The organism is Bacillus sp. SIMBA_008, from assembly GCF_046535495.1.
Classification (GTDB): Bacteria; Bacillota; Bacilli; order Bacillales; family Bacillaceae; genus Bacillus; species Bacillus subtilis.
The window spans coordinates 1-55584 of record NZ_JAWRWL010000008.1 but is presented as its reverse complement, the minus strand read 5'-3'; the positions used below and the strand labels follow the sequence as shown (position 1 = coordinate 55584).

The window sequence follows — 55584 nt, the reverse complement described above, 5'->3', positions numbered from 1 at the left end:
GAGAAAGCGCACCCTGATGTCTTCAATATCCTTCTGCAAGTTCTTGAAGACGGGCGATTGACTGATTCTAAAGGACGAACAGTCGATTTCCGCAATACCATTCTGATCATGACATCAAACGTCGGAGCAAGTGAGCTGAAACGCAATAAATATGTCGGCTTTAACGTTCAGGATGAAACTCAAAATCATAAAGACATGAAAGATAAAGTGATGGGTGAATTGAAACGAGCGTTCAGACCTGAGTTCATCAACCGTATTGATGAAATCATTGTCTTCCATTCACTTGAGAAAAAACATCTTACTGAAATTGTGTCATTAATGTCTGATCAATTAACGAAACGCCTGAAAGAACAAGATCTTTCTATCGAATTGACAGATGCTGCAAAAGCGAAAGTCGCGGAAGAGGGCGTTGACCTGGAATACGGTGCCCGTCCGTTAAGAAGAGCGATCCAAAAACATGTCGAGGATCGTTTATCTGAAGAACTCCTCAGAGGAAATATTCATAAAGGACAGCATATTGTTCTTGATGTAGAAGATGGCGAATTTGTCGTAAAAACGACTGCTAAAACGAATTAATATAGAAGACGGAAATGAGGCATACAGCATGTAAGTGTATGCCTCACTTTCATATCAAGAAATAGAACAAGGGAGAGGTCTTACACTATATATGGCTAAAACAAAATCGAAATTCATCTGCCAATCCTGCGGCTACGAGTCTCCAAAATGGATGGGGAAATGTCCGGGCTGCGGTGCTTGGAATACAATGGTGGAAGAAATGATTAAAAAAGCACCGGCCAATCGGAGAGCGGCTTTTTCTCATTCTGTTCAAACTGTACAGAAACCTTCACCTATTACATCAATCGAAACATCAGAAGAACCCCGCGTCAAAACCCAGCTTGGCGAGTTTAACAGAGTACTCGGCGGAGGTGTCGTTAAAGGCTCCCTCGTTTTAATTGGTGGTGATCCTGGTATCGGAAAGTCAACGCTATTACTGCAGGTTTCCGCTCAATTATCAGGCTCATCAAACAGTGTCCTGTATATTTCGGGAGAAGAATCTGTAAAGCAAACGAAGCTGCGAGCAGACCGTCTCGGCATTAATAATCCGTCACTGCATGTTTTATCTGAAACCGATATGGAGTATATTTCGTCTGCTATACAAGAGATGAATCCAGCGTTTGTCGTTGTTGACTCTATTCAAACGGTTTACCAAAGCGATATTACATCGGCTCCAGGCAGTGTGTCACAGGTCAGAGAATGTACCGCTGAGCTGATGAAAATTGCAAAAACAAAAGGTATTCCGATTTTTATCGTAGGGCACGTAACGAAAGAAGGGTCTATTGCAGGTCCAAGACTGTTGGAGCATATGGTTGACACTGTTTTATATTTTGAAGGAGAACGCCACCATACTTTCCGTATTTTGCGGGCTGTAAAAAACCGTTTCGGATCTACAAACGAAATGGGCATTTTCGAAATGCGGGAAGAGGGGCTCACTGAGGTTTTGAATCCTTCGGAAATTTTCTTAGAAGAACGCTCTGCTGGTTCCGCAGGCTCGAGTATCACTGCCTCTATGGAGGGCACTAGACCGATTCTCGTTGAAATTCAGGCGCTCATCTCGCCAACAAGCTTTGGCAACCCAAGACGTATGGCAACGGGAATAGACCATAACAGGGTTTCTCTGTTAATGGCTGTGTTAGAAAAAAGAGTTGGACTGCTGCTGCAAAATCAGGATGCTTATTTGAAAGTGGCTGGCGGCGTTAAGCTTGATGAACCGGCAATTGATCTTGCCATTGCGATTAGTATCGCATCAAGCTTTAGAGACACACCTCCAAATCCTGCAGATTGTTTTATTGGAGAAGTGGGATTAACCGGAGAAGTCCGGCGGGTTTCAAGAATTGAACAGCGTGTGAAAGAAGCGGCAAAGCTTGGTTTTAAACGCATGATCATACCCGCGGCAAATCTGGATGGATGGACAAAACCAAAAGGGATTGAGGTTATCGGAGTAGCAAATGTTGCAGAAGCGCTTCGTACTTCATTAGGAGGATAATAGATGGAAAAAGAGAAAAAAGGGGCGAAACACGAGTTAGACCTGTCATCTATATTGCAGTTTGTTGCTCCGGGTACACCGCTCAGAGCGGGGATGGAAAACGTCTTGAGAGCAAATACAGGCGGTCTGATTGTTGTTGGATATAATGATAAAGTAAAAGAAGTGGTGGACGGCGGCTTTCACATAAACACGGCTTTTTCTCCGGCGCATTTATATGAGTTGGCTAAAATGGATGGAGCGATCATTTTAAGTGATTCGGGTCAAAAGATCCTCTACGCGAATACTCAGCTGATGCCGGATGCCACAATTTCTTCATCAGAAACAGGAATGCGGCACAGAACTGCCGAAAGAGTAGCTAAGCAAACTGGCTGTCTTGTAATCGCTATTTCTGAAAGAAGAAATGTCATAACGTTATATCAGGAAAACATGAAGTATACACTAAAAGACATAGGATTTATTTTAACCAAGGCGAACCAAGCCATTCAAACACTTGAAAAATATAAGACAATCCTCGATAAAACGATTAATGCACTGAACGCGTTAGAGTTTGAGGAACTTGTTACCTTCAGTGATGTCTTGTCTGTCATGCATCGTTATGAAATGGTACTGAGAATCAAAAACGAAATTAATATGTATATCAAAGAGCTGGGGACAGAAGGGCATCTGATCAAACTGCAAGTCATTGAATTGATTACGGATATGGAAGAAGAGGCCGCTTTATTTATTAAGGACTATGTAAAAGAAAAGATTAAAGATCCGTTTGTTCTCTTGAAGGAGCTGCAGGATATGTCCAGTTATGATCTGCTGGATGATTCCATTGTGTATAAGCTTCTCGGTTACCCTGCTTCTACTAATCTTGATGATTATGTATTGCCGAGAGGATACAGGCTGTTAAATAAGATACCGCGTCTTCCGATGCCGATTGTTGAAAATGTTGTAGAAGCATTTGGAGTCCTACCAAGGATTATTGAGGCGAGTGCAGAAGAATTAGATGAAGTAGAGGGAATCGGTGAAGTACGAGCCCAAAAAATCAAAAAAGGATTAAAACGCCTGCAAGAGAAGCATTATTTAGACAGACAACTGTGATTTCGGTTAAAACCTTATGAATACGGGTATATTAATGTTGGTTTTTGTTTATTCTGATATTCGTAGGATGCATAAGACTTTGTGAAATTAAAATGTTAAAAAAGGAGGTGGGGGTATGTTAAAACGAATAGTTCAGGCGTTCTTCATTATTTTTGGCGGCGTTGTTGGTATATTTTTGATACCTGAATTGTTTGTACTGTTAAATATACAGGACATACCTTTAATAACAAACGCATATACGTCTGCGGCAATAGGAGCAATTATCTTTTTTCTCATCAGTATATGGGGTACAGAATACGTTGTGAACTGGGTGAAGTGGATAGAGGATTCATTGTTAAAAGCGCCGGTTCCAGATTTGTTATTTGGAAGTCTTGGCTTAGTTTTTGGACTTATAATTGCTTATCTTATCGTAAATGTTATTCCTTTAGACAATATACCTTACCGCATATTCAGCACAATAATTCCTGTATTTTTGGCTTTCTTCCTCGGTTATCTCGGCTTCCAGGTGGGCTTTAAGAAAAAGGATGAATTGATCAGCCTGTTTTCCATTTCCGCCAGAATGCAAAAGAAAAAAGGAACAGCTGATGAAGAACATGAGGTTCAAGACAAGAAGCTGAAAATTTTGGACACTAGTGTTATTATTGATGGGAGAATAGCAGATATTTGTCAGACTGGTTTTTTAGAGGGAGTTATCGTGATTCCGCAGTTTGTCCTTGAGGAATTGCAGCATATTGCAGACTCTTCAGATGTTTTAAAACGAAACAGAGGACGCCGCGGTCTTGATATCCTGAACCGCATTCAGAAAGAATTAGACATTGAAGTTGAAATTTACGAAGGCGACTTTGAAGATATTCAGGAGGTTGACAGCAAGCTCGTCAAACTTGCTAAGCTGACATCCGGGGTCGTTGTGACGAATGATTTTAATTTAAATAAAGTGTGCGAGCTTCAGAAGGTAGCAGTATTAAACATTAATGACCTTGCCAATGCGGTCAAGCCTGTTGTGCTTCCTGGCGAGGAAATGAATGTTCAGGTCATTAAGGACGGGAAAGAGCATAATCAGGGAGTTGCCTACTTGGATGACGGTACGATGATTGTCGTTGAAGAAGGACGGAATTATATCGGCAAGCATATTGATGTACTCGTCACAAGTGTGCTGCAGACAGCAGCGGGACGAATGATTTTTGCGAAGCCTAAGCTGTTGGAGAAGGCGCTGTAAAGGGAGAAAAAACAATGAGTTATGATGTGGTGATTCCTGCAGCCGGACAGGGAAAGCGGATGAAGGCAGGGAGAAATAAACTGTTCATTGAGCTGAAGGGAGACCCGGTGATCATACACACGTTAAGAGTGTTTGACAGTCACCGGCAGTGCGATAAAATCATTTTGGTGATTAACGAGCAGGAGCGGGAGCACTTTCAGCAATTGCTGTCCGATTACCCGTTTCAAACTTCAATTGAGCTTGTTGCAGGCGGAGATGAGCGTCAGCACAGTGTGTATAAGGGGCTGAAAGCCGTAAAGCAGGAAAAGATTGTCCTTGTACATGACGGTGCTCGCCCATTTATAAAACATGAACAAATTGACGAACTGATCGCAGAGGCGGAACAGACAGGAGCGGCCATCCTTGCTGTTCCGGTAAAAGATACGATTAAACGCGTTCAAGATTTACAAGTCAGTGAGACGATTGAACGTTCAAGCTTGTGGGCTGTCCAAACGCCACAAGCTTTTCGTCTTTCTTTATTGATGAAGGCTCACGCTGAGGCCGAGCGCAAGGGATTTTTAGGGACGGATGACGCCAGCCTCGTTGAACAGATGGAGGGCGGTTCGGTCCGTGTTGTAGAAGGCAGCTATACAAATATTAAGCTGACGACGCCAGACGATTTGACGTCAGCTGAAGCTATCATGGAATCAGAAAGTGGGAATAAACATGTTTAGAATTGGACAAGGATTTGATGTGCATCAATTAGTTGAGGGGCGTCCTCTCATTATTGGCGGAATTGAAATCCCGTACGAAAAAGGGCTGCTTGGCCATTCTGATGCAGACGTTTTGCTGCATACCGTCGCTGACGCCTGCCTGGGAGCTGTGGGTGAAGGAGACATCGGCAAGCATTTTCCTGACACAGATCCCGAGTTCAAGGACGCAGATTCTTTCAAATTACTTCAGCATGTCTGGGGAATTGTGAAACAGAAGGGGTATGTCCTTGGGAACATTGATTGCACCATCATAGCGCAAAAGCCGAAGATGCTGCCGTACATAGAAGATATGAGAAAAAGAATTGCTGAAGGCCTTGAGGCAGAAGTTTCTCAAGTAAATGTAAAAGCAACAACGACAGAAAAGCTTGGATTTACAGGCCGGGCGGAAGGAATAGCGGCTCAGGCGACAGTACTGATACAAAAAGGCTAACTTGTTTTGATGCCGGGTCTATTTGGTGGTAGAATAGATTCATACATTTTTGCCTGAGGCCATACATGACATGAAAGGAAGTATTTGAAAATGGGAAACGAAGTACGCGTCCGTTATGCACCGAGTCCAACCGGACATTTGCATATTGGAAATGCCAGAACGGCGCTTTTTAATTATTTATTTGCCCGCAATCAAGGCGGTAAGTTTATCATTCGAGTTGAGGATACAGATAAAAAGCGCAATATTGAGGGCGGAGAACAAAGCCAGCTGAATTATCTGAAGTGGCTAGGTATTGACTGGGATGAGAGTGTGGATGTCGGAGGAGAGTACGGTCCATACCGTCAGTCAGAGCGTAACGATATCTATAAAGTGTACTATGAAGAGCTTCTTGAAAAAGGGCTTGCTTATAAATGTTACTGTACGGAAGAAGAGCTTGAAAAAGAGCGTGAAGAACAGATTGCCCGCGGAGAAATGCCTCGTTATTCCGGAAAACACAGAGACCTGACTCAGGAAGAACAGGAGAAATTTATCGCTGAAGGCAGAAAACCAAGTATTCGTTTCCGCGTGCCGGAAGGAAAAATCATCGCCTTCAATGATATCGTAAAAGGCGAAATTTCGTTTGAATCAGATGGCATCGGCGACTTTGTTATTGTGAAAAAGGACGGAACGCCGACTTACAACTTCGCGGTAGCGATTGATGACTACTTAATGAAAATGACACACGTGCTGCGCGGTGAGGATCATATTTCTAACACACCGAAACAGATTATGATTTATCAAGCATTCGGATGGGATATTCCTCAGTTCGGACACATGACGCTGATCGTAAACGAAAGCCGTAAAAAGCTCAGTAAACGTGATGAATCCATTATTCAATTCATCGAGCAGTACAAAGAGCTTGGCTACCTGCCAGAAGCACTGTTCAACTTTATCGGCCTGTTAGGCTGGTCACCGGTTGGAGAAGAAGAGCTTTTCACAAAAGAGCAGTTTATTGAAATTTTTGATGTAAATCGTTTATCTAAATCACCAGCTTTGTTTGATATGCATAAGCTAAAATGGGTTAACAACCAATATGTGAAGAAGCTGGATCTTGATCAGGTTGTTGAATTGACGCTTCCGCATTTGCAAAAAGCCGGCAAAGTTGGCACTGAGCTTTCTGCTGAAGAACAAGAATGGGTTCGCAAACTGATTTCCCTGTATCATGAGCAATTAAGCTACGGTGCGGAAATTGTTGAGCTGACTGATTTGTTCTTTACGGATGAGATCGAGTATAATCAAGAAGCGAAAGCTGTTCTGGAAGAAGAACAGGTTCCTGAAGTGCTCAGCACATTCGCAGCGAAGCTTGAAGAGCTTGAGGAGTTCACTCCGGATAACATCAAAGCATCGATCAAAGCAGTGCAGAAAGAAACTGGCCATAAAGGGAAAAAACTGTTTATGCCGATTCGTGTTGCTGTAACAGGGCAAACTCACGGTCCAGAACTGCCGCAATCAATTGAATTGATCGGTAAAGAGACTGCAATTCAGCGTTTAAAAAATATCTAAATAAATGATTGTTGACAGGGAAGAGTATAAAGCTTTAGGCCATTACAGAAAGGATCTCCATTGGCTGAGAGAGATCCATGAGCCGGGTTTTAGAAGTGCGCCCTTAAGACCTTTGAAGAACGTTTTTTGAAATCAGTATTCAAAGGCGGCCGCCGCCGTTACAGGCTGAAGTTGGGAGAGCAGAAGTCTGCTTTTCAAACAGAGTGGAACCGCGCGGTTAAAGCGTCTCTGTCATGTTTACATGCAGAGGCGCTTTTTTTATTGGGTAGAGGAAATCAGATAGAGAAACGGGGGGAAGCATGTGTTTTTTAGAATGCTCAAAGAAGACATTGATACTGTGTTCGATCAAGATCCCGCAGCAAGAAGCTATTTTGAAGTGATTTTAACTTATTCCGGTTTACATGCTATATGGGCGCATCGGATTGCACATGCTTTATATAAACGAAAATTTTATTTCCTTGCACGCCTTATATCTCAAGTAAGCCGATTTTTTACCGGGATAGAAATCCACCCCGGCGCTACAATCGGGAGAAGATTTTTCATAGACCACGGCATGGGGGTTGTCATTGGGGAGACATGTGAAATCGGCAATAACGTAACCGTTTTTCAGGGGGTTACCCTCGGGGGAACGGGGAAAGAAAAGGGAAAAAGGCACCCAACGATTAAAGATGACGCATTGATAGCCACAGGTGCTAAAGTGCTCGGTTCTATTACGGTCGGTGAAGGCTCAAAGATTGGCGCTGGTTCAGTAGTGCTGCATGATGTTCCTGATTTTTCAACAGTTGTCGGTATCCCTGGTCGGGTCGTTGTACAAAATGGCAAGAAAGTAAGACGCGATTTAAACCATCAGGATTTGCCCGATCCAGTTGCTGACCGCTTTAAGTCTTTGGAACAGCAGATTTTAGAGCTGAAGGCAGAACTTGAAGACAGAAAAGAAAGGATCAATCAAAAATGACAATCACACTTTATAATACATTGACTAGACAGAAGGAAACATTTGTTCCTCTTGAAGAGGGAAAAGTAAAAATGTATGTATGCGGACCCACGGTTTACAATTACATTCATATCGGGAACGCGCGTCCGGCAATCGTTTACGATACGGTTCGAAACTATTTAGAGTATAAAGGCTATGATGTGCAGTATGTCTCTAACTTCACAGACGTAGACGATAAATTAATTAAAGCGGCAAAAGAACTCGGTGAGGATGTACCCACCATTTCAGAGCGTTTTATTAAAGCATACTTTGAAGACGTAGGTGCGCTCGGCTGCCGAAAAGCCGACCTTCATCCGCGAGTAATGGAGAACATGGATGCCATTATCGAATTCGTAGATCAGCTCGTGAAAAAGGGCTACGCATATGAATCAGAAGGTGACGTATATTTCAAAACCAGAGCGTTTGAAGGGTACGGAAAGCTTTCTCAGCAATCAATCGATGAACTTAGATCAGGTGCACGCATCCGAGTCGGCGAGAAAAAAGAAGATGCTCTTGATTTCGCACTGTGGAAAGCGGCAAAAGAAGGAGAAATCTCTTGGGATAGCCCTTGGGGAAAAGGACGTCCGGGCTGGCACATTGAATGCTCAGCAATGGTGAAAAAGTATCTCGGTGACCAGATTGATATCCATGCGGGCGGACAGGATTTAACATTCCCTCACCATGAAAACGAAATTGCGCAATCTGAGGCGCTAACAGGCAAAACGTTTGCGAAGTACTGGCTTCATAATGGTTATATCAATATTGATAATGAAAAAATGTCAAAATCACTAGGCAACTTTGTGCTTGTCCATGACATCATTAAACAGCATGATCCGCAGCTTTTGAGATTCTTTATGCTATCTGTTCATTATCGCCACCCGATTAACTATTCAGAAGAGCTTCTGGAGAATACGAAAAGCGCGTTCAACCGTTTAAAAACAGCGTACAGCAATCTTCAGCACCGTCTGAACAGCAGTACGAATTTAACCGAAGATGACGATCAATGGCTTGAAAAAGTTGAAGAACACCGCAAAGCATTCGAAGAAGCGATGGACGATGATTTTAATACGGCGAATGCCATTTCAGTCTTGTTTGACTTAGCGAAACACGCCAATTATTATCTTCAGAAAGATCATACGGCTGATCATGTGATTACGGCGTTTATTGAGATGTTTGACCGCATTGTTTCTGTCCTCGGTTTTTCGTTGGGTGAGCAGGAACTTCTCGATCAAGAGATTGAAGACTTAATCGAAAAGCGAAATGAAGCACGCCGGAATCGCGATTTTGCATTGTCAGACCAGATCCGCGACCAGCTGAAAAGCATGAATATCATTCTTGAAGATACGGCTCAAGGCACTCGCTGGAAACGGGGAGAATAACAGATGCTTGAATTTGATACGATAAAAGATTCTAAGCAGCTTAACGGTCTTGCGCTTGCTTATATAGGTGATGCCATTTTTGAAGTGTATGTCAGGCATCACCTGCTTAAGCAGGGCTTTACCAAACCAAATGATCTTCATAAGAAATCAAGCCGGATTGTTTCAGCAAAGTCACAGGCTGAGATCCTATTTTTTCTGCAGAATCAATCATTTTTTACGGAAGAAGAGGAAGCGGTGCTGAAAAGAGGCAGAAATGCCAAGTCAGGGACAACACCTAAAAATACAGATGTTCAGACGTACCGCTACAGTACAGCATTTGAAGCGCTTCTGGGCTACCTTTTTCTAGAGAAAAAAGAGGAACGACTTAGTCAGCTCGTAGCCGAAGCTATACAATTCGGGACGTCAGGGAGGAAAACAAATGAGTCAGCAACATGATTACGTCATAGGGAAAAATGCAGTGATCGAGACGTTAAAATCTGATCGGAAGCTGTATAAGCTGTGGATGGCGGAAAACACCGTAAAGGGACAAGCACAGCAAGTGATTGAGCTTGCCAAAAAGCAGGGAATCACGATTCAATACGTCCCGAGAAAAAAACTCGATCAAATGGTGACAGGACAGCATCAGGGCGTAGTGGCACAGGTTGCAGCGTATGAATATGCAGAACTGGACGATTTATATAAAGCAGCCGAAGAAAAAAATGAACAGCCTTTCTTCCTCATTCTGGACGAGCTTGAAGACCCTCATAATCTTGGTTCCATTATGAGGACAGCAGATGCGGTCGGCGCTCATGGCATCGTCATTCCAAAACGGAGAGCTGTCGGGCTGACAACAACAGTGGCAAAAGCTTCAACAGGAGCAATTGAGCACATTCCTGTAGCAAGAGTCACCAATTTGGCACGGACGTTAGAAGAGATGAAAGAGCGGGGAATCTGGGTTGTCGGAACGGATGCGTCAGCGCGTGAGGATTACCGCAATATGGACGGGAATATGCCTTTGGCTCTAGTCATCGGAAGTGAAGGAAAAGGGATGGGCCGCCTTGTGAAAGAAAAGTGCGATTTTCTCATTAAACTCCCGATGGCCGGAAAGGTAACTTCACTAAATGCATCTGTCGCGGCTGGTCTTTTGATGTATGAAGTCTACCGGAAACGAAACCCTCTGGGAGAATAAAGACCCATGGATATCCTGTTAGTAGACGGGTACAACATGATTGGAGCCTGGCCGCAGCTGAAGGATTTAAAAGCGAACAGTTTTGAAGAGGCGAGAGACGTACTGATTCAGAAAATGGCGGAATATCAATCGTATACAGGAAACAGGGTTATTGTTGTTTTTGACGCGCATCTCGTAAAAGGGCTTGAGAAAAAACAGACCAACCATAGAGTTGAAGTGATTTTTACAAAAGAAAATGAGACGGCTGATGAGCGGATAGAAAAGCTCGCTCAGGCTTTGAATAATATTGCGACTCAAATTCACGTTGCGACCTCTGACTATACTGAGCAGTGGGCGATTTTCGGACAGGGGGCATTGCGGAAATCGGCCCGGGAGCTTTTGAGAGAGGTAGAAACGATTGAAAGGCGAATAGAGAGACGGGTAAGAAAAATCACTTCCGAAAAGCCGGCGGGTAAAATTGCTTTATCGGAAGAGGTTTTGAAAACGTTTGAAAAGTGGAGGCGGGGAGACTTAGATTAAGTTGACGCTTTTTTGCCCAATACTGTATAATATTTCTATCTACGTGCGCCGGGGGGATCGGAGTGAATCTACAGAACAACAAGGGAAAATTCAACAAAGAGCAGTTTTGCCAGTTGGAGGACGAGCAGGTCATTGAAAAGGTTCATGTTGGGGACAGTGATGCGTTAGATTACTTGATTACGAAGTACCGAAACTTTGTTCGGGCAAAAGCAAGATCCTATTTCTTAATAGGGGCGGACAGAGAGGATATTGTTCAGGAAGGCATGATAGGCCTCTATAAGTCTATTCGTGACTTCAAAGAGGACAAGCTTACCTCATTCAAAGCTTTCGCAGAATTATGTATTACCCGCCAAATTATTACCGCAATAAAGACAGCTACTCGCCAGAAACACATTCCTTTGAATTCCTACGTCTCATTAGATAAACCGATTTTTGATGAAGAATCAGACCGAACGCTGCTGGATGTCATTTCAGGAGCGAAAACCTTAAATCCTGAGGAAATGATCATTAATCAGGAAGAATTTGATGATATTGAAATGAAAATGGGAGAACTATTAAGTGATTTAGAGAGAAAAGTACTCGTCTTATATCTCGATGGGAGAAGTTACCAAGAGATTTCTGATGAACTGAACCGACATGTGAAATCGATCGACAATGCCCTTCAGCGTGTGAAACGCAAGCTGGAGAAGTACTTGGAAATTCGCGAAATCAGTTTGTAATAGGAATTTATGCTATATTGACAGTATTTTTCTGACTATGATATGTTACTAAAGATAAGAACTAATGTCTATTTAGAAAAAGGTGTAATGACATGAGAAAAAAGATTACGTTAGCATGCAAGACATGCGGAAACCGTAATTATACGACAATGAAGAGCTCTGCATCAGCGGCTGAGCGATTAGAAGTAAAGAAATACTGCAGTACTTGCAATTCACATACAGCTCATCTTGAAACAAAATAGTTTTTGCGCTTTTAAATTGTGGAGGTCTTTTACATGCGTATTATGAAATTCTTTAAAGATGTTGGGAAAGAAATGAAAAAGGTAAGCTGGCCTAAAGGAAAAGAGTTAACGCGTTATACCATTACGGTAATTTCAACAGTTATCTTTTTTGTTATCTTTTTTGCCCTCCTTGACACAGGAATTTCTCAATTAATTCGTTTAATAGTTGAATAATGATCAGCAATACGTGCTATAATAGATCATAATATTACTTGCCAAAACCCGTTCAGCGGGTTTTTTATTGTGGCTTAAAATGAAAGTTATCATAGGCTTGCCGCCTATTTTTTGAAGCGTTATGGTAATTCACTAAAACCAAATGCGGGGAGGGAAGGACTGGACAGTCCTGAATAGAATGGAAAAGAATTGGTATGTTGTTCACACGTACTCTGGTTATGAGAATAAAGTAAAAGCCAACTTGGAAAAGCGTGTTGAATCAATGGGGATGCAGGATAAAATTTTCCGTGTAGTCGTACCCGAAGAAGAAGAAACGGATATCAAAAACGGCAAGAAAAAAGTCGTGAAAAAGAAAGTATTCCCTGGTTATGTGCTTGTTGAAATTGTAATGACAGACGACTCTTGGTATGTCGTCCGCAACACGCCGGGCGTTACTGGATTCGTAGGATCTGCCGGGTCAGGTTCAAAACCGACGCCGCTTCTTCCGGGCGAAGCAGAAACCATTCTGAAGAGAATGGGCATGGATGAACGCAAAACTGATATTGACTTTGAACTGAAAGAGACAGTGAAAGTAATAGACGGACCTTTTGCTAACTTTACAGGATCAATTGAAGAGATTGATTATGATAAAAGCAAGGTCAAAGTTTTCGTTAATATGTTCGGCCGTGAAACGCCGGTTGAGCTGGAATTTACCCAAATCGATAAATTGTAATGTGAAAAAACTTGAAATTGCTATATATAAATGATAATATAGCAAAGGTACGTCTTGGACTTATCCAAGGCAACTAGCATGATATTTCGTCATTCATATAAAGAATGAAACCTTGAGTGGGAGGGTTTACCCTATTACCACATCACGGACTTAAGGAGGTGTGTCTCGTGGCTAAAAAAGTAGTTAAAGTTGTAAAATTGCAAATTCCTGCTGGAAAAGCTAACCCAGCACCACCAGTTGGACCTGCACTTGGTCAAGCCGGTGTTAACATCATGGGATTCTGTAAGGAGTTTAACGCTCGTACAGCTGACCAAGCTGGTTTAATCATTCCTGTTGAAATTTCGGTTTACGAAGACCGTTCATTTACATTTATTACAAAAACTCCACCTGCTGCAGTATTACTTAAAAAAGCAGCTGGAATTGAGTCTGGTTCTGGTGAACCAAACCGTAATAAAGTGGCAACCGTTAAGCGCGATAAAGTACGCGAAATCGCTGAAACGAAAATGCCTGACTTAAACGCAGCAGACGTTGAAGCGGCAATGCGCATGGTTGAAGGTACTGCCCGCAGTATGGGTATTGTAATCGAGGATTAATTTGTTTCTTGTCGGGTTGCGAGTTTTAACAAGTTCGCAACCCTTATTCGTGGGAGGTTATTCCGCTATAACCACATAAGGAGGAAATTTTAAAATGGCTAAAAAAGGTAAAAAGTACGTTGAAGCTGCTAAGCTTGTAGACCGTTCTAAAGCTTACGACGTCTCTGAAGCAGTAGCTCTCGTTAAAAAAACAAACACAGCTAAATTCGACGCTACAGTTGAAGTGGCTTTCCGTTTAGGGGTTGACCCTCGTAAAAACGACCAGCAAATCCGTGGAGCAGTTGTGCTTCCAAACGGAACTGGTAAAACTCAGCGCGTTCTCGTTTTCGCAAAAGGCGAAAAAGCGAAAGAAGCTGAAGCTGCTGGTGCAGATTTCGTAGGCGATACTGACTACATCAACAAAATTCAACAAGGCTGGTTCGATTTCGATGTAATCGTAGCTACACCTGACATGATGGGTGAAGTTGGTAAAATCGGTCGTGTACTTGGACCAAAAGGTTTAATGCCAAACCCTAAAACTGGTACAGTTACTTTCGAAGTTGAAAAAGCGATCGGCGAAATCAAAGCTGGTAAAGTTGAATACCGCGTTGATAAAGCTGGAAACATTCATGTGCCTATCGGTAAAGTTTCTTTCGAGGATGAAAAACTTGTTGAGAACTTCACAACAATGTACGATACAATCCTTAAAGCTAAACCTGCTGCAGCTAAAGGCGTTTACGTGAAAAACGTTGCTGTAACTTCTACTATGGGACCTGGTGTCAAAGTAGACTCTTCAACTTTTAACGTAAAATAATATTGACATGACATCAACATTCTGATATTATTCAAAATGTTGTAAAATAGAATATCATTTATACCGTAGACAGTAGGGGCCTAACCGCTTAATTATCCTACCGAGGTGTATATTATCACAGCTATTACGTTACGTATGCTTGTATATACAGCCTCCATGTCTCATGGAGGCTTTTTATATGGAATCCGTCGTCTCAGTCGTGATCACCTAACGGTATAAGTGTTACACAAGAATCTACAGGAGGTGTAACCATGAGCAGCGCAATTGAAACAAAAAAAGTTGTTGTTGAAGAAATTGCTTCTAAACTGAAAGAAAGTAAATCAACGATCATCGTTGACTATCGCGGACTTAACGTTTCTGAAGTAACTGAACTTCGTAAACAGCTTCGCGAAGCTAACGTTGAGTTCAAAGTTTACAAAAATACGATGACTCGCCGTGCGGTTGAACAAGCTGAGCTTAATGGTTTGAATGATTTCTTAACTGGACCGAACGCGATCGCATTCAGCACTGAAGATGTTGTCGCTCCGGCTAAAGTTCTTAATGACTTCGCTAAAAATCACGAAGCTCTTGAAATCAAAGCTGGCGTTATCGAAGGTAAAGTTTCTACTGTTGAAGAAGTGAAAGCTCTTGCTGAACTTCCATCACGCGAAGGCTTGCTTTCTATGTTGCTTAGCGTACTTCAAGCTCCAGTTCGCAACCTTGCTCTTGCTGCAAAAGCTGTGGCAGAACAAAAGGAAGAACAAGGCGCTTAATCTAATCAGTTTTTCATAAATTAAAACAAAATGGAGGAATTACAAATGGCTTTAAATATCGAAGAAATCATTGCTTCCGTTAAAGAAGCAACTGTACTTGAATTGAACGACCTAGTAAAAGCAATCGAAGAAGAATTTGGCGTAACTGCTGCTGCTCCTGTAGCTGTAGCTGGCGGAGCTGCTGCTGGCGGAGCTGCTGAAGAGCAAAGCGAATTCGATCTTATCCTTGCTGGTGCAGGATCTCAAAAAATCAAAGTTATCAAAGTTGTACGTGAAATCACTGGTCTTGGCTTGAAAGAAGCTAAAGAACTTGTTGACAACACTCCAAAACCACTTAAAGAAGGTATTGCTAAAGAAGAAGCTGAAGAGCTTAAAGCTAAACTTGAAGAAGTTGGCGCTTCTGTAGAAGTTAAGTAATCTTCACTTACCTGTAGGGGAAGCTCGCTTTTATGAGGCGAGCTTTTTCTTTGCCATTCTTTAAGCCATGAAAAAAGGAGGTTCTAATAATGAGTGAGCACTATTATTCAGAAAAACCTTCAGTAAAAAGCAACAAGCAAACCTGGTCTTTTAGGCTTCGGAATAAAGATTTCACGTTTACCAGCGACAGCGGGGTTTTTTCTAAAAAAGAAGTTGATTTCGGCTCCCGCCTGCTGATTGATTCTTTTGAAGAGCCTGAGGTTGAGGGCGGTATTTTGGATGTAGGCTGCGGATACGGCCCGATTGGTTTATCGCTCGCCAGCGACTTTAAAGACCGGACTATCCACATGATTGACGTTAATGAGAGAGCCGTAGAACTATCAAATGAAAATGCGGAACATAACGGAATAACAAACGTTAAGATTTATCAAAGCGATTTGTTTTCAAACGTTGATTCTGCTCAAACATTTGCTTCTATTCTTACAAATCCCCCAATCCGAGCCGGAAAAAAAGTTGTCCATGCTATCTTTGAGAAAAGCGCTGAACACTTAAAAGCTTCAGGTGAATTGTGGATCGTCATACAGAAAAAGCAAGGCGCGCCTTCTGCCATTGAAAAGCTCGAGGAACTGTTCGATGAAGTTTCCGTCGTTCAAAAAAAGAAAGGCTATTATATCATAAAAGCAAAAAAAGTTTGACTCGGTATTTTAACTATGTTAATATTGTAAAATGCCAATGTATATATTTTGCTTGATATGATGAATTGTCAATATCTATGTATAAATTATACAAGTATGGAAATGCTAATAAAATCGGTATTTGTTTTTGGATGTGGTTTTCTTAATTAGAAACCCTTTTTTCTTTTGTCTTGTAAAAGTATTTTCTTTCTTTGGAAGAAATGCTTATTACACATATAATACGCATGATTTGAGGGGTGAATCAGTTGACAGGTCAACTAGTTCAGTATGGACGACACCGCCAGCGCAGAAGCTATGCTCGCATTAGCGAAGTGTTAGAATTACCAAATCTCATTGAAATTCAAACCTCTTCTTATCAGTGGTTTCTTGATGAGGGTCTTAGAGAGATGTTTCAAGACATATCACCAATTGAGGATTTCACTGGTAACCTCTCTCTTGAGTTCATTGATTATAGTTTAGGTGAGCCTAAATATCCTGTAGAGGAATCAAAAGAACGTGATGTGACTTACTCAGCTCCGCTAAGAGTGAAGGTTCGTTTAATTAACAAAGAAACTGGAGAGGTAAAAGACCAAGATGTCTTCATGGGTGATTTCCCTATTATGACAGATACAGGTACTTTTATCATTAACGGTGCGGAACGTGTTATCGTTTCCCAGCTTGTTCGGTCTCCAAGTGTATATTTCAGTGGTAAAGTAGACAAAAACGGTAAAAAAGGTTTTACCGCAACTGTCATTCCAAACCGTGGCGCATGGTTAGAATACGAAACTGATGCGAAAGATGTTGTTTATGTCCGCATTGATCGCACACGTAAGTTGCCGGTTACGGTTCTTTTGCGTGCTCTCGGCTTCGGCTCCGATCAAGAGATTCTTGATCTCATAGGAGAAAACGAATACCTGCGAAATACGCTTGATAAAGATAACACAGAAAACAGCGACAAAGCGTTGCTGGAAATTTACGAGCGTCTCCGTCCTGGAGAGCCGCCTACAGTAGAAAATGCGAAAAGCTTGCTTGATTCTCGTTTCTTTGATCCGAAACGATACGATCTTGCCAATGTAGGACGCTATAAAATTAATAAAAAACTTCATATTAAGAATCGCCTCTTCAATCAGAGACTTGCTGAAACGCTTGTAGATCCTGAAACAGGAGAAATCCTTGCTGAAAAAGGCCAGATTCTTGATAGAAGAACACTTGATAAAGTACTGCCATACTTAGAAAACGGAATCGGTTTCAGAAAGCTGTATCCGAATGGCGGCGTTGTTGAAGATGAAGTGACTCTTCAATCAATTAAAATCTTTGCTCCGACTGATCAAGAAGGAGAACAGGTTATTAATGTAATCGGCAATGCTTACATCGAAGAAGAGATTAAAAACATCACGCCTGCTGATATTATTTCTTCAATCAGCTACTTCTTCAACCTGCTGCACGGAGTAGGTGACACAGATGATATCGATCATCTTGGAAACCGCCGTTTACGTTCTGTAGGCGAGCTTCTCCAGAACCAATTCCGTATCGGTTTAAGCCGTATGGAGCGTGTGGTTCGTGAGAGAATGTCAATTCAAGATACGAATACAATTACGCCTCAGCAGCTGATCAATATTCGTCCTGTTATTGCGTCCATTAAAGAGTTCTTTGGAAGCTCACAGCTTTCTCAATTCATGGATCAGACGAACCCGCTTGCTGAATTAACGCACAAGCGTCGTCTGTCAGCATTAGGACCGGGTGGATTGACACGTGAGCGTGCCGGAATGGAAGTGCGTGACGTTCACTACTCCCACTATGGCCGTATGTGTCCGATTGAAACGCCTGAGGGCCCGAACATCGGTTTGATCAACTCACTATCATCTTATGCAAAAGTAAACCGTTTTGGCTTTATTGAAACGCCATATCGCCGCGTTGACCCTGAAACAGGGAAGGTAACGGGCAGAATCGATTACTTAACTGCTGATGAAGAGGATAACTATGTTGTCGCTCAAGCGAATGCTCGTCTTGATGACGAAGGCGCCTTTATTGATGACAGCATCGTAGCTCGTTTCCGCGGGGAGAACACTGTTGTTTCCAGAAACCGTGTAGACTACATGGATGTATCGCCTAAGCAGGTTGTATCTGCTGCGACAGCATGTATCCCGTTCTTAGAAAACGATGACTCCAACCGTGCCCTCATGGGAGCGAACATGCAGCGTCAGGCTGTGCCTTTGATGCAACCGGAAGCGCCATTTGTTGGAACTGGTATGGAATACGTATCAGGAAAAGACTCTGGTGCCGCTGTTATTTGTAAACACCCTGGTATCGTTGAACGCGTAGAAGCGAAAAACGTTTGGGTTCGCCGTTATGAAGAAGTAGACGGTCAAAAAGTAAAAGGAAACCTGGATAAATACAGCCTGCTGAAATTTGTCCGCTCTAACCAAGGTACGTGCTACAACCAGCGTCCGATCGTAAGTGTCGGCGATGAAGTGGTAAAAGGAGAAATCCTTGCTGACGGTCCTTCTATGGAGCTTGGTGAACTTGCACTTGGCCGTAACGTAATGGTCGGCTTCATGACATGGGATGGCTACAACTATGAGGATGCCATCATCATGAGTGAACGCCTAGTGAAGGATGATGTTTATACATCTATCCACATTGAAGAATACGAATCAGAAGCACGTGATACGAAACTTGGACCTGAAGAAATCACTCGCGATATTCCAAACGTCGGTGAAGATGCGCTTCGCAATCTTGATGACCGCGGAATCATCCGTATTGGGGCAGAAGTAAAAGACGGAGATCTTCTTGTTGGTAAAGTAACGCCTAAAGGCGTAACTGAACTGACTGCAGAAGAACGCCTTCTTCACGCCATCTTTGGCGAGAAAGCCCGCGAGGTTCGTGATACTTCTCTTCGTGTGCCTCATGGCGGCGGCGGAATTATCCATGACGTTAAAGTCTTCAACCGTGAAGACGGAGACGAACTTCCTCCAGGTGTTAACCAGTTAGTACGCGTATATATCGTTCAGAAACGTAAGATTTCTGAAGGGGATAAAATGGCCGGTCGTCACGGTAACAAAGGTGTTATCTCTAAGATTCTTCCTGAAGAGGATATGCCTTACCTTCCTGACGGCACACCAATTGATATCATGCTTAACCCGCTGGGCGTACCATCACGTATGAACATCGGGCAGGTATTGGAACTTCACATGGGTATGGCTGCACGTTACCTTGGCATTCACATTGCATCTCCTGTATTTGACGGAGCGCGAGAAGAGGATGTCTGGGAAACACTTGAAGAAGCCGGCATGTCTCGTGACGCCAAAACAGTGCTTTACGACGGACGTACTGGAGAGCCGTTTGATAACCGTGTATCTGTCGGTATCATGTACATGATCAAACTAGCTCACATGGTTGACGATAAACTTCATGCACGCTCTACAGGCCCTTACTCACTTGTTACGCAGCAGCCTCTTGGCGGTAAAGCGCAATTTGGCGGACAGCGTTTTGGTGAGATGGAGGTTTGGGCACTTGAAGCTTACGGTGCGGCTTACACTCTTCAAGAAATTCTGACTGTTAAGTCTGATGACGTGGTTGGACGTGTGAAAACATACGAAGCCATCGTTAAAGGCGACAATGTTCCTGAACCAGGTGTTCCGGAATCATTCAAAGTATTAATCAAAGAACTTCAAAGCTTAGGTATGGATGTCAAAATCCTTTCTGGTGATGAAGAAGAAATAGAAATGAGAGATTTAGAAGACGAAGAAGATGCGAAACAAGCTGACGGCCTGGCATTATCAGGTGATGAAGAGCCGGAAGAAACAGCATCTGCAGACGTTGAACGCGATGTAGTAACAAAAGAATAATCTCTAGTTATAAAGGCAAGTGACATCGGTTAATCCGAAGATAAAAAGGGAGGTAGGCCCCTTGCTAGATGTGAACAATTTTGAGTATATGAACATCGGTCTTGCTTCACCAGATAAAATCCGTTCATGGTCTTTTGGTGAAGTGAAAAAGCCTGAAACGATAAACTATCGTACGTTAAAACCTGAAAAGGACGGTCTATTCTGCGAACGCATTTTCGGACCGACTAAGGACTGGGAATGTCATTGCGGGAAGTACAAGCGAGTTCGTTATAAAGGCGTAGTTTGTGACCGCTGCGGAGTCGAAGTAACACGGGCTAAAGTCCGTCGTGAGAGAATGGGGCACATTGAACTGGCTGCCCCAGTTTCCCACATTTGGTATTTCAAAGGTATTCCAAGCCGTATGGGTCTTGTGCTGGATATGTCACCTCGTGCTTTAGAAGAAGTCATTTACTTTGCTTCTTACGTTGTAACTGATCCGGCGAATACACCGCTTGAAAAGAAACAGCTTCTGTCTGAGAAAGAATACCGTGCTTATCTTGATAAATACGGTAATAAATTCCAAGCATCTATGGGTGCTGAAGCAATTCATAAACTTCTTCAAGATATCGATCTTGTCAAAGAAGTTGATATGTTAAAAGAAGAGCTGAAAACTTCACAAGGACAACGCCGTACTCGTGCGATCAAACGTCTTGAAGTTTTAGAAGCCTTCCGTAACTCAGGAAACAAGCCTTCTTGGATGATCCTTGATGTGCTTCCTGTTATTCCTCCGGAGCTTAGACCGATGGTTCAGCTAGATGGCGGACGTTTTGCGACTTCTGATTTGAATGACCTTTATCGTCGTGTCATCAACCGTAACAATCGTTTGAAACGCCTTTTGGACCTTGGTGCGCCTAGCATCATCGTTCAAAACGAAAAGCGTATGCTTCAAGAGGCTGTCGATGCCCTAATTGACAACGGCCGCCGCGGACGCCCTGTAACAGGTCCTGGTAACAGACCGTTAAAATCTCTTTCTCACATGCTGAAAGGGAAGCAAGGCCGTTTCCGTCAAAACCTTCTTGGTAAACGTGTCGATTACTCCGGACGTTCTGTAATCGTTGTTGGTCCTCATTTGAAAATGTACCAATGCGGATTACCGAAGGAAATGGCGCTTGAACTTTTCAAACCTTTCGTTATGAAAGAACTTGTTGAAAAAGGTCTTGCTCACAACATTAAGAGTGCGAAACGCAAAATTGAGCGCGTACAGCCTGAAGTTTGGGATGTATTAGAATCAGTTATTAAGGAGCACCCGGTACTGCTGAACCGTGCCCCTACACTTCACAGATTAGGTATCCAGGCGTTTGAACCAACGCTTGTTGAAGGACGCGCAATCCGTCTTCACCCGCTCGTATGTACAGCTTACAACGCTGACTTTGACGGTGACCAAATGGCGGTTCACGTACCATTATCTGCTGAAGCACAAGCTGAAGCACGCATCTTGATGCTTGCTGCTCAAAACATCTTGAACCCTAAAGATGGTAAACCGGTTGTAACACCGTCTCAGGATATGGTACTGGGTAACTATTACCTGACACTTGAGCGTGCCGGTGCTGTCGGTGAAGGTATGGTCTTCAAGAATACAGACGAAGCGCTTCTTGCTTATCAAAACGGATATGTTCACCTTCATACGAGAGTAGCTGTTGCAGCTAACTCACTTAAGAATGTGACATTTACCGAAGAACAGCGCTCAAAATTGTTAATTACAACTGTCGGTAAGCTTGTCTTCAATGAAATTCTTCCGGAATCATTCCCTTACATGAATGAACCAACGAAGAGCAACATTGAAGAGAAAACACCTGACCGTTTCTTCTTAGAAAAAGGTGCTGACGTTAAAGCTGTTATCGCACAGCAGCCAATCAATGCGCCGTTTAAAAAAGGCATTCTGGGTAAAATCATCGCGGAAATCTTTAAACGATTCCATATTACGGAAACGTCTAAAATGCTTGACCGCATGAAAAACCTAGGTTTCAAATATTCAACAAAAGCTGGTATTACAGTTGGGGTTTCTGACATCGTCGTACTCGATGATAAACAAGAAATTCTTGAAGAAGCGCAAAGCAAAGTTGACAACGTTATGAAGCAGTTCCGCCGCGGTCTTATCACTGAAGAAGAACGCTATGAGAGAGTCATCTCTATCTGGAGTGCTGCAAAAGACGTTATCCAAGGCAAACTGATGAAATCACTTGATGAACTCAACCCGATCTACATGATGAGTGACTCTGGTGCCCGTGGTAACGCGTCTAACTTTACGCAGCTTGCCGGAATGCGCGGCCTGATGGCCAACCCGGCTGGACGTATCATTGAGTTGCCGATCAAATCAAGTTTCCGTGAAGGTCTGACAGTATTGGAGTACTTTATCTCCACACACGGTGCGCGTAAAGGTCTCGCCGATACCGCTCTTAAAACTGCTGACTCAGGTTACCTTACACGCCGTCTCGTTGACGTTGCGCAGGATGTTATCATTCGTGAAACTGATTGCGGAACTGACCGAGGCATTCTTGCTAAGCCACTTAAAGAAGGAACTGAAACAATTGAGCGCTTAGAAGAACGCTTAATCGGACGTTTTGCAAGAAAACAAGTGAAGCACCCTGAAACAGGTGAAGTGCTTGTGAATGAAAACGAACTGATCGATGAAGATAAAGCACTGGAGATTGTCGAAGCCGGCATTGAAGAAGTGTGGATCCGTTCTGCCTTCACATGTAATACGCCTCATGGTGTATGTAAACGATGCTATGGCCGAAATCTTGCAACTGGCTCCGATGTTGAAGTCGGTGAAGCTGTCGGAATCATTGCTGCCCAATCAATCGGTGAGCCTGGTACACAGTTAACAATGCGTACATTCCATACAGGCGGGGTTGCCGGAGACGATATCACACAGGGTCTTCCGCGTATCCAAGAGCTTTTCGAAGCGCGTAATCCGAAAGGTCAGGCAACAATTACAGAAATCGACGGTACAGTCGTTGAGATCAATGAAGTTCGTGACAAGCAACAGGAAATTGTGGTTCAAGGCGCAGTGGAAACACGTTCTTATACGGCACCTTACAACTCCCGCTTGAAAGTAGCGGAAGGAGATAAAATTACTCGAGGCCAAGTACTGACAGAAGGTTCAATCGATCCGAAAGAACTTCTTAAAGTGACTGACCTGACGACTGTTCAAGAGTATCTTCTCCATGAGGTTCAAAAGGTTTACCGTATGCAGGGTGTTGAAATCGGTGATAAACACGTAGAAGTAATGGTTCGCCAGATGCTTCGCAAAGTACGCGTGATTGATGCCGGTGACACTGATGTGCTTCCAGGTACATTGCTTGATATTCACCAATTTACTGAAGCGAACAAAAAGGTATTGCTTGAAGGCAATCGACCTGCTACAGGCCGTCCTGTCTTACTCGGTATTACAAAAGCATCTCTTGAAACTGATTCATTCTTATCTGCTGCTTCCTTCCAGGAAACAACACGTGTCCTTACAGATGCAGCGATCAAAGGTAAGCGTGACGAGCTTCTCGGCTTGAAAGAGAATGTTATCATCGGTAAGCTTGTTCCAGCTGGTACAGGAATGATGAAATACCGTAAAGTAAAACCAGTATCAAATGTTCAGCCGACTGACGATATGGTTCCGGTTGAATAACTGATTTAACTCTGCTGAAAGACTGCAAAAACAGTCTTTCAGCAGATATTTATGAAAAAGTCACTCTATGAGAAGAACGAATCTAAAAAATGTCATACCTTGTTGACATTCGTCTCCTAGAATGATAATATAACCAAGGTGCTCGAAATAAACCTGTTACTTTGGAGGATATGTTTATGTCTTATGATAAAGTATCACAGGCCAAATCAATTATTATTGGTACGAAGCAAACAGTGAAAGCTCTAAAGCGAGGTTCAGTAAAGGAAGTAGTCGTTGCAAAAGACGCAGATCCGATACTCACGTCAAGTGTTGTTTCACTTGCTGAAGATCAAGGTATCTCTGTCTCAATGGTTGAATCCATGAAAAAGCTCGGCAAAGCCTGCGGAATTGAGGTAGGAGCAGCCGCTGTTGCCATTATTTTATAACGTACTTTTGTTTTTGCGTAAGATTCCATCTTGTGTAAAGACATTGTTTTTTGCCTTTTGATGAACCACCTGGGTATGTGGGTTATAAAACGTAATGAAGGGAGGAAAAATTCATGCCTACAATTAATCAGCTAATTCGCAAAGGACGCGTGAGTAAAGTAGAAAACTCAAAGTCTCCTGCACTTAACAAAGGATACAACAGCTTTAAAAAAGAGCACACTAACGTATCTTCTCCACAAAAACGCGGGGTATGTACTCGTGTTGGTACAATGACACCGAAAAAACCGAACTCAGCACTTCGTAAATATGCTCGTGTTCGTTTGACTAACGGAATCGAGGTTACTGCTTACATTCCTGGTATCGGTCACAACCTGCAAGAGCACAGTGTTGTACTTATCCGCGGCGGACGTGTAAAAGACTTACCAGGGGTACGTTACCACATTGTTCGTGGTGCGCTTGATACTGCTGGAGTTGAAAACCGTGCACAAGGCCGTTCTAAATACGGTACGAAAAAACCTAAAGCAAAATAATATACGAAAATACGCATAATTGATGAAGGGAGGATATTCAGATGCCACGTAAAGGTCCTGTAGCAAAAAGAGATGTTTTACCTGATCCGATTTACAACTCTAAGCTTGTATCTCGTTTAATCAACAAAATGATGATCGATGGTAAAAAAGGTAAGTCTCAAACGATCCTATACAAGTCATTCGATATCATTAAAGAACGTACTGGCAATGATGCAATGGAGGTTTTCGAACAAGCATTGAAAAACATCATGCCTGTACTTGAAGTAAAAGCACGCCGTGTAGGTGGTGCGAACTACCAAGTTCCTGTAGAAGTTCGTCCTGAACGTCGTACGACTCTTGGACTTCGCTGGTTAGTTAACTACGCTCGTCTTCGTGGAGAAAAAACGATGGAAGAGCGTTTAGCTAACGAAATCCTTGACGCAGCTAACAACACTGGTGCTGCTGTTAAGAAACGTGAAGACACTCATAAGATGGCTGAAGCAAACAAAGCATTTGCTCACTATCGCTGGTAGGATTTATAGATTAACAAAACACAATTTCCTAATAAGGAAGGAGAAATTACCCAATGGCAAGAGAGTTCTCCTTAGAAAAAACTCGTAATATCGGTATCATGGCTCACATCGATGCCGGTAAAACGACTACTACAGAACGTATCTTGTTCTATACTGGTCGTATCCACAAAATTGGTGAAACTCATGAAGGAGCTTCACAAATGGACTGGATGGAGCAGGAACAAGAACGTGGTATCACAATCACTTCCGCTGCGACTACTGCACAGTGGAAAGGATACCGCGTAAACATCATCGATACTCCAGGACACGTAGACTTCACAGTTGAAGTTGAACGTTCTCTTCGTGTACTTGATGGTGCTGTTGCTGTACTTGACGCGCAATCAGGCGTTGAGCCTCAAACAGAAACTGTTTGGCGTCAGGCAACAACTTATGGAGTACCGCGTATCGTTTTTGTTAACAAAATGGACAAAATCGGTGCAGACTTCCTTTACTCTGTAGGAACTTTAAGAGACCGTCTTCAAGCAAACGCTCATGCAATTCAATTGCCGATCGGTGCTGAAGATAACTTCGAAGGTATCATTGACCTTGTAGAAAACGTTGCGTATTTCTACGAAGATGACCTCGGAACTCGTTCTGATGCAAAAGAAATCCCTGAAGAGTACAAAGAGCAAGCTGAAGAGCTTCGCAACAGCCTTATTGAAGCTGTATGTGAGCTTGATGAAGAGCTTATGGATAAGTACCTTGAGGGTGAAGAAATCACAATTGACGAGTTAAAAGCAGGAATTCGTAAAGGTACATTAAATGTTGAATTCTACCCTGTTCTTGTTGGTTCTGCCTTCAAAAACAAAGGTGTTCAACTAGTACTTGATGCTGTTCTTGACTACCTTCCTGCACCAACTGACGTTGCTGCAATCAAAGGTACACGTCCTGATACAAATGAAGAGATTGAGCGTCATTCTTCTGACGAAGAGCCATTCTCTGCATTAGCATTTAAAGTTATGACTGACCCTTACGTTGGTAAGTTGACGTTCTTCCGTGTGTACTCTGGAACACTTGATTCTGGTTCATACGTGAAAAACTCTACTAAAGGCAAACGTGAGCGTGTTGGACGTATTCTTCAAATGCACGCTAACAGCCGTGAAGAAATCTCTACTGTATACGCAGGGGATATCGCAGCTGCTGTAGGTCTAAAAGATACAACTACTGGAGATACTCTATGTGATGAGAAGGATCTTGTTATCCTTGAGTCAATGGAATTCCCAGAACCAGTTATCGACGTTGCTATTGAGCCTAAATCAAAAGCTGACCAAGATAAAATGGGTATCGCTTTAGCGAAACTTGCTGAAGAAGATCCTACATTCCGTACTCAAACAAACCCAGAAACTGGCCAAACGATCATCTCTGGTATGGGTGAACTTCACCTTGATATCATTGTTGACCGTATGAAACGCGAATTTAAAGTAGAAGCCAATGTTGGTGCTCCTCAAGTTGCGTACCGTGAAACATTCCGTACCGGTGCAAAAGTTGAAGGTAAATTCGTACGTCAGTCTGGTGGACGCGGTCAGTTCGGACACGTTTGGATCGAATTCGAACCAAACGAAGAAGGCGCTGGCTTTGAATTTGAAAATGCGATTGTCGGTGGGGTCGTTCCTCGTGAATACATCCCAGCTGTTCAAGCAGGTCTGGAAGATGCACTCGAAAATGGTGTACTAGCAGGCTTCCCGCTTATCGACATTAAAGCTAAACTTTTCGACGGTTCTTACCATGATGTTGACTCAAACGAAATGGCATTTAAAGTCGCTGCTTCTATGGCATTGAAAAATGCAGTCAGCAAATGTAACCCAGTTCTTCTTGAACCAATCATGAAAGTGGAAGTGGTTATTCCAGAAGAATATATGGGAGATATCATGGGTGATATCACTTCACGTCGCGGACGCGTAGAAGGTATGGAAGCACGCGGTAACGCTCAAGTTGTTCGTGCTATGGTTCCTCTTGCTGAAATGTTCGGTTACGCTACTGCACTTCGTTCTAATACGCAAGGTCGCGGTACGTTCACTATGCACATGGATCACTACGAAGAAGTGCCGAAGAGCGTCGCAGAAGAAATTATCAAAAAAAATAAAGGCGAATAATTGATTTTGCCGCTTAACTCAAGTATAACTACTATTGTAAGATGAGGAAGTGAAAGCTTTCTTTCACTTCCTATCACTCTATACATTACTAATTAAAAGCTCTTAAGGAGGATTTTAGAATGGCTAAAGAAAAATTCGACCGTTCCAAATCACATGCCAATATTGGTACAATTGGACACGTTGACCATGGTAAAACAACTTTAACTGCTGCTATCACAACAGTACTTCATAAGAAATCTGGTAAAGGTACAGCTATGGCGTACGATCAAATTGATGGTGCTCCAGAAGAACGCGAGCGCGGTATCACAATCTCTACTGCACACGTTGAGTACGAAACTGAAACTCGTCACTATGCACACGTTGACTGCCCAGGACACGCTGACTATGTTAAAAACATGATCACTGGTGCTGCGCAAATGGACGGAGCTATCCTTGTAGTATCTGCTGCTGATGGCCCAATGCCACAAACTCGTGAGCACATCCTTCTTTCTAAAAACGTTGGTGTACCATACATCGTTGTATTCTTAAACAAATGCGACATGGTAGACGACGAAGAGCTTCTTGAACTAGTTGAAATGGAAGTTCGCGATCTTCTTAGCGAATACGACTTCCCTGGTGATGATGTACCAGTTGTTAAAGGTTCTGCTCTTAAAGCTCTTGAAGGAGACGCTGAGTGGGAAGCTAAAATCTTCGAACTTATGGATGCGGTTGATGAGTACATCCCAACTCCAGAACGCGACACTGAAAAACCATTCATGATGCCAGTTGAGGACGTATTCTCAATCACTGGTCGTGGTACAGTTGCTACTGGCCGTGTAGAACGCGGACAAGTTAAAGTCGGTGACGAAGTTGAAATCATCGGTCTTCAAGAAGAGAACAAGAAAACAACTGTTACAGGTGTTGAAATGTTCCGTAAGCTTCTTGATTACGCTGAAGCTGGTGACAATATTGGTGCCCTTCTTCGCGGTGTATCTCGTGAAGAAATCCAACGTGGTCAAGTACTTGCTAAACCAGGTACAATCACTCCACACAGCAAATTCAAAGCTGAAGTTTACGTTCTTTCTAAAGAAGAGGGTGGACGTCATACTCCATTCTTCTCTAACTACCGTCCTCAGTTCTACTTCCGTACAACTGACGTAACTGGTATCATCCATCTTCCAGAAGGCGTAGAAATGGTTATGCCTGGAGATAACACTGAAATGAACGTTGAACTTATTTCTACAATCGCTATCGAAGAAGGAACTCGTTTCTCTATTCGTGAAGGCGGACGTACTGTTGGTTCAGGCGTTGTTTCTACAATCACTGAGTAATAGTATGATTTTAAACGAGACCCCTACGGGTCTCGTTTTTTTGTTTGCTTATCATTTTCTTGTATAATAGGATCTATCATATTCGAGGGGTTAATATTTATGATTCCTGAAAAGAAATCAATCGCAATCATGAAAGAACTAAGCATTGGAAATACAAAGCAAATGCTGATGATTAATGGAGTTGACGTGAAAAATCCATTGCTGCTTTTTTTACATGGCGGGCCGGGAACGCCGCAAATCGGATATGTTAGACATTATCAAAAAGAGCTGGAACAGTATTTTACAGTAGTTCATTGGGATCAGAGAGGATCGGGGCTTTCTTATTCTAAGCGAATTTCGCATCACTCTATGACAATAGATCACTTCATTAAAGATACAATCCAAGTCACTCAATGGCTTTTAGCTCATTTTTCAAAATCAAAACTTTACCTAGTCGGTCATTCTTGGGGGTCAATACTGGCGCTTCATGTGCTGCAGCAGTGTCCTGATTTATTTTACGCGTATTATGGAATCAGCCAGGTTGTTAACCCTCACGATGAAGAATCAACTGCTTATCAAAATATTCGTGAAATTTCTAAATCAAAAAAAGCCAGCTTATTATCTTTCCTCACACGTTTCATTGGTGCTCCGCCTTGGAAGCAGGATATCCAGCACCTTATCTATCGGTTTTGTGTCGAGCTAAGCAGGGGAGGCTTCACTCGCCGTCATCGTCAATCTCTAGCTGTATTATTTCAAATGCTTACTGGCAATGAGTATGGAGTGCGGAACATGCACAGCTTCCTCAATGGATTGCGCTTCAGTAAAAAACATTTAACTGGTGAGTTGTACCGGTTTAATGCTTTTACATCAGTTCCTTCTATTAAAGTACCGTGTGTTTTCATTTCAGGGAAACATGACTTAATTGTTCCTGCTGAAATATCGAAACAGTATTATCAAGTGCTTGAGGCACCCGAAAAGCGCTGGTTTCAATTTGAGAACTCAGCTCACACCCCGCATATTGAGGAGCCGGCATTATTCGCGAACACATTAAGTCGACATGCACGACACCATTTATGATAGATCCTTGATAAATAAGAAAAACCCCTGTATAATAAAAAAAGTGTGCAAATCATGCATATTTTAAATAAGTCTTGCAACATGCGCCTATTTTCTGTATAATGGTGTATGTTGGTCTTTGACTGCGATGAAGTGAGAGGTTGCTGACACACCCGGCCGCTTTGCCATGGCAAGGTGTTCAGGTTTTTCTCACGGAGAACTGTCTAACGTGATGTAGGCGAAAAGGAGGGAAAATAATGGCAAAACAAAAAATTCGTATTCGTTTGAAAGCATATGATCATAGAATCCTTGATCAATCTGCAGAGAAGATTGTTGAAACGGCAAAACGTTCTGGTGCCAGCGTATCTGGTCCGATTCCGTTGCCAACTGAAAAATCAGTTTACACAATCCTTCGTGCGGTGCACAAATACAAAGATTCTCGTGAGCAATTTGAAATGCGTACACATAAACGTTTAATCGACATTGTGAACCCAACACCACAAACTGTTGATGCTCTTATGCGATTAGACTTACCATCTGGTGTCGATATCGAAATTAAACTTTAATTCCAAAATATAGAATGATCTTAATAGGAGGTGTGACGAATGACCAAAGGAATCTTAGGAAGAAAAATTGGTATGACGCAAGTATTCGCTGAGAATGGTGATCTTATTCCGGTAACTGTTATCGAGGCTGCTCCAAACGTTGTTCTTCAAAAGAAAACAGCTGAAAACGACGGTTACGAAGCAATCCAGCTTGGTTTTGACGACAAGCGTGAAAAGCTTTCTAACAAACCTGAAAAAGGGCACGTTGCAAAAGCGGAAACTGCTCCTAAGCGCTTCGTTAAAGAATTACGCGGAGTGGAAATGGATGCGTATGAAGTTGGTCAGGAAGTCAAGGTTGAAATTTTCTCTGCTGGAGAAATCGTAGATGTAACAGGAGTATCTAAAGGTAAAGGTTTCCAAGGTGCAATCAAGCGCCACGGACAATCTCGCGGACCTATGTCTCACGGTTCACGCTACCACCGTCGTCCTGGTTCAATGGGACCTGTAGATCCTAACCGTGTATTCAAAGGTAAATTATTACCTGGACGTATGGGCGGAGAGCAAATCACTGTTCAAAACCTTGAAATCGTAAAAGTTGATGCAGAACGCAATCTTCTTTTGATCAAAGGTAACGTACCTGGTGCGAAGAAATCTTTAATCACTGTTAAAAGTGCTGTTAAATCTAAATAATTCTCTTAGGAAAGGAGGAAATTGATTATGCCAAAAGTAGCATTATACAACCAAAACGGTTCTACTGCTGGTGACATCGAATTAAACGCTTCTGTATTTGGTATCGAACCAAATGAGAGTGTTGTATTCGACGCTATTCTTATGCAAAGAGCTTCCTTACGTCAAGGAACTCACAAAGTAAAAAATCGTTCTGAAGTACGCGGCGGAGGTCGTAAACCATGGCGTCAAAAAGGTACTGGACGTGCCCGTCAAGGTTCAATCCGTTCACCGCAATGGCGCGGAGGTGGTGTCGTATTCGGCCCAACACCACGCAGCTATTCTTATAAATTACCTAAAAAAGTTCGCCGCTTGGCAATCAAATCAGTATTGTCTTCTAAAGTGATCGACAACAACATCATCGTTCTTGAAGATCTTACTCTTGATACGGCTAAAACAAAAGAAATGGCAGCTATCCTTAAAGGATTATCTGTTGAGAAAAAAGCTTTAATCGTAACTGCGGATGCAAACGAAGCAGTAGCTTTATCTGCTCGTAACATTCCTGGAGTTACTGTTGTTGAAGCTAACGGAATCAACGTTTTAGACGTTGTCAACCACGAGAAGCTTCTGATTACAAAAGCAGCGGTTGAAAAAGTAGAGGAGGTGCTTGCATAATGAAAGATCCTCGTGATGTTCTAAAGCGCCCCGTCATTACTGAACGTTCTGCCGATTTAATGACTGAAAAAAAATATACTTTTGAAGTTGATGTAAGAGCTAACAAAACAGAAGTGAAAGACGCGGTTGAAAGCATCTTTGGAGTGAAAGTTGACAAAGTCAACATCATGAACTACAAAGGCAAATCAAAACGTGTCGGACGCTACACTGGTATGACTAGCCGTCGCAGAAAAGCGATCGTAAAACTTACTGCAGACAGCAAAGAAATCGAAATTTTTGAAGCTTAATTATCTGTAAAAAGAAGGAGGGAAATTCAAAATGGCGATTAAAAAGTATAAACCGACCTCTAATGGACGTCGTGGCATGACAACTTCAGATTTTGCTGAAATCACGACTGACAAGCCGGAAAAATCCTTGCTTGCTCCCCTTCACAAAAAAGGCGGACGTAACAACCAAGGTAAATTGACTGTACGTCACCAAGGTGGCGGACATAAACGCCAATACCGTGTTATCGACTTCAAACGCGATAAAGATGGTATACCTGGACGCGTTGCTACAGTTGAATACGATCCAAACCGTTCAGCTAACATCGCTCTAATCAACTATGCAGACGGAGAAAAACGTTACATTCTTGCTCCTAAAGGAATTCAAGTAGGTACTGAAATCATGTCAGGTCCTGAAGCTGACATTAAAGTAGGTAATGCACTTCCACTTATCAACATCCCTGTTGGTACAGTTGTGCATAACATTGAATTAAAACCTGGTAAAGGCGGACAGCTTGTACGTTCAGCTGGTACATCTGCTCAGGTTCTTGGTAAAGAAGGTAAATACGTTCTTGTACGTCTTAACTCTGGTGAAGTTCGCATGATCCTTTCTGCTTGCCGTGCTTCTATCGGTCAAGTAGGCAACGAACAGCACGAACTTATCAACATTGGTAAAGCTGGACGTTCTCGCTGGAAAGGCATCCGTCCTACTGTTCGTGGTTCTGTAATGAACCCTAACGATCACCCACACGGTGGTGGTGAAGGACGTGCGCCAATCGGACGTAAATCACCAATGTCTCCATGGGGCAAACCAACTCTTGGATTCAAGACTCGTAAGAAAAAGAACAAATCCGATAAATTTATCGTACGTCGTCGTAAAAATAAATAACGGGGTTGTCTACGGTTCTTTTCGGACCGTAGTGCAATCACGAAGGGAGGTTCCAAAATGGCTCGCAGCTTAAAAAAAGGACCATTTGTCGATGGACACTTGATGACTAAAATCGAGAAATTAAATGAAACAGACAAGAAACAAGTCGTAAAAACTTGGTCTCGTCGTTCTACTATTTTCCCACAGTTTATTGGTCACACAATCGCAGTCTATGACGGACGTAAACACGTGCCTGTATTCATCTCTGAAGATATGGTAGGGCACAAGTTGGGTGAATTCGCTCCAACTCGTACGTACAAAGGTCATGCTAGTGATGACAAAAAAACAAGACGCTAAGAGAGGAGGCTTTTAAATGCAAGCTAAAGCTGTTGCAAGAACAGTCCGTATTGCTCCTCGTAAAGCACGTCTAGTAATGGACCTGATTCGAGGCAAGCAAGTAGGTGAGGCAGTATCAATCTTGAACCTTACGCCAAGAGCTGCTTCTCCAATTATCGAGAAAGTATTAAAATCCGCTATTGCAAATGCTGAGCATAACTATGAAATGGACGCTAACAACCTGGTTATTTCTCAAGCATTCGTTGACGAAGGCCCTACGTTAAAAAGATTCCGCCCACGTGCTATGGGACGTGCGAGCCAAATCAACAAACGTACGAGCCACATTACAATCGTTGTATCAGAAAAGAAGGAGGGATAAGTAGTGGGTCAAAAGGTAAATCCAGTCGGTCTTCGTATCGGAGTCATTCGTGATTGGGAATCTAAGTGGTACGCTGGTAAAGATTACGCTGACTTCCTGCACGAAGATTTAAAAATTCGTGAATACATTAGCAAACGCCTTTCTGACGCTTCTGTTTCTAAAGTAGAAATCGAGCGTGCAGCAAACCGCGTTAACATTACGATCCACACAGCTAAGCCTGGTATGGTTATCGGTAAAGGCGGTTCTGAAGTCGAAGCACTTCGCAAAGCCCTTAACAGCCTTACTGGCAAGCGTGTACACATTAACATTCTTGAAATCAAAAGAGCAGATCTTGATGCACAGCTAGTTGCTGACAACATCGCTCGTCAATTAGAAAACCGTGTTTCTTTCCGCCGTGCGCAGAAACAACAAATCCAACGTACTATGCGTGCTGGAGCACAAGGTGTGAAAACAATGGTTTCTGGTCGTCTTGGCGGTGCAGATATCGCTCGTTCTGAATACTACAGTGAAGGAACTGTTCCATTGCACACATTACGTGCGGACATTGACTATGCAACATCTGAAGCTGATACTACTTACGGTAAGCTTGGTGTAAAAGTCTGGATCTATCGTGGAGAGGTTCTTCCTACTAAGAAGAAAACTGAGGAAGGAGGAAAATAATATGTTATTACCAAAACGCGTTAAATATCGCAGAGAGCATCGCGGAAAAATGCGCGGCCGTGCGAAAGGCGGTACTGAAGTACATTTCGGAGAATTCGGTATCCAAGCTCTAGAAGCTTCTTGGATTACTAACCGTCAAATCGAAGCTGCACGTATTGCGATGACTCGTTACATGAAACGTGGCGGTAAAGTTTGGATCAAAATTTTCCCTTCTAAACCTTACACTGCTAAACCACTTGAGGTACGTATGGGATCCGGTAAAGGGGCTCCAGAAGGTTGGGTAGCTGTTGTAAAACCGGGCAAAGTTTTATTTGAAATTTCTGGTGTGTCTGAAGAGGTTGCTCGTGAAGCGCTTCGCCTTGCATCTCACAAATTGCCAATTAAAACGAAGTTCGTAAAACGTGAAGAAATTGGTGGTGAATCAAATGAAAGCTAATGAAATTCGTGACCTTACCACTGCTGAAATTGAACAAAAAGTAAAGTCTCTTAAAGAAGAACTTTTCAATCTTCGCTTTCAATTAGCGACAGGACAACTTGAAAATACTGCTCGCATTCGTGAAGTGCGCAAAGCTATCGCGCGCATGAAAACTGTGATTCGTGAAAGAGAAATTGCTGCTAATAAATAATCACTGAGGGGAGGTCGTGAGCATGAGCGAACGTAACCAACGCAAAGTTTACCAAGGCCGTGTTGTTTCTGACAAAATGGATAAAACCATTACTGTTGTTGTTGAGACATACAAAAAACATACACTTTACGGTAAACGCGTAAAATACTCAAAAAAATTCAAAGCACATGATGAAAATAATCAAGCTAAAATCGGTGACATCGTTAAGATCATGGAAACTCGTCCATTGTCTGCAACTAAGCGTTTCCGTCTAGTTGAAGTTGTCGAAGAAGCTGTTATTATCTAATAAAGTTCGGAATTCTTTTTCCGAAGGGAGGTAACAAATAATGATTCAACAAGAGACTCGTTTAAAAGTAGCTGACAACTCTGGCGCACGTGAAGTACTTACTATTAAAGTTCTTGGTGGTTCTGGACGTAAAACAGCTAACATTGGTGATGTAATTGTTTGCACGGTTAAACAAGCAACACCAGGAGGCGTTGTCAAAAAAGGTGAAGTCGTAAAAGCTGTTATCGTTCGCACTAAAAGCGGAGCGCGCAGAAGTGACGGTTCATACATCAGCTTCGATGAGAATGCATGTGTTATCATCCGTGACGACAAGAGCCCACGCGGAACTCGTATCTTCGGACCAGTTGCTCGTGAATTGCGTGAAAACAACTTTATGAAAATTGTTTCTCTAGCTCCAGAAGTTATCTAATGAAATAAATGCCTTACTCAAGGAGGTGCGATCAGGATGCATGTAAAAAAAGGCGATAAAGTTATGGTTATCTCTGGTAAAGATAAAGGCAAACAAGGAACAATCCTTGCTGCTTTCCCTAAAAAGGACCGCGTTTTAGTTGAAGGTGTTAACATGGTAAAGAAACACTCTAAACCAACTCAAGCTAACCCTCAAGGCGGTATTTCTAATCAAGAGGCGCCAATTCATGTATCAAACGTTATGCCGCTCGATCCTAAAACAGGTGAAGTGACTCGCGTAGGATACAAAGTGGAAGATGGCAAAAAAGTTCGTGTAGCAAAAAAATCTGGGCAAGTTCTAGATAAATAGTATTAAAAGGAAGGGAGGTCTATCTCATGAACCGCCTTAAAGAAAAGTACAATAAAGAAATTGCACCTGCTTTAATGACTAAGTTCAATTATGATTCAGTCATGCAAGTGCCTAAAATCGAAAAAATCGTAATCAACATGGGTGTTGGTGACGCTGTTCAAAACGCCAAAGCAATCGACAGTGCTGTTGAAGAATTAACGTTTATCGCAGGTCAAAAACCTGTCGTTACTCGTGCGAAGAAATCAATTGCTGGATTCCGTCTTCGTGAGGGAATGCCTATCGGTGCGAAAGTAACTCTTCGCGGAGAGCGCATGTATGATTTCCTTGATAAACTTATTTCTGTATCTTTACCGCGTGTACGTGACTTCCGCGGGGTTTCTAAAAAATCTTTCGACGGTCGCGGTAACTACACACTTGGTATCAAAGAACAGTTAATCTTCCCTGAAATTGACTACGATAAAGTAACAAAGGTTCGCGGAATGGACATCGTTATCGTAACAACTGCTAATACTGACGAAGAAGCTCGTGAGCTATTAACTCAAGTAGGTATGCCGTTCCAGAAATAATCAATGAAAGGGAGGCGAAATCGTGGCTAAAAAGTCTATGATTGCGAAACAACAACGTACACCAAAGTTTAAAGTACAAGAGTACACACGCTGTGAACGCTGCGGACGTCCGCATTCAGTCATTCGTAAATTTAAACTTTGCCGTATTTGTTTCCGTGAGCTTGCATATAAAGGACAAATTCCTGGCGTGAAAAAAGCCAGCTGGTAATCCCCAAGAAAGGGAAGGAGGTAATTATATAATGGTTATGACAGATCCAATTGCAGATATGCTAACTCGTATTCGCAATGCAAACATGGTACGTCATGAGAAGCTTGAAATTCCTGCTTCTAAATTGAAAAGAGAAATTGCTGAAATTTTAAAGCGTGAAGGTTTCATTCGTGACGTTGAGTTCGTAGAAGACAGCAAACAAGGTATCATCCGCGTTTTCTTGAAATACGGACAAAACAACGAGCGCGTTATCACTGGTCTTAAAAGAATCAGCAAGCCTGGTTTGCGTGTTTATGCTAAATCTAATGAAGTACCCCGCGTACTTAACGGTCTTGGAATCGCGATTATTTCTACATCACAAGGTGTTTTAACGGACAAAGAAGCCCGTGCAAAACAAGCTGGTGGAGAAGTTCTAGCATACGTTTGGTAAGAAGTTTAACATGAATGGAGGTGTTTGGTATGTCTCGTGTAGGTAAGAAGCTACTTGAGATTCCTTCTGATGTTACAGTAACGTTAAATGATAACAACACTGTAGCTGTGAAAGGACCAAAAGGAGAATTAACTCGTACGTTTCACCCTGATATGGAGATTAAAGTAGAGGACAATGTGCTTACAGTCGCTCGTCCTTCTGATCAAAAAGAGCACCGTGCCCTGCATGGTACGACTCGCAGTCTGCTTGGCAACATGGTTGAAGGTGTATCTAAAGGATTTGAAAGAGGTTTGGAATTAGTCGGTGTCGGTTACCGTGCTTCTAAATCCGGAAATAAACTTGTTTTAAACGTTGGATACTCTCATCCTGTTGAGATCGTTCCTGAAGAAGGCATCGAAATCGAAGTTCCTTCTCAAACAAAAGTAGTTGTAAAAGGTACAGACAAAGAACGCGTAGGAGCTATTGCTGCTAACATCCGCGCTGTACGTTCTCCAGAGCCTTACAAAGGTAAAGGAATCCGCTACGAAGGTGAAGTTGTTCGCCGTAAAGAAGGTAAATCTGCTAAGTAAGATCGCTTAAAGTGAAGAAAGGAGTGACCTAGATGATTACGAAAACTAGCAAAAATGCTGCTCGTCTTAAAAGACACGCTCGTGTTCGCGCTAAACTTTCCGGTACTGCTGAAAGACCGCGCCTGAACGTTTTCCGTTCTAACAAGCACATTTACGCTCAAATCATCGATGATGTAAATGGTGTAACACTTGCTAGTGCATCTACTCTCGATAAAGACTTGAACGTTGAAAGCACTGGAGATACTTCTGCTGCTACTAAAGTTGGAGAATTAGTTGCAAAACGCGCTGCTGAAAAAGGCATTTCTGACGTAGTATTTGACCGTGGCGGATACTTATACCATGGACGTGTAAAAGCTTTGGCTGATGCCGCTCGTGAAGCTGGACTTAAATTTTAATAAAAGAAGGAGGGACACATGATTATGCGTCGTATTGACCCAAGCAAATTAGAGTTAGAAGAACGCTTAGTTACGGTTAACCGCGTAGCGAAAGTTGTTAAAGGTGGTCGTCGTTTCCGCTTCGCAGCTCTAGTCGTTGTCGGTGACAAAAACGGACACGTAGGATTCGGTACTGGTAAAGCACAAGAAGTACCAGAAGCGATCCGCAAAGCTGTTGAAGATGCGAAAAAGAATTTGATTGAAGTACCAATGGTTGGAACTACAATTCCACACGAAATCATCGGACGTTTCGGTGCAGGTAACATCTTGTTAAAACCTGCTTCTGAAGGTACTGGAGTTATCGCTGGAGGCCCTGTACGTGCGGTACTTGAGCTAGCTGGTGTAGCTGATATCCTTTCTAAGTCTTTAGGTTCTAACACACCGATCAACATGATTCGTGCAACACTTCAAGGTTTAAGTGAGCTTAAACGTGCTGAAGACGTTGCGAAGCTTCGTGGAAAATCTGTAGAAGAACTGTTAGGATAAGGAGGGAACATTAATGGCTAAATTAGAAATTACCCTCAAACGAAGTGTAATCGGTCGCCCGGAAGACCAACGCGTTACTGTAAGAACACTTGGTTTAAAGAAAACAAACCAAACTGTTGTTCATGAAGACAACGCTGCGATCCGTGGTATGATTAATAAAGTATCTCATTTAGTTTCTGTTAAAGAACAATAAAAATATTTGATCGGATAAGGAGGTGTCCTAATGAAACTTCATGAATTAAAACCTTCAGAAGGTTCACGCAAAACGCGTAATCGCGTAGGTCGTGGTATTGGTTCTGGCAACGGTAAAACAGCTGGTAAAGGTCACAAAGGTCAAAACGCTCGTTCTGGCGGCGGTGTACGCCCTGGATTCGAGGGGGGACAAATGCCTTTATTCCAACGTCTTCCTAAACGCGGTTTCACTAACATCAACCGCAAGGAATACGCTGTAGTCAACCTAGACAAATTGAACGGTTTTGCAGAAGGAACGGAAGTCACTCCTGAACTTCTTCTAGAGACTGGTGTTATTAGCAAACTTAATGCAGGAGTAAAGATTCTTGGCAACGGTAAATTAGAGAAAAAATTAACTGTAAAAGCCAATAAATTCTCTGCTTCTGCGAAAGAAGCTGTTGAAGCTGCTGGCGGTACAGCTGAGGTGATCTAACTTGTTTAAGACAATCTCCAACTTTATGCGTGTGAGTGATATCAGGAATAAAATCATATTCACTTTACTCATGCTTATCGTCTTTCGCATAGGTGCGTTTATTCCTGTGCCTTACGTTAACGCTGAAGCGTTACAGGCACAGTCTCAAATGGGTGTTTTTGATCTCCTTAATACATTTGGCGGCGGTGCGCTTTACCAATTTTCCATTTTCGCAATGGGAATTACTCCTTATATCACGGCTTCGATCATCATTCAGCTGCTTCAGATGGATGTGGTACCGAAGTTTACCGAGTGGTCTAAGCAAGGTGAAGTTGGCCGCCGTAAATTAGCTCAGTTCACAAGGTACTTTACGATTGTGCTTGGTTTCATCCAAGCGTTAGGTATGTCATATGGATTCAACAATCTGGCAAACGGTATGCTGATCGAAAAATCCGGTGTATCGACATATCTTATCATTGCTTTAGTGCTCACTGGCGGAACTGCCTTTTTAATGTGGCTTGGGGAACAAATTACTTCTCATGGAGTAGGCAACGGAATATCGATCATTATCTTCGCGGGGATTGTGTCTAGTATTCCAAAAACAATTGGGCAAATATATGAGACTCAATTTGTCGGCAGCAACGATCAGTTGTTTATTCATATTGTGAAAGTCGCACTTCTTGTGATTGCGATTTTAGCAGTTATTGTTGGAGTTATTTTCATTCAGCAAGCCGTACGGAAAATTGCGATTCAATATGCTAAAGGCACAGGTCGTTCACCTGCTGGCGGAGGTCAGTCTACACACCTTCCATTGAAAGTGAATCCTGCAGGGGTTATTCCGGTAATCTTTGCGGTTGCGTTTTTGATAACGCCGCGGACGATCGCGTCATTCTTTGGAACAAACGATGTGACAAAGTGGATTCAAAACAACTTTGATAATACGCATCCGGTGGGTATGGCGATATATGTTGCGTTGATTATTGCCTTTACGTACTTTTATGCTTTTGTACAGGTAAACCCTGAACAAATGGCTGATAACCTTAAAAAACAGGGTGGCTATATCCCGGGGGTTCGTCCAGGGAAAATGACTCAAGATAGAATTACGAGCATTTTGTATCGACTTACGTTTGTGGGTTCTATATTCTTAGCCGTGATTTCCATTCTTCCTATCTTTTTCATTCAATTCGCTGGATTGCCTCAAAGTGCACAAATTGGCGGAACATCTTTGTTAATTGTTGTCGGGGTAGCCTTGGAGACAATGAAACAACTAGAAAGCCAGTTGGTGAAACGAAACTACCGTGGATTTATGAAAAACTAGAGGAAATGGATTTATCCATTCCCTCTTAATAAAGAGAGGACGGGGGAAATCCGAATGAACTTAGTCTTAATGGGGCTTCCTGGTGCCGGTAAAGGCACACAGGGCGAACGAATTGTTGAGGATTATGGGATTCCTCATATCTCAACAGGAGATATGTTCCGTGCTGCTATGAAAGAAGAAACACCACTCGGACTCGAAGCAAAATCTTATATTGATAAGGGAGAGCTCGTACCTGACGAAGTCACAATCGGAATTGTAAAAGAGAGACTTGGCAAAGATGATTGTGAAAGAGGTTTTCTTCTGGACGGATTTCCGCGAACAGTCGCTCAAGCCGAAGCTCTTGAAGAAATTCTTGAGGAATACGGCAAGCCGATTGATTATGTCATTAACATTGAAGTCGACAAAGATGTTCTGATGGAACGTCTGACTGGACGCAGAATTTGCAGTGTTTGCGGCACAACCTATCATTTAGTCTTTAATCCGCCGAAAACGCCGGGTATTTGTGATAAAGACGGAGGCGAACTCTATCAACGGGCAGATGATAATGAGGAAACAGTCTCTAAACGGCTTGAGGTAAACATGAAGCAAACTCAGCCTTTACTCGATTTCTATTCAGAGAAAGGTTATCTTGCAAACGTGAATGGCCAGCAGGACATTCAAGACGTTTATGCAGATGTGAAGGATCTTCTTGGAGGATTAAAAAAATGATTATCTGTAAAACCCCACGTGAACTTGGTATCATGCGGGAAGCAGGGCGAATCGTGGCTTTAACTCATGAAGAGTTAAAAAAGCACATTAAACCAGGAATCTCGACAAAAGAATTGGATCAAATTGCCGAACGTTTTATTAAGAAGCAGGGTGCAATCCCATCTTTTAAGGGGTATAATGGGTTTCGCGGGAGCATTTGCGTATCAGTTAATGAAGAACTCGTTCACGGCATACCTGGCAGCAGGGTGCTGAAGGACGGTGACATCATCAGTATTGATATCGGTGCTAAATTAAATGGTTATCATGGTGACTCTGCATGGACATATCCGGTAGGAAACATCAGCGATGATGACAAAAAACTTCTGGAAGTGACAGAGGAGTCTTTATATAAAGGCTTGCAGGAAGCAAAACCAGGTGAACGTTTGTCGAATATTTCCCACGCAATACAAACGTATGTCGAAAATGAGCAGTTTTCAGTTGTTAGGGAGTATGTCGGACATGGTGTTGGTCAAGACTTGCATGAGGACCCGCAAATTCCTCATTACGGTCCGCCCAACAAAGGACCACGGCTTAAACCTGGCATGGTTCTCGCTATTGAACCTATGGTGAACGCTGGCAGCCGCTACGTGAAAACATTGGCTGATAACTGGACGGTTGTAACGGTAGATGGGAAAAAGTGTGCTCATTTTGAACATACGATTGCGATTACGGAAACGGGTTTTGATATACTGACGAGAGTCTAGATGATGAAAATAATTCCGAAGACAGATGTTTTTCAAGCTTGATAGGGCAGAAAGCTTGGGTGAACATTGGCAAGACCGAATTCATCTTGCTGCTTGTCGTTGGAATTTTAACCATCATCAATGTACTAACAGCAGACGGAGAAAAGCGTACATTTCATTCTCCTTAGAAAAAGAATATCAATCATTTAACCCTTTATGATTGCGTATCTCCGGAAGTTCAGAACAGTATAAACGAAACAGGGCGTGTGACAAACTTCTTTTGAAATTTGTCAGAAAGCAAGTTACTGATTTGAAGAAGGGAGAACACTTGAATGGCGAAAGACGATGTAATTGAAGTGGAAGGTACTATAGTCGAAACACTGCCAAACGCGATGTTCAAAGTTGAACTTGAAAATGGCCACACTGTTTTGGCTCATGTATCTGGTAAAATCCGCATGCACTTCATTCGCATTTTACCTGGAGACAAAGTTACGGTAGAATTATCTCCATATGACTTAACTCGTGGCAGGATTACGTACCGTTACAAATAAAGCACTCCGGAAACTGAAGGAGGTTGGAAACACATGAAAGTGAGACCATCAGTTAAACCAATCTGCGAAAAATGTAAAGTTATTCGCAGAAAAGGAAAAGTAATGGTGATCTGTGAAAATCCAAAGCATAAACAAAAACAAGGATAATTTATAAGGAGGTGCCCAGAGAATGGCTCGTATTGCTGGTGTAGATATCCCACGTGACAAACGTGTTGTTATTTCTTTAACATACATCTTCGGAATTGGCCGCACAACGGCTCAGCAAGTTTTAAAAGAAGCTGGAGTTTCAGAAGATACTCGTGTGCGCGATCTTACTGAAGAAGAACTTGGTAAAATCCGTGATATTATTGACAAACTGAAAGTAGAAGGTGACCTTCGCCGTGAAGTTTCTCTTAATATCAAACGTCTGATCGAAATCGGAAGCTACCGCGGAATCCGTCATCGCAGAGGATTACCTGTTCGCGGACAAAACTCTAAAAACAACGCGCGTACTCGTAAAGGTCCGCGTCGTACTGTAGCTAACAAGAAAAAATAAGTAAGGGAGGTTCTTAAACAATGGCTGCTGCTCGTAAATCTAACACGCGTAAACGTCGCGTGAAAAAGAATATTGAGTCTGGAATTGCTCATATTCGTTCAACTTTCAATAACACGATCGTTACGATCACTGACACTCATGGTAATGCTATTTCTTGGTCTAGTGCCGGAGCTTTAGGATTCAGAGGTTCTCGTAAATCTACTCCTTTTGCTGCGCAAATGGCTGCAGAAACAGCTGCTAAAGGTTCAATCGAACATGGTCTTAAAACTCTAGAGGTTACTGTTAAAGGACCTGGTTCAGGCCGTGAAGCTGCAATCCGTGCACTTCAAGCTGCTGGACTAGAAGTCACTGCTATCAGAGACGTAACTCCTGTTCCTCATAACGGATGCCGTCCACCAAAACGTCGCCGCGTGTAATTTGTTTGTATAGATTTTGTGTCCCTGTCAATAATGGGTTATGATACAGTTATTTATGAAACGAATGCACCGACTCGTTGCCTGAGCACATACGGGACTAAACAATGGGGAATTTCGGATGGAATCTCATATGATTCTATTCGAGGTTTCGACGTTTTGAAGGAGGGTTTTAAGTAATGATCGAGATTGAAAAACCAAAAATCGAAACGGTTGAAATCAGCGACGATGCCAAATTTGGTAAGTTTGTCGTAGAGCCACTTGAGCGTGGATATGGTACAACTCTGGGTAACTCCTTACGTCGTATCCTCTTATCCTCACTCCCTGGTGCCGCTGTAACATCAATCCAGATAGATGGTGTACTGCACGAATTCTCGACAATTGAAGGCGTTGTGGAAGATGTTACAACGATTATCTTACACATTAAAAAGCTTGCATTGAAAATCTACTCTGATGAAGAGAAGACGCTAGAAATTGATGTACAGGGTGAAGGAACTGTAACGGCAGCTGATATTACACACGATAGTGATGTAGAGATCTTAAATCCTGATCTTCATATCGCGACTCTTGGTGAGAATGCGAGTTTCCGAGTTCGCCTTACTGCTCAAAGAGGACGTGGGTATACGCCTGCTGACGCAAACAAGAGAGACGATCAGCCAATCGGCGTGATTCCGATCGATTCTATCTATACGCCAGTTTCTCGTGTATCTTATCAGGTAGAGAACACTCGTGTAGGCCAAGTTGCAAACTATGATAAACTTACACTTGATGTTTGGACTGATGGAAGCACTGGACCGAAAGAAGCAATTGCGCTTGGTTCAAAGATTTTAACTGAACACCTTAATATATTCGTTGGTTTAACTGACGAAGCTCAACATGCTGAAATCATGGTTGAAAAAGAAGAAGATCAAAAAGAGAAAGTTCTTGAAATGACAATTGAAGAATTGGATCTTTCTGTTCGTTCTTACAACTGCTTAAAGCGTGCGGGTATTAACACGGTTCAAGAGCTTGCGAACAAGACGGAAGAAGATATGATGAAAGTTCGAAATCTAGGACGCAAATCACTTGAAGAAGTGAAAGCGAAACTAGAAGAACTTGGACTCGGACTTCGCAAAGACGATTGACTAGTTTCCCTTGTGAACTAGGATTTTCGTGTGTTTATTATTCAGAAACAGCATTCCAATAAAGGAGGGGACATCACATGTCATACAGAAAACTAGGACGTACGAGTGCACAGCGTAAAGCTATGCTTCGTGATCTTACAACTGATTTGATCATCAACGAAAGAATCGAAACAACTGAAACACGTGCGAAAGAACTTCGCTCTGTAGTTGAAAAAATGATCACGCTTGGCAAACGCGGTGATCTTCACGCTCGCCGTCAAGCTGCTGCATACATCCGCAACGAGGTTGCAAACGAAGAAAATAACCAAGATGCACTTCAAAAATTATTCTCTGACATTGCAACTCGTTACGAGGAGCGCCAAGGCGGATACACACGTATTATGAAGCTTGGTCCTCGCCGTGGTGACGGAGCACCAATGGCAATTATCGAATTGGTTTAATCACATATTTTTGTGTATCTAAAGAAGGGCGGGACAGTTTCTAACTGGATCTATGCCCTTTTTTTAGATACTGCAACTTTTAATAGAGAGAAAAGCAGAGCATTAGCTGAGAGGAGGCCGGTTTTCCATGAATCAAAATCAGTTGATATCGGTAGAGGATATCGTATTTCGATATCGGAAGGACGCAGAAAGACGAGCACTAGACGGCGTCTCCCTGCAGGTGTATGAGGGTGAATGGCTTGCAATCGTAGGTCATAACGGTTCAGGGAAATCAACACTGGCCCGGGCATTGAATGGTTTAATTCTTCCTGAATCAGGCGACATTGAGGTTGCCGGGATTCAATTGACAGAGGAATCTGTTTGGGAAGTGCGTAAGAAGATAGGTATGGTCTTTCAAAATCCGGATAACCAATTTGTCGGAACGACTGTTCGCGATGATGTGGCTTTTGGTTTAGAAAACAATGGTGTACCGCGGGAAGAAATGATTGAGAGAGTAGACTGGGCAGTAAAACAGGTGAATATGCAAGATTTTCTCGATCAAGAGCCGCACCATCTCTCCGGAGGCCAAAAGCAGAGAGTTGCGATTGCGGGGGTTATTGCCGCACGTCCTGATATTATTATCTTAGATGAAGCAACATCCATGCTTGATCCGATCGGGCGAGAAGAAGTGCTTGAAACGGTAAGACATTTAAAAGAGCAGGGCATGGCGACTGTCATATCCATTACACATGATCTGAATGAGGCAGCAAAAGCAGACAGGATCATTGTCATGAATGGCGGTAAAAAATATGCTGAAGGGCCGCCTGAAGAGATTTTTAAATTGAATAAAGAACTTGTTCGAATTGGGCTTGATTTACCCTTCTCATTTCAGCTTAGCCAGCTTTTAAGAGAAAATGGACTGGCTTTGAAAGAAAACCATTTGACTCAGGAAGGGCTGGTGAAAGAGCTGTGGACATTACAATCAAAGATGTAGAGCATCGCTATCAGATGAAGACGCCGTTTGAGCGCCTAGCACTGTATGATATCAATGCATCGATTAAAGAAGGAAGCTACGTAGCCGTTATCGGGCATACAGGCTCTGGCAAGTCCACTCTTCTTCAGCACCTAAATGGTCTCCTGAAGCCGACGAAGGGACAGATATCACTAGGCAGCACTGTCATTCAGGCAGGGAAAAAGAATAAAGATCTGAAAAAACTTCGTAAAAAAGTCGGAATCGTTTTCCAATTTCCTGAGCATCAATTATTCGAAGAAACAGTTCTTAAAGATATTTCATTCGGACCGATGAACTTTGGTGTTAAAAAAGAAGATGCTGAACAAAAAGCGAGAGAGATGCTGCAGCTTGTAGGTTTATCAGAAGAGCTTTTGGACAGGTCACCCTTTGAATTAAGCGGGGGGCAAATGCGCAGAGTTGCAATTGCCGGCGTACTTGCAATGGACCCTGAAGTGCTTGTTCTGGATGAACCGACTGCAGGATTGGACCCAAGAGGGCGAAAAGAGATTATGGACATGTTTTATGAGCTTCATCAACGTGGGAACCTGACGACGATCCTTGTGACACACAGCATGGAGGATGCAGCTGCATACGCTGATGAAATGATTGTTATGCATAAAGGAACGATACAAGCATCAGGCAGTCCGCGTGATCTGTTTTTAAAGGGTGAAGAGATGGCCGGCTGGGGGCTGGATCTTCCTGAAACAATAAAATTCCAAAGACACCTTGAAGCTGTACTGGGTATGAGATTTAATGAGCCTATGCTCACAATCGAAGATGCCGCTGCCAAAATCCGTGCTCTTTTTCAGGGGGAGAAGACTTTATGATGGACAGCATGATTATCGGCAAGTATGTACCGGGTACTTCACTTGTGCACCGGCTTGACCCCAGAACAAAACTGATCACGATCTTTTTATTTGTCTGCATCGTATTCTTAGCCAATAATGTTCAGACATATGCGTTGCTTGGTTTATTTACAATTGGCGTCGTTTCATTAACAAGAGTTCCTTTCTCTTTTTTAATGAAAGGGCTGAAGCCAATCATCTGGATTGTCCTTTTTACGTTCCTTCTTCACATCCTTATGACACATGAAGGACCGATTATCTTTCAAATAGGTTTTTTCAAAGTCTATGAGGGCGGTCTGGTTCAGGGGATATTCATTTCTCTTAGATTCGTCTATTTGATTTTAATCACAACTTTATTAACGCTTACGACTACACCGATTGAGATTACCGATGGAATGGAGCAGCTGCTGAACCCATTGAAAAAATTAAAGCTTCCTGTTCATGAGCTGGCTCTTATGATGTCAATTTCTTTACGGTTTATTCCGACACTGATGGAGGAGACAGATAAGATCATGAAGGCTCAGATGGCGCGAGGCGTTGATTTTACAAGCGGGCCTGTCAAAGAAAGAGTGAAGGCTATTGTCCCGCTTCTTGTCCCGCTCTTCGTCAGCGCATTTAAACGCGCCGAAGAGCTTGCGGTGGCAATGGAAGCAAGAGGCTATCAAGGCGGAGAAGGACGTACGAAATATAGAAAGCTTGTATGGACAGGAAAAGACACTTCTGTCATTGTCAGCTTAATTGTATTAGCTGCTTTGTTATTTTTCTTAAGGGCTTAGAGGTGCTGTATGAGACTGAAATGCACGATTTCTTATGACGGACATTTGTTTAACGGTTATCAGGTTCAGCCGGGCAAAAGAACGGTTCAGGATGAACTGGAGAAGGCTTTGGCTGTCCTGCATAAGTCAAAAGACAGAATTCCGGTCGTTTCGTCTGGAAGAACAGACAGCGGGGTTCACGCAGCCGGACAGGTGATTCATTTTGACACTCCACTGTCTATCCCGGCTGAGAGATGGCCATATGCCTTAAATGCACTGCTTCCGGACGATATCGCAGTCAAACAGGCAGAAATTGCGGATGATGGGTTCCATGCACGATTTAGCGCAGTCAAAAAAGAATATCGCTACTTTGTATACACGGAGAAACACCCGGACGTATTTAAACGGCATTACGCTTACCATTTTTCATATCGCCTTAATGTGCAGGACATGAGAGAAGCGGCAAAGCATCTTATAGGGACACATGATTTTACGAGCTTTTGCGCGGCTAAAACAGAAGTGCAGGACAAGGTAAGAACGATATACGAACTTGATTGGACTGAGACGGCTGACGGCCTGCAAATGCGGATCACAGGCAGCGGTTTCTTATATAATATGGTCAGAATTATTGCGGGTACTTTGCTTGATGCAGGTATTGGAAAAATTTCTCCCGATGAGGTGAAATCCATGCTGGAAGCGAAGGATCGCGAAGCGGCAGGGCGCACAGCGCCGGGGCACGGGCTATATTTATGGAACGTTTACTATGACAACTAAACCAGGTGTATAATATTTTCTTGACAGAGTCTGCATAAAGTTATAAGATATCATATGGTATGTATTTCAACCCCACGATAAGCCCCGGAACTTATTGTGTTGTGAAATAGAACGTAATCGAAGTTTATTGAAAATGACAGATCATTTAGGAGGGAAATTCAATGCGTACAACACCTATGGCTAACGCAAGTACTATTGAACGCAAGTGGTTAGTTGTTGATGCTGCTGGCAAGACTTTAGGTCGTCTTTCTTCAGAAGTTGCAGCTATCCTTCGCGGAAAACACAAACCAACTTACACACCACACGTTGATACTGGAGATCATGTGATCATCATCAACGCTGAAAAAATCGAGTTAACTGGTAAAAAGTTAACTGACAAAATCTACTACCGTCACACTCAACATCCAGGCGGATTAAAATCAAGAACTGCTCTTGAAATGCGTACAAACTACCCTGAGAAAATGCTTGAGCTTGCTATCAAAGGCATGCTTCCAAAAGGTTCTCTAGGTCGTCAAATGTTCAAAAAATTGAACGTATACCGTGGTTCTGAGCATCCACACGAAGCACAAAAACCTGAAGTTTACGAACTTCGCGGTTAATTAAAAAGGAGGTTACCAATTTGGCACAGGTTCAATATTACGGTACTGGCCGTCGTAAAAGCTCTGTAGCGCGTGTGCGTTTAGTTCCAGGAGAAGGCCGTATCGTCGTTAATAATCGTGAAATCAGCGAACATATCCCATCTGCAGCTTTAATCGAAGATATCAAACAACCATTAACTTTGACTGAAACAGCTGGCACTTATGATGTTTTAGTAAACGTACATGGAGGCGGCCTATCTGGTCAAGCTGGAGCAATCCGTCACGGTATCGCTCGTGCTTTGCTTGAAGCAGATCCAGAATACCGTACAACTCTTAAACGTGCAGGTCTTCTGACTCGTGACGCTCGTATGAAAGAACGTAAAAAATACGGTCTTAAAGGCGCTCGTCGTGCACCTCAGTTCTCAAAACGTTAATTTTACGTTTTCAAAAAGCTCTCGACCTTGGGTTGGGAGCTTTTTTCTTTCAATAAAACGTGGCAGTCCCGCATAAAAATAACAACTGAATGGACGCTTGACGGGGTTAAGCAAATTGTTTGTTTATAAACGGTCTCTTTGTAATAATCATGATAGCTTTCATTCTTATTCAATTGAAACTTCGGTCAATGTTTATTATCGTTATGTGATCAGCCCAGCTTCATCTACCCACTGTATCTCATCCGTTAAAGTTCACTGCTGATTCTTAACCCGGAGAAACAATAGCTCTCATTGCTAATGGCTTTATGTAACGAAGTAAAAGTAAATCTGATGATATAAATCACATATCTCCTTTGTGATTTTTTTGCGTTTTTATGAACTTTTTTCTAAATATGCAAAGGGAAAGCGATATCAATCTAGAAATATTTGTTATACTCTATACATTAAAGTAAGGAGAAGATTCATGAATGCGTTAGTAGCTCATAATAGCAAAGCCTGGGATAAAAAAGTAGAAACAGGCAATGAATGGACTGTTGCTGTTGAACAGCAGGTTATCGAACAAGCAAAAAAAGGCAATTGGGATATAAGGGTAACACCAATGAAAGATGTACCGAAGGATTGGTTTCCGCCTATCAAAGGTCTGAAAGTACTCTGTTTAGCATCAGGCGGCGGCCAGCAGGGTCCAGTTTTGGCAGCCGCAGGCGCGGATGTCACCGTATTAGATAACTCAGAAAAACAGCTGAATCAGGATAGAATGATTGCTGAGCGAGATGGTCTGACGATACACACTGTCAAAGAAAGCATGGACGATTTAAGTGTATTTAATGATGAATCATTTGATGTCATTGTACATCCTGTTGCCAATGTTTTTGTTGAGAATGTCCTCCCGGTATGGAAGGAAGCGCACCGTGTGTTGAAAAGGAACGGCATTCTAATCTCGGGTTTTGTCAATCCTGTTGTATTTCTGTTTGATACAGAATTAGAACAGCAAGGTGTTTTAAAAGTAAAACACTCCATTCCATACGCTGATCCAGAAGATCTTCCGAAACATAAAGTGAAAAAACTGATCGAAAATAATGAGGCTCTGGAATTCGGCCATTCCTTAGAAGACCAAATCAAAGGCCAAATTGATGCCGGTTTTATCGTTACTGGTTTTTATGAAGATAAAGGCGGGTTTGTATTAGACCAATATATCCATACATATTCTGCAACAAGAAGCGTGAAAGTATGAAAAGCAGCGACCTGTTAGAGGGGCTGCTTTTTTCATAACCAATTACAGAACGTTTGTTCCGCACCCTGCAGAAAGCTGATTTTTTATCGATGTTACACCTTCATTTGGGCGAATTTCCAACCGAATTCGGGCATTGTTTCATCATCCAAACCTCAAAATAATCGGTAAAAGGAGAGTGAATTTATATGGCAGAAGTACTGTCTTTTATGGATGTGAAACGCCAAAAGGATTTTGAATTAGAAAAGAACTTGCTCAAAGAACTCTCTCTGAGACAAATTATCCAGTCTGTTAAGGATTGTTTGGAACCATTATTTCCATTTTTACATGATGAACGAGATATTATTACCGAAGGCTGTATTGATTTTGCGATTGAAGCTTATTTGTTAGGCGGGCGTTTTGGGATATTCGGCTATTACGGAGAATCAATGCAGAGTATCAGTGCCCGCTCTGCAAGAGAAGAAGAAGAGCTGCGTATGGAGTTTTTTGATTATCTCTATAATTGGATACACGAGCAATACGCAACATTTGATAAAAACACTGTTTATGAAGCGGCACGCAAGTTCATTAAAGATTGGTGGACAGCAGGGTTTGTTCAAAGAGAAAAACAGTGTAAGCTTCGCATGCGGTAATCATATTTCCCGACCCTGTCCCATAGTTATGTAATAACGGACAAGCGGGAGGGGAAGGGATGAGGAAAAAGCTTAAATGGCTCAGTTTTTTGCTAGGCTTCATCATATTACTATTTCTGTTCAAGTATCAGTTCAGCAATAACGACTCTTGGAAGCCGTGGAGCCTGCCCTTGAGCGGTAAAATCATTTATCTAGATCCAGGTCATGGCGGGCCTGACGGCGGAGCAGTCGGCGGAAAGCTGTTAGAGAAGGATGTTACCCTGGAAGTGGCCTTTAGAGTCAGGGATTATCTTCAAGAACAAGGAGCGCTTGTTATCATGACCAGAGAAAGTGATACTGATCTCGCTCCAGAAGGAACAAAAGGCTATAGCCGACGAAAAGCTGAGGATCTAAGACAACGAGTCAAATTAATAAACCATTCAGAGGCGGAGCTCTATATCAGCATTCATCTTAATGCGATTCCGTCACAAAAATGGAGCGGAGCCCAAAGCTTTTATTACGGGAAATATGCGGAAAATGAGAAAGTCGCAAAATACATCCAGGATGAGCTGAGAAGAAATCTGGAAAACACAACCCGGAAAGCAAAGCGGATTCATGGTATCTACTTAATGCAAAACGTCACCAAACCGGGGGCGCTTATAGAAGTCGGATTTTTATCCAATCCAAACGAAGCAACGCTGCTCGGTAAACCGAAATATCAAGACAAGGTGGCATCTTCCATATATAAAGGCATTTTGCGATATTTCACAGAAAAAGGAGACCCTCCGGAGTAATGGAGGGTTTTCTTGTGGTTCTAAGCATAAGACACCCGCCATTTATGTATGATATAATAATAATTGTAAACGAATACACAAAAGGGTGAGGTTCGATGATAAGAGAAGATGAAGTAAGAAAACTAGTCGGAGAAATGCGCGAACCTTTTCTTCAAAGACCTCTGGGAGAATTGGATGCCGTTAAGGAAATTAAAATAAAGCCTGAAAAACGGCATATCAGTGTAAAAGTCGCTCTTGCAAAAACAGGAACTGCAGAACAAATGCAGATTCAGCAAGAGATCGTAAACGTATTAAAAGGGGCAGGAGCTGAGACAGTCGGCCTTCGATTTGAAGAGCTGCCTGAAGAAACGGTTGCTAAATTCCGGGCGCCGTCAGCTGAGAAAAAAACATTATTAAATATGGATAACCCGCCAGTCTTTCTTGCTGTAGCAAGTGGAAAAGGCGGCGTAGGCAAGTCAACTGTGTCAGTAAACCTAGCTATTTCTCTGGCTCGTCTAGGGAAAAAGGTTGGTTTAATTGATGCGGATATTTATGGGTTCAGTGTGCCGGACATGATGGGTATCACTGTGCGTCCAACAATTGAAGGAGAGAAACTTCTTCCTGTTGAACGCTTTGGAGTAAAGGTCATGTCAATGGGCTTTTTCGTAGAAGAAAATGCCCCGGTCGTATGGAGAGGGCCGATGCTCGGCAAAATGCTGAATAATTTTTTCCATGAAGTAGAGTGGGGAGAAGTAGACTATATCGTTCTTGATCTTCCGCCTGGTACAGGGGACGTTGCTCTCGATGTACATACAATGCTTCCGAGCTGCAAAGAAATTATCGTATCTACGCCACATCCGACAGCTGCTTTTGTCGCGGCCAGAGCGGGCTCTATGGCGATTAAAACCGATCATGAGGTCGTGGGTGTCATAGAGAACATGGCTTATTATGAAAGTGCAAAGACAGGGGAAAGAGAATATGTGTTTGGAAAAGGCGGAGGAGATAAACTGGCTGAGGAACTAAACGTGCCTTTGCTCGGCAGAATCCCATTGAAACAGCCCGATTGGGATAAGGACCAATTTGCTCCGTCTGTTTATGACGAAAATCATCCAATCGGAGAAATATATCAGGACATCGCAAAAAAAATAGATGCAAAAATGTCAGTGCAGGTATAAAAGGTGAACCGGGATTCCAGATCCCGGCTTTCCCTTTATTCACTTTCTTTTGCTGTGTCTTTTGCTGCTTTTTTCAGCTCATCTTCGAACTGCTTTTTGTAAAGCGGACTAGAAAGTGTTTCGTTAATAACCTCTTCTAAATAACTGCGGAATTCTTGGCTTTTTGCCAGCTGGCTGTACTTTTTATCCATGCCGGGATCCTGCATAACGCTCATCAGCATCTTCTGGTAATCTGGATCCTTCATCAGCTTTTTAATCACTTTTTCATGCTCTGTCTGAAGAGTTTTGGCAAAGCCCTCAGCAAAATCAGTGTCTTCAAAGATGTTTTTCCAAAATTCTTCACCTTTTTTAGATGTGAGTGTTTTTTCTATTGTTCCTTTAATTGCATCTTGGTCAATCACCAGCGCTTCATTCATGGCATCATCATTTAATAATTCCTTAATAGCTTTCTTTCCATCATCAGTTTTTAATATATCAACAACCATTTTTTTGGTCTGATCATAGTCCATATCCGCTGCTTGGTCTTTTGGAGCGCAAGCTGTTACAGATAATAACAAAAAACAGCTCATCAATAGCGTTTTGGCTTTTGACATGCTTAAGCTCCTTTCACATACTTGTCTTACCTTTAATATGATTCATCTGTTTGGAATTATACATAACAAAATATCGCTGTTCGCGATTTTTGAGGGGATGAATAAAGAAATGAAAAGCCGTGGTTTAGTTCGTTTTTTCTTTTCTATTTTAGCTGTCGGGGCGCTTATCACGAGTATTGTGGGTTTTGCTTTAAAATGGGGAGAATATAGAGGGCTGTTTCTTACATTTGAAGCGGGGCAGATTTTCTCTGTTTTATTTTGGTTTATCGGTGTAGGCATGATTTTCAGTGTGATCAGCCAAATGGGTTTTTTCGTGTTTTTAACAGTTCATCGGTTTGCGCTTGAGATATTAAGGTCCTCCTCTTTGTGGAATTTGCTGCAGTTGTTTTTCATCCTGTTTGTTGCTTTTGATTTAATGTACGTGCGTTTTTTATTTTTTGGAGAGAGCGGAGAATCGCTGGCTGGCTATGCGTGGTTACCGGTGTTTTTATTGATCTTTGGAGTGATTACAGCTTATATAAAGCAAAAGCAGTCCTCTAAGAAAACATTTGTGTCATCGTTATTTTTGATGGTTGTGATTACCGCATTAGAATGGTTCCCTGCATTAAGAGTAAATGATGAGGACTGGCTTTATTTAATGCTTTTTCCGTTAATGGCATGTAATGCCTTCCAATTGCTGATGCTGCCGAAGTTTGCAGCAAAGTAATTACTTTACCTCTGCGGATTTGGCATCAGAATTTGCGATGAGATCACCCACGGTTACATTTTTTAATCCTTTTTCTTTCAGCTGATGGATGATATCAGGCAATGCTTCTTCTGTTTGTTTTGCAGAATCGGAGGCATGTAAAAGAATAATGTCTCCACCGGAAACTTGCTTGGTCACATTGTCGATGATTTTTTCAACTCCGGGATTTGTCCAGTCTTGAGAGTTCACACTGTAATGAACGACTGTATAATTGTATTGCTTTGCGACCTTTAGAACATTCTTATTGAATTGGCCGGTAGGGGGTCTTAATAGCTGTATGTCTTTGACCCCTAACTTTTCAAAGGCTGTTTGCGCACGGTTCATGTCCTTTTTTATTTCGCTGCTCTCTAAATTGGCATAGTTTTTATAAGCGTAGCCCATGCTCCCGATTTGATGGCCGTCCTTTACGATACGGGCCACTGTGTCGGGATGGCGTTCTGCCCAAGAAGCGGACAGGAAAAACGTTGCGTTTTTAATCCCGTTTGCTTTCAGAGTATTAAGTATCGGTTCTGCTCTCTCATCACCCCAGCTGATATCGAAAGTAAGTGAAATATCTTTAGAGTCTGTTTCTCCTTTATAAATGGCTTTAGGTCCGGTGTCAGTTGAAAACACGGGAAGCGGGACAGCTCTTTGGATATAAAAAAAGCTGGCAGCTGCAAATGCGGCGATAAGTATAATAATTAATTGTTTTACCCGTTTAATGTGCCACACATAGAAGTGATTCACTGATGATGCCTCCTTATCTTGTCCATCATTCTTGTTTTACATCTTATGAGCATGGACAATTGAATATAACCGATAAAATGTCTCTTCACATACAGCCTAAATTGGGTGTTGACCTTTTGATAATATCCGTGATATATTATTATTCGTCGCTGATAAACAGCTGACATCAACTAAAAGCTTCATTAAATACTTTGAAAAAAGTTGTTGACTTAAAAGAAGCTAAATGTTATAGTAATAAAGCTGCTTCGTTAAGCGGCAGTAATGATCTTTGAAAACTAAACAAGACAAAACGTACCTGTTAATTCATTTTTATAAATCGCACAGCGATGTGCGTAGTCAGTCAAACTAGGGCCTGCACGACGCAGGTCACACAGGTGTCACCGCAGGATGCGGCGAACTTAACCTGTGATCCATTTATCGGAGAGTTTGATCCTGGCTCAGGACGAACGCTGGCGGCGTGCCTAATACATG

72 protein-coding genes, 1 pseudogene and 2 other annotated features (1 of these 75 only partly in view) are annotated in these 55584 nt (G+C 42.5%); of the genes and pseudogenes, 71 read left to right on the top strand and 2 right to left on the bottom strand.

Annotation, left to right across the window (positions count from 1 at the left end):
• The 70 genes and pseudogenes from clpC to salA form a co-directional block, all read left to right on the top strand.
• Window positions 1-576, top strand: partial view of an ATP-dependent protease ATP-binding subunit ClpC gene (gene clpC, locus SB658_RS21375; RefSeq protein WP_014475592.1) — the 3' portion only. Its footprint begins 1857 nt before the window's first position; 576 of the gene's 2433 nt are visible here — the last part of the coding sequence; its start codon lies off the left edge, out of view; the stop codon is at window positions 574-576.
• Window positions 577-667: 91 nt separating this feature from the next.
• Window positions 668-2044 carry a DNA repair protein RadA gene (gene radA, locus SB658_RS21370; RefSeq protein ID WP_015252992.1) on the top strand — a complete coding sequence of 459 codons (1377 nt, stop codon included), beginning with the start codon at window positions 668-670 and terminating at the stop codon, window positions 2042-2044.
• A 3-nt stretch (window positions 2045-2047) separates the two neighbouring features.
• Complete coding sequence (gene disA / locus SB658_RS21365) at window positions 2048-3130, top strand: DNA integrity scanning diadenylate cyclase DisA (RefSeq protein ID WP_003225736.1); 1083 nt, start codon at window positions 2048-2050, stop codon at window positions 3128-3130.
• A 115-nt stretch (window positions 3131-3245) separates the two neighbouring features.
• Window positions 3246-4346, top strand: a complete 1101-nt coding sequence (locus SB658_RS21360) for a PIN/TRAM domain-containing protein (protein WP_003235014.1) — start codon at window positions 3246-3248, stop codon at window positions 4344-4346.
• Window positions 4347-4360: 14 nt separating this feature from the next.
• Window positions 4361-5059: a 2-C-methyl-D-erythritol 4-phosphate cytidylyltransferase gene (gene ispD / locus SB658_RS21355; protein ID WP_003235019.1), complete on the top strand. Its 699-nt coding sequence runs from the start codon at window positions 4361-4363 to the stop codon at window positions 5057-5059.
• Window positions 5052-5528: a 2-C-methyl-D-erythritol 2,4-cyclodiphosphate synthase gene (gene ispF, locus SB658_RS21350; protein WP_014475594.1), complete on the top strand. Its 477-nt coding sequence runs from the start codon at window positions 5052-5054 to the stop codon at window positions 5526-5528. The genes ispD and ispF overlap by 8 nt, the downstream gene beginning before the upstream one ends.
• A 90-nt stretch (window positions 5529-5618) precedes the next feature.
• On the top strand, window positions 5619-7070 hold the full coding sequence (gene gltX / locus SB658_RS21345; RefSeq protein ID WP_014478617.1) for a glutamate--tRNA ligase: 1452 nt from the start codon (window positions 5619-5621) through the stop codon (window positions 7068-7070).
• Between the two features lie 2 nt (window positions 7071-7072).
• Window positions 7073-7303 (top strand) — a binding site (T-box leader).
• Window positions 7304-7371: 68 nt separating this feature from the next.
• The gene (cysE, locus tag SB658_RS21340) at window positions 7372-8025 is read left to right on the top strand and encodes a serine O-acetyltransferase (protein WP_003225749.1); all 654 of its coding nucleotides are present in this window, start codon (window positions 7372-7374) and stop codon (window positions 8023-8025) included.
• A complete protein-coding gene (cysS, locus tag SB658_RS21335; RefSeq protein WP_144500611.1) occupies window positions 8022-9422 on the top strand; it encodes a cysteine--tRNA ligase in 1401 nt (466 codons plus the stop codon). Before cysE ends, cysS begins: the two co-directional genes overlap by 4 nt.
• 3 nt (window positions 9423-9425) lie before the next feature.
• Window positions 9426-9857: a mini-ribonuclease 3 gene (locus SB658_RS21330; RefSeq protein ID WP_004399685.1), complete on the top strand. Its 432-nt coding sequence runs from the start codon at window positions 9426-9428 to the stop codon at window positions 9855-9857.
• Entirely contained in the window at window positions 9841-10590 is a 750-nt protein-coding gene (rlmB, locus tag SB658_RS21325; protein WP_014475598.1) for a 23S rRNA (guanosine(2251)-2'-O)-methyltransferase RlmB, read from the top strand. Before SB658_RS21330 ends, rlmB begins: the two co-directional genes overlap by 17 nt.
• 6 nt (window positions 10591-10596) lie before the next feature.
• Entirely contained in the window at window positions 10597-11109 is a 513-nt protein-coding gene (gene rae1, locus SB658_RS21320; protein ID WP_003235032.1) for a ribosome-dependent mRNA decay endonuclease Rae1/YacP, read from the top strand.
• Between the two features lie 62 nt (window positions 11110-11171).
• The gene (gene sigH / locus SB658_RS21315) at window positions 11172-11828 is read left to right on the top strand and encodes an RNA polymerase sporulation sigma factor SigH (RefSeq protein ID WP_003225758.1); all 657 of its coding nucleotides are present in this window, start codon (window positions 11172-11174) and stop codon (window positions 11826-11828) included.
• Between the two features lie 92 nt (window positions 11829-11920).
• On the top strand, window positions 11921-12070 hold the full coding sequence (rpmG, locus tag SB658_RS21310) for a 50S ribosomal protein L33 (RefSeq protein ID WP_003156421.1): 150 nt from the start codon (window positions 11921-11923) through the stop codon (window positions 12068-12070).
• A 33-nt stretch (window positions 12071-12103) separates the two neighbouring features.
• Window positions 12104-12283 carry a preprotein translocase subunit SecE gene (gene secE / locus SB658_RS21305; protein WP_004399676.1) on the top strand — a complete coding sequence of 60 codons (180 nt, stop codon included), beginning with the start codon at window positions 12104-12106 and terminating at the stop codon, window positions 12281-12283.
• 178 nt (window positions 12284-12461) lie between these two features.
• Entirely contained in the window at window positions 12462-12995 is a 534-nt protein-coding gene (gene nusG / locus SB658_RS21300; protein ID WP_003225764.1) for a transcription termination/antitermination protein NusG, read from the top strand.
• A 167-nt stretch (window positions 12996-13162) separates the two neighbouring features.
• Window positions 13163-13588, top strand: coding sequence for a 50S ribosomal protein L11 (gene rplK / locus SB658_RS21295; RefSeq protein ID WP_003156430.1), 426 nt, complete (start codon window positions 13163-13165; stop codon window positions 13586-13588).
• Between the two features lie 94 nt (window positions 13589-13682).
• Entirely contained in the window at window positions 13683-14381 is a 699-nt protein-coding gene (gene rplA / locus SB658_RS21290) for a 50S ribosomal protein L1 (protein WP_003235040.1), read from the top strand.
• Between the two features lie 45 nt (window positions 14382-14426).
• Window positions 14427-14567 (top strand) — a sequence feature (ribosomal protein L10 leader region).
• Between the two features lie 65 nt (window positions 14568-14632).
• The gene (rplJ, locus tag SB658_RS21285) at window positions 14633-15133 is read left to right on the top strand and encodes a 50S ribosomal protein L10 (RefSeq protein ID WP_003235042.1); all 501 of its coding nucleotides are present in this window, start codon (window positions 14633-14635) and stop codon (window positions 15131-15133) included.
• A 45-nt stretch (window positions 15134-15178) separates the two neighbouring features.
• Window positions 15179-15550 (top strand): 50S ribosomal protein L7/L12, encoded by a 372-nt coding sequence (gene rplL / locus SB658_RS21280; RefSeq protein ID WP_003156436.1) that lies wholly within the window; start codon window positions 15179-15181, stop codon window positions 15548-15550.
• A gap of 89 nt (window positions 15551-15639) precedes the next feature.
• Window positions 15640-16245, top strand: coding sequence for a class I SAM-dependent methyltransferase (locus SB658_RS21275; protein WP_015252989.1), 606 nt, complete (start codon window positions 15640-15642; stop codon window positions 16243-16245).
• 245 nt (window positions 16246-16490) lie between these two features.
• A complete protein-coding gene (gene rpoB / locus SB658_RS21270; protein WP_009966326.1) occupies window positions 16491-20072 on the top strand; it encodes a DNA-directed RNA polymerase subunit beta in 3582 nt (1193 codons plus the stop codon).
• Between the two features lie 61 nt (window positions 20073-20133).
• The gene (gene rpoC / locus SB658_RS21265) at window positions 20134-23733 is read left to right on the top strand and encodes a DNA-directed RNA polymerase subunit beta' (RefSeq protein WP_004399688.1); all 3600 of its coding nucleotides are present in this window, start codon (window positions 20134-20136) and stop codon (window positions 23731-23733) included.
• Window positions 23734-23909: 176 nt separating this feature from the next.
• Window positions 23910-24158: a 50S ribosomal protein L7ae-like protein gene (locus SB658_RS21260; RefSeq protein WP_003225778.1), complete on the top strand. Its 249-nt coding sequence runs from the start codon at window positions 23910-23912 to the stop codon at window positions 24156-24158.
• A 113-nt stretch (window positions 24159-24271) separates the two neighbouring features.
• Window positions 24272-24688 carry a 30S ribosomal protein S12 gene (gene rpsL, locus SB658_RS21255; RefSeq protein ID WP_003225781.1) on the top strand — a complete coding sequence of 139 codons (417 nt, stop codon included), beginning with the start codon at window positions 24272-24274 and terminating at the stop codon, window positions 24686-24688.
• A 41-nt stretch (window positions 24689-24729) separates the two neighbouring features.
• Window positions 24730-25200: a 30S ribosomal protein S7 gene (gene rpsG / locus SB658_RS21250; RefSeq protein ID WP_003225784.1), complete on the top strand. Its 471-nt coding sequence runs from the start codon at window positions 24730-24732 to the stop codon at window positions 25198-25200.
• Window positions 25201-25253: 53 nt separating this feature from the next.
• Window positions 25254-27332, top strand: coding sequence for an elongation factor G (gene fusA, locus SB658_RS21245; protein ID WP_003235056.1), 2079 nt, complete (start codon window positions 25254-25256; stop codon window positions 27330-27332).
• Between the two features lie 119 nt (window positions 27333-27451).
• Window positions 27452-28642, top strand: a complete 1191-nt coding sequence (gene tuf / locus SB658_RS21240; RefSeq protein WP_003235058.1) for an elongation factor Tu — start codon at window positions 27452-27454, stop codon at window positions 28640-28642.
• A 99-nt stretch (window positions 28643-28741) separates the two neighbouring features.
• Window positions 28742-29698, top strand: coding sequence for an alpha/beta fold hydrolase (locus tag SB658_RS21235; RefSeq protein ID WP_015715118.1), 957 nt, complete (start codon window positions 28742-28744; stop codon window positions 29696-29698).
• A gap of 236 nt (window positions 29699-29934) precedes the next feature.
• Window positions 29935-30243 carry a 30S ribosomal protein S10 gene (rpsJ, locus tag SB658_RS21230; RefSeq protein WP_003156464.1) on the top strand — a complete coding sequence of 103 codons (309 nt, stop codon included), beginning with the start codon at window positions 29935-29937 and terminating at the stop codon, window positions 30241-30243.
• 39 nt (window positions 30244-30282) lie between these two features.
• Window positions 30283-30912: a 50S ribosomal protein L3 gene (gene rplC, locus SB658_RS21225; RefSeq protein WP_004399671.1), complete on the top strand. Its 630-nt coding sequence runs from the start codon at window positions 30283-30285 to the stop codon at window positions 30910-30912.
• A 27-nt stretch (window positions 30913-30939) separates the two neighbouring features.
• Window positions 30940-31563, top strand: coding sequence for a 50S ribosomal protein L4 (rplD, locus tag SB658_RS21220; RefSeq protein WP_004399658.1), 624 nt, complete (start codon window positions 30940-30942; stop codon window positions 31561-31563).
• Window positions 31563-31850: a 50S ribosomal protein L23 gene (rplW, locus tag SB658_RS21215; RefSeq protein WP_003156467.1), complete on the top strand. Its 288-nt coding sequence runs from the start codon at window positions 31563-31565 to the stop codon at window positions 31848-31850. The genes rplD and rplW overlap by 1 nt, the downstream gene beginning before the upstream one ends.
• Before the next feature lie 31 nt (window positions 31851-31881).
• The gene (gene rplB / locus SB658_RS21210) at window positions 31882-32715 is read left to right on the top strand and encodes a 50S ribosomal protein L2 (RefSeq protein WP_003225795.1); all 834 of its coding nucleotides are present in this window, start codon (window positions 31882-31884) and stop codon (window positions 32713-32715) included.
• Between the two features lie 57 nt (window positions 32716-32772).
• Window positions 32773-33051 (top strand): 30S ribosomal protein S19, encoded by a 279-nt coding sequence (rpsS, locus tag SB658_RS21205; RefSeq protein WP_003156472.1) that lies wholly within the window; start codon window positions 32773-32775, stop codon window positions 33049-33051.
• A gap of 16 nt (window positions 33052-33067) precedes the next feature.
• Window positions 33068-33409, top strand: coding sequence for a 50S ribosomal protein L22 (rplV, locus tag SB658_RS21200; RefSeq protein ID WP_003156475.1), 342 nt, complete (start codon window positions 33068-33070; stop codon window positions 33407-33409).
• Between the two features lie 3 nt (window positions 33410-33412).
• Complete coding sequence (gene rpsC / locus SB658_RS21195) at window positions 33413-34069, top strand: 30S ribosomal protein S3 (RefSeq protein ID WP_003242001.1); 657 nt, start codon at window positions 33413-33415, stop codon at window positions 34067-34069.
• A 1-nt stretch (window position 34070) separates the two neighbouring features.
• Window positions 34071-34505 (top strand): 50S ribosomal protein L16, encoded by a 435-nt coding sequence (rplP, locus tag SB658_RS21190; RefSeq protein ID WP_003225801.1) that lies wholly within the window; start codon window positions 34071-34073, stop codon window positions 34503-34505.
• Window positions 34495-34695, top strand: coding sequence for a 50S ribosomal protein L29 (gene rpmC, locus SB658_RS21185; RefSeq protein ID WP_003156482.1), 201 nt, complete (start codon window positions 34495-34497; stop codon window positions 34693-34695). Before rplP ends, rpmC begins: the two co-directional genes overlap by 11 nt.
• A gap of 22 nt (window positions 34696-34717) precedes the next feature.
• Window positions 34718-34981, top strand: a complete 264-nt coding sequence (gene rpsQ, locus SB658_RS21180; RefSeq protein ID WP_003225804.1) for a 30S ribosomal protein S17 — start codon at window positions 34718-34720, stop codon at window positions 34979-34981.
• 40 nt (window positions 34982-35021) lie between these two features.
• Entirely contained in the window at window positions 35022-35390 is a 369-nt protein-coding gene (gene rplN / locus SB658_RS21175; protein ID WP_003225805.1) for a 50S ribosomal protein L14, read from the top strand.
• Window positions 35391-35426: 36 nt separating this feature from the next.
• Window positions 35427-35738 (top strand): 50S ribosomal protein L24, encoded by a 312-nt coding sequence (gene rplX, locus SB658_RS21170; RefSeq protein ID WP_003156486.1) that lies wholly within the window; start codon window positions 35427-35429, stop codon window positions 35736-35738.
• A gap of 26 nt (window positions 35739-35764) precedes the next feature.
• A complete protein-coding gene (gene rplE, locus SB658_RS21165; protein WP_003225809.1) occupies window positions 35765-36304 on the top strand; it encodes a 50S ribosomal protein L5 in 540 nt (179 codons plus the stop codon).
• Window positions 36305-36326: 22 nt separating this feature from the next.
• Window positions 36327-36512 carry a 30S ribosomal protein S14 gene (gene rpsN / locus SB658_RS21160; protein WP_003156488.1) on the top strand — a complete coding sequence of 62 codons (186 nt, stop codon included), beginning with the start codon at window positions 36327-36329 and terminating at the stop codon, window positions 36510-36512.
• 31 nt (window positions 36513-36543) lie between these two features.
• On the top strand, window positions 36544-36942 hold the full coding sequence (rpsH, locus tag SB658_RS21155) for a 30S ribosomal protein S8 (protein ID WP_003241998.1): 399 nt from the start codon (window positions 36544-36546) through the stop codon (window positions 36940-36942).
• Window positions 36943-36971: 29 nt separating this feature from the next.
• Complete coding sequence (rplF, locus tag SB658_RS21150; protein WP_004399690.1) at window positions 36972-37511, top strand: 50S ribosomal protein L6; 540 nt, start codon at window positions 36972-36974, stop codon at window positions 37509-37511.
• A gap of 32 nt (window positions 37512-37543) precedes the next feature.
• Window positions 37544-37906 (top strand): 50S ribosomal protein L18, encoded by a 363-nt coding sequence (gene rplR / locus SB658_RS21145; protein ID WP_003225816.1) that lies wholly within the window; start codon window positions 37544-37546, stop codon window positions 37904-37906.
• A gap of 24 nt (window positions 37907-37930) precedes the next feature.
• Window positions 37931-38431, top strand: a complete 501-nt coding sequence (rpsE, locus tag SB658_RS21140; RefSeq protein ID WP_003328273.1) for a 30S ribosomal protein S5 — start codon at window positions 37931-37933, stop codon at window positions 38429-38431.
• A gap of 13 nt (window positions 38432-38444) precedes the next feature.
• On the top strand, window positions 38445-38624 hold the full coding sequence (gene rpmD, locus SB658_RS21135; protein WP_003156497.1) for a 50S ribosomal protein L30: 180 nt from the start codon (window positions 38445-38447) through the stop codon (window positions 38622-38624).
• Between the two features lie 30 nt (window positions 38625-38654).
• A complete protein-coding gene (gene rplO, locus SB658_RS21130; RefSeq protein WP_003225819.1) occupies window positions 38655-39095 on the top strand; it encodes a 50S ribosomal protein L15 in 441 nt (146 codons plus the stop codon).
• A 1-nt stretch (window position 39096) separates the two neighbouring features.
• Entirely contained in the window at window positions 39097-40392 is a 1296-nt protein-coding gene (gene secY / locus SB658_RS21125) for a preprotein translocase subunit SecY (RefSeq protein ID WP_004399662.1), read from the top strand.
• A 54-nt stretch (window positions 40393-40446) separates the two neighbouring features.
• Window positions 40447-41100 carry an adenylate kinase gene (locus SB658_RS21120; RefSeq protein ID WP_004399686.1) on the top strand — a complete coding sequence of 218 codons (654 nt, stop codon included), beginning with the start codon at window positions 40447-40449 and terminating at the stop codon, window positions 41098-41100.
• Entirely contained in the window at window positions 41097-41843 is a 747-nt protein-coding gene (map, locus tag SB658_RS21115) for a type I methionyl aminopeptidase (protein ID WP_003225828.1), read from the top strand. The genes SB658_RS21120 and map overlap by 4 nt, the downstream gene beginning before the upstream one ends.
• Window positions 41844-41908: 65 nt before the next feature.
• Window positions 41909-42177: pseudogene (locus SB658_RS21110) on the top strand (ribosome-binding protein ybzG).
• Window positions 42155-42373, top strand: coding sequence for a translation initiation factor IF-1 (infA, locus tag SB658_RS21105; protein ID WP_003156508.1), 219 nt, complete (start codon window positions 42155-42157; stop codon window positions 42371-42373). Before SB658_RS21110 ends, infA begins: the two are co-directional and overlap by 23 nt.
• 33 nt (window positions 42374-42406) lie before the next feature.
• Window positions 42407-42520 carry a 50S ribosomal protein L36 gene (gene rpmJ / locus SB658_RS21100; protein ID WP_003156543.1) on the top strand — a complete coding sequence of 38 codons (114 nt, stop codon included), beginning with the start codon at window positions 42407-42409 and terminating at the stop codon, window positions 42518-42520.
• A gap of 22 nt (window positions 42521-42542) precedes the next feature.
• Window positions 42543-42908: a 30S ribosomal protein S13 gene (gene rpsM / locus SB658_RS21095; RefSeq protein ID WP_003235095.1), complete on the top strand. Its 366-nt coding sequence runs from the start codon at window positions 42543-42545 to the stop codon at window positions 42906-42908.
• A 20-nt stretch (window positions 42909-42928) separates the two neighbouring features.
• Window positions 42929-43324, top strand: coding sequence for a 30S ribosomal protein S11 (gene rpsK / locus SB658_RS21090; protein WP_009966385.1), 396 nt, complete (start codon window positions 42929-42931; stop codon window positions 43322-43324).
• A gap of 176 nt (window positions 43325-43500) precedes the next feature.
• Entirely contained in the window at window positions 43501-44445 is a 945-nt protein-coding gene (locus SB658_RS21085) for a DNA-directed RNA polymerase subunit alpha (RefSeq protein WP_003225835.1), read from the top strand.
• A gap of 77 nt (window positions 44446-44522) precedes the next feature.
• A complete protein-coding gene (gene rplQ / locus SB658_RS21080; protein WP_003225836.1) occupies window positions 44523-44885 on the top strand; it encodes a 50S ribosomal protein L17 in 363 nt (120 codons plus the stop codon).
• 127 nt (window positions 44886-45012) lie between these two features.
• The gene (locus SB658_RS21075; RefSeq protein ID WP_029727020.1) at window positions 45013-45858 is read left to right on the top strand and encodes an energy-coupling factor ABC transporter ATP-binding protein; all 846 of its coding nucleotides are present in this window, start codon (window positions 45013-45015) and stop codon (window positions 45856-45858) included.
• Entirely contained in the window at window positions 45834-46703 is an 870-nt protein-coding gene (locus SB658_RS21070; protein ID WP_029727019.1) for an energy-coupling factor ABC transporter ATP-binding protein, read from the top strand. Before SB658_RS21075 ends, SB658_RS21070 begins: the two co-directional genes overlap by 25 nt.
• Window positions 46700-47497 (top strand): energy-coupling factor transporter transmembrane component T family protein, encoded by a 798-nt coding sequence (locus SB658_RS21065; RefSeq protein ID WP_004399656.1) that lies wholly within the window; start codon window positions 46700-46702, stop codon window positions 47495-47497. Before SB658_RS21070 ends, SB658_RS21065 begins: the two co-directional genes overlap by 4 nt.
• 9 nt (window positions 47498-47506) lie before the next feature.
• Window positions 47507-48250, top strand: a complete 744-nt coding sequence (gene truA, locus SB658_RS21060; RefSeq protein WP_004399657.1) for a tRNA pseudouridine(38-40) synthase TruA — start codon at window positions 47507-47509, stop codon at window positions 48248-48250.
• A gap of 161 nt (window positions 48251-48411) precedes the next feature.
• Entirely contained in the window at window positions 48412-48849 is a 438-nt protein-coding gene (rplM, locus tag SB658_RS21055) for a 50S ribosomal protein L13 (RefSeq protein ID WP_003241966.1), read from the top strand.
• A 20-nt stretch (window positions 48850-48869) separates the two neighbouring features.
• Entirely contained in the window at window positions 48870-49262 is a 393-nt protein-coding gene (gene rpsI / locus SB658_RS21050; protein ID WP_004399691.1) for a 30S ribosomal protein S9, read from the top strand.
• Window positions 49263-49725: 463 nt separating this feature from the next.
• Window positions 49726-50493, top strand: a complete 768-nt coding sequence (locus tag SB658_RS21045; protein ID WP_119898916.1) for a class I SAM-dependent methyltransferase — start codon at window positions 49726-49728, stop codon at window positions 50491-50493.
• Window positions 50494-50678: 185 nt separating this feature from the next.
• Entirely contained in the window at window positions 50679-51122 is a 444-nt protein-coding gene (locus SB658_RS21040) for a YbaK family protein (protein WP_003235118.1), read from the top strand.
• Window positions 51123-51181: 59 nt separating this feature from the next.
• Window positions 51182-51895 (top strand): N-acetylmuramoyl-L-alanine amidase CwlD, encoded by a 714-nt coding sequence (gene cwlD / locus SB658_RS21035; protein ID WP_041850238.1) that lies wholly within the window; start codon window positions 51182-51184, stop codon window positions 51893-51895.
• A 95-nt stretch (window positions 51896-51990) separates the two neighbouring features.
• Window positions 51991-53049 (top strand): iron-sulfur carrier protein/transcriptional regulator SalA, encoded by a 1059-nt coding sequence (gene salA / locus SB658_RS21030; RefSeq protein ID WP_003235124.1) that lies wholly within the window; start codon window positions 51991-51993, stop codon window positions 53047-53049.
• A 35-nt stretch (window positions 53050-53084) separates the two neighbouring features.
• Here the strand turns inward: salA and gerD are convergent, their stop codons facing one another.
• Window positions 53085-53642, bottom strand: a complete 558-nt coding sequence (gene gerD, locus SB658_RS21025) for a spore germination lipoprotein GerD (protein ID WP_003235126.1) — start codon at window positions 53640-53642, stop codon at window positions 53085-53087.
• A 109-nt stretch (window positions 53643-53751) separates the two neighbouring features.
• On the opposite strand from gerD, the gene kbaA reads away from it, so the two are divergent.
• Window positions 53752-54348 carry a KinB-signaling pathway activation protein gene (kbaA, locus tag SB658_RS21020; protein WP_004399693.1) on the top strand — a complete coding sequence of 199 codons (597 nt, stop codon included), beginning with the start codon at window positions 53752-53754 and terminating at the stop codon, window positions 54346-54348.
• Here kbaA and pdaB read toward each other — a convergent pair whose 3' ends face one another.
• Complete coding sequence (pdaB, locus tag SB658_RS21015; RefSeq protein WP_003235130.1) at window positions 54349-55113, bottom strand: polysaccharide deacetylase family sporulation protein PdaB; 765 nt, start codon at window positions 55111-55113, stop codon at window positions 54349-54351.
• Window positions 55114-55584 lie beyond the last annotated feature (471 nt).

Excerpts from the sequence above, each read along its gene's own strand:
- radA (WP_015252992.1), top strand. The coding sequence starts at position 668 with ATGGCTAAAACAAAATCGAAATTCATCTGCCAATCCTGCGGCTACGAG.
- disA (WP_003225736.1), top strand. The coding sequence starts at position 2,048 with ATGGAAAAAGAGAAAAAAGGGGCGAAACACGAGTTAGACCTGTCATCT.
- SB658_RS21360 (WP_003235014.1), top strand. The coding sequence starts at position 3,246 with ATGTTAAAACGAATAGTTCAGGCGTTCTTCATTATTTTTGGCGGCGTT.
- ispD (WP_003235019.1), top strand. The coding sequence starts at position 4,361 with ATGAGTTATGATGTGGTGATTCCTGCAGCCGGACAGGGAAAGCGGATG.
- ispF (WP_014475594.1), top strand. The coding sequence starts at position 5,052 with ATGTTTAGAATTGGACAAGGATTTGATGTGCATCAATTAGTTGAGGGG.
- gltX (WP_014478617.1), top strand. The coding sequence starts at position 5,619 with ATGGGAAACGAAGTACGCGTCCGTTATGCACCGAGTCCAACCGGACAT.
- cysS (WP_144500611.1), top strand. The coding sequence starts at position 8,022 with ATGACAATCACACTTTATAATACATTGACTAGACAGAAGGAAACATTT.
- SB658_RS21330 (WP_004399685.1), top strand. The coding sequence starts at position 9,426 with ATGCTTGAATTTGATACGATAAAAGATTCTAAGCAGCTTAACGGTCTT.
- rlmB (WP_014475598.1), top strand. The coding sequence starts at position 9,841 with ATGAGTCAGCAACATGATTACGTCATAGGGAAAAATGCAGTGATCGAG.
- rae1 (WP_003235032.1), top strand. The coding sequence starts at position 10,597 with ATGGATATCCTGTTAGTAGACGGGTACAACATGATTGGAGCCTGGCCG.
- rpmG (WP_003156421.1), top strand. The coding sequence starts at position 11,921 with ATGAGAAAAAAGATTACGTTAGCATGCAAGACATGCGGAAACCGTAAT.
- secE (WP_004399676.1), top strand. The coding sequence starts at position 12,104 with ATGCGTATTATGAAATTCTTTAAAGATGTTGGGAAAGAAATGAAAAAG.
- nusG (WP_003225764.1), top strand. The coding sequence starts at position 12,462 with ATGGAAAAGAATTGGTATGTTGTTCACACGTACTCTGGTTATGAGAAT.
- rplA (WP_003235040.1), top strand. The coding sequence starts at position 13,683 with ATGGCTAAAAAAGGTAAAAAGTACGTTGAAGCTGCTAAGCTTGTAGAC.
- rplJ (WP_003235042.1), top strand. The coding sequence starts at position 14,633 with ATGAGCAGCGCAATTGAAACAAAAAAAGTTGTTGTTGAAGAAATTGCT.
- rplL (WP_003156436.1), top strand. The coding sequence starts at position 15,179 with ATGGCTTTAAATATCGAAGAAATCATTGCTTCCGTTAAAGAAGCAACT.
- SB658_RS21275 (WP_015252989.1), top strand. The coding sequence starts at position 15,640 with ATGAGTGAGCACTATTATTCAGAAAAACCTTCAGTAAAAAGCAACAAG.
- SB658_RS21260 (WP_003225778.1), top strand. The coding sequence starts at position 23,910 with ATGTCTTATGATAAAGTATCACAGGCCAAATCAATTATTATTGGTACG.
- rpsL (WP_003225781.1), top strand. The coding sequence starts at position 24,272 with ATGCCTACAATTAATCAGCTAATTCGCAAAGGACGCGTGAGTAAAGTA.
- rpsG (WP_003225784.1), top strand. The coding sequence starts at position 24,730 with ATGCCACGTAAAGGTCCTGTAGCAAAAAGAGATGTTTTACCTGATCCG.
- fusA (WP_003235056.1), top strand. The coding sequence starts at position 25,254 with ATGGCAAGAGAGTTCTCCTTAGAAAAAACTCGTAATATCGGTATCATG.
- tuf (WP_003235058.1), top strand. The coding sequence starts at position 27,452 with ATGGCTAAAGAAAAATTCGACCGTTCCAAATCACATGCCAATATTGGT.
- SB658_RS21235 (WP_015715118.1), top strand. The coding sequence starts at position 28,742 with ATGATTCCTGAAAAGAAATCAATCGCAATCATGAAAGAACTAAGCATT.
- rpsJ (WP_003156464.1), top strand. The coding sequence starts at position 29,935 with ATGGCAAAACAAAAAATTCGTATTCGTTTGAAAGCATATGATCATAGA.
- rplC (WP_004399671.1), top strand. The coding sequence starts at position 30,283 with ATGACCAAAGGAATCTTAGGAAGAAAAATTGGTATGACGCAAGTATTC.
- rplD (WP_004399658.1), top strand. The coding sequence starts at position 30,940 with ATGCCAAAAGTAGCATTATACAACCAAAACGGTTCTACTGCTGGTGAC.
- rplW (WP_003156467.1), top strand. The coding sequence starts at position 31,563 with ATGAAAGATCCTCGTGATGTTCTAAAGCGCCCCGTCATTACTGAACGT.
- rplB (WP_003225795.1), top strand. The coding sequence starts at position 31,882 with ATGGCGATTAAAAAGTATAAACCGACCTCTAATGGACGTCGTGGCATG.
- rpsS (WP_003156472.1), top strand. The coding sequence starts at position 32,773 with ATGGCTCGCAGCTTAAAAAAAGGACCATTTGTCGATGGACACTTGATG.
- rplV (WP_003156475.1), top strand. The coding sequence starts at position 33,068 with ATGCAAGCTAAAGCTGTTGCAAGAACAGTCCGTATTGCTCCTCGTAAA.
- rplP (WP_003225801.1), top strand. The coding sequence starts at position 34,071 with ATGTTATTACCAAAACGCGTTAAATATCGCAGAGAGCATCGCGGAAAA.
- rpmC (WP_003156482.1), top strand. The coding sequence starts at position 34,495 with ATGAAAGCTAATGAAATTCGTGACCTTACCACTGCTGAAATTGAACAA.
- rpsQ (WP_003225804.1), top strand. The coding sequence starts at position 34,718 with ATGAGCGAACGTAACCAACGCAAAGTTTACCAAGGCCGTGTTGTTTCT.
- rplN (WP_003225805.1), top strand. The coding sequence starts at position 35,022 with ATGATTCAACAAGAGACTCGTTTAAAAGTAGCTGACAACTCTGGCGCA.
- rplX (WP_003156486.1), top strand. The coding sequence starts at position 35,427 with ATGCATGTAAAAAAAGGCGATAAAGTTATGGTTATCTCTGGTAAAGAT.
- rplE (WP_003225809.1), top strand. The coding sequence starts at position 35,765 with ATGAACCGCCTTAAAGAAAAGTACAATAAAGAAATTGCACCTGCTTTA.
- rpsH (WP_003241998.1), top strand. The coding sequence starts at position 36,544 with ATGGTTATGACAGATCCAATTGCAGATATGCTAACTCGTATTCGCAAT.
- rplF (WP_004399690.1), top strand. The coding sequence starts at position 36,972 with ATGTCTCGTGTAGGTAAGAAGCTACTTGAGATTCCTTCTGATGTTACA.
- rplR (WP_003225816.1), top strand. The coding sequence starts at position 37,544 with ATGATTACGAAAACTAGCAAAAATGCTGCTCGTCTTAAAAGACACGCT.
- rpsE (WP_003328273.1), top strand. The coding sequence starts at position 37,931 with ATGCGTCGTATTGACCCAAGCAAATTAGAGTTAGAAGAACGCTTAGTT.
- rpmD (WP_003156497.1), top strand. The coding sequence starts at position 38,445 with ATGGCTAAATTAGAAATTACCCTCAAACGAAGTGTAATCGGTCGCCCG.
- rplO (WP_003225819.1), top strand. The coding sequence starts at position 38,655 with ATGAAACTTCATGAATTAAAACCTTCAGAAGGTTCACGCAAAACGCGT.
- SB658_RS21120 (WP_004399686.1), top strand. The coding sequence starts at position 40,447 with ATGAACTTAGTCTTAATGGGGCTTCCTGGTGCCGGTAAAGGCACACAG.
- map (WP_003225828.1), top strand. The coding sequence starts at position 41,097 with ATGATTATCTGTAAAACCCCACGTGAACTTGGTATCATGCGGGAAGCA.
- infA (WP_003156508.1), top strand. The coding sequence starts at position 42,155 with ATGGCGAAAGACGATGTAATTGAAGTGGAAGGTACTATAGTCGAAACA.
- rpmJ (WP_003156543.1), top strand. The coding sequence starts at position 42,407 with ATGAAAGTGAGACCATCAGTTAAACCAATCTGCGAAAAATGTAAAGTT.
- rpsM (WP_003235095.1), top strand. The coding sequence starts at position 42,543 with ATGGCTCGTATTGCTGGTGTAGATATCCCACGTGACAAACGTGTTGTT.
- rpsK (WP_009966385.1), top strand. The coding sequence starts at position 42,929 with ATGGCTGCTGCTCGTAAATCTAACACGCGTAAACGTCGCGTGAAAAAG.
- SB658_RS21085 (WP_003225835.1), top strand. The coding sequence starts at position 43,501 with ATGATCGAGATTGAAAAACCAAAAATCGAAACGGTTGAAATCAGCGAC.
- rplQ (WP_003225836.1), top strand. The coding sequence starts at position 44,523 with ATGTCATACAGAAAACTAGGACGTACGAGTGCACAGCGTAAAGCTATG.
- SB658_RS21075 (WP_029727020.1), top strand. The coding sequence starts at position 45,013 with ATGAATCAAAATCAGTTGATATCGGTAGAGGATATCGTATTTCGATAT.
- SB658_RS21065 (WP_004399656.1), top strand. The coding sequence starts at position 46,700 with ATGATGGACAGCATGATTATCGGCAAGTATGTACCGGGTACTTCACTT.
- truA (WP_004399657.1), top strand. The coding sequence starts at position 47,507 with ATGAGACTGAAATGCACGATTTCTTATGACGGACATTTGTTTAACGGT.
- rplM (WP_003241966.1), top strand. The coding sequence starts at position 48,412 with ATGCGTACAACACCTATGGCTAACGCAAGTACTATTGAACGCAAGTGG.
- SB658_RS21045 (WP_119898916.1), top strand. The coding sequence starts at position 49,726 with ATGAATGCGTTAGTAGCTCATAATAGCAAAGCCTGGGATAAAAAAGTA.
- SB658_RS21040 (WP_003235118.1), top strand. The coding sequence starts at position 50,679 with ATGGCAGAAGTACTGTCTTTTATGGATGTGAAACGCCAAAAGGATTTT.
- cwlD (WP_041850238.1), top strand. The coding sequence starts at position 51,182 with ATGAGGAAAAAGCTTAAATGGCTCAGTTTTTTGCTAGGCTTCATCATA.
- salA (WP_003235124.1), top strand. The coding sequence starts at position 51,991 with ATGATAAGAGAAGATGAAGTAAGAAAACTAGTCGGAGAAATGCGCGAA.
- gerD (WP_003235126.1), bottom strand. The coding sequence starts at position 53,642 with ATGTCAAAAGCCAAAACGCTATTGATGAGCTGTTTTTTGTTATTATCT.
- kbaA (WP_004399693.1), top strand. The coding sequence starts at position 53,752 with ATGAAAAGCCGTGGTTTAGTTCGTTTTTTCTTTTCTATTTTAGCTGTC.